Genomic DNA, 57,671 nt, shown 5'->3' on the forward strand with positions numbered 1-57,671 from the left:
GGCGACGCGCTGCTGCACCAGGCGCTGCTCGACGAGGCGCGTCGGCGTCCGGACGCGACGGCGGTGATCGACCGCCACGGGAGCGTCGACCACGCGACGCTGACCGGCCGGGCCGCCGCCGTGGCCGCGGCGCTCGCCGCGCAGGGCCACAAGCCGCACCAGCGCGTCGCGGTGGTGCTGGAGAAGGGCTGGGAGCAGATCGCCGGGGCGCTCGGGGTGCTGCTGGCCGGTGGCACCTACGTCCCCGTCGAGGTGAATCAGCCCGACGCCAGGCGGGACAAGATCATCGAATCCGCCGGGATCGGTCTGGTGGTCACGCACAGCACGGTCGGCGGCGAACTGCCCGCGGGCGTCGGCCGCATCGACGTGGACCGGCTGCCCACGGCACCCGCCGAGTCGCCCGAGGCGGTGCCGGTCGCCCCGGGCGACTCGGCGTACGTCATCTTCACCTCGGGCTCGACCGGTGAGCCGAAGGGGGTGGAGATCAGTCACCGTGCGGCGGTGAACACCCTGGACGACGTCTGCCGAAGGTTCGGGATCGGCGGGCACGACGTCTCGCTGGGCCTGTCGAGCCTGGGATTCGACCTCTCGGTCTTCGACGTCTTCGGCGTCCTCGGCCGGGGCGGCACCCTGGTGCTCCCCGACCCCGAACGGCGCAGCGACCCCTCGCACTGGGCCGAGCTGATCACCGAACACGGCGTGACCGTGCTGAACACGGTGCCGGCCCAGATGATGCTGCTGGAGGAGTACCTGCGCGGCGACGGCCGCGACTGCGGGAGCGTCCGGCTGGGCATGATGTCGGGCGACTGGATACCCGTGACGCTCCCCGACGCCGTCCGCGCGCACCTTCCCCGGGTGGAGCTGTACAGCCTCGGCGGCGCCACCGAGGCGGCGATCTGGTCGATCGTCCACCCGATCGGCGAGGTCGATCCCGCTGCCCCGAGCATCCCGTACGGCACTCCGCTGGAGAACCAGCGCTTCCACGTGCTCGACGCGTTCCTGCGGCCCAGCCCCGACCTCGTCGTGGGCGACCTGTACATCGCCGGCGCCGGACTCGCCGAGGGCTACCTCGGCGACCCGGAGAAGACCGCGGCGAGCTTCTTCGAACTGCCGGACGGCGAGCGGGTCTACCGCACCGGCGACCTCGCCCGCTATCTGCCCGACGGCACCCTGGAGTTCATCGGCCGCAACGACCGGCAGGTCAAGATCCGCGGCCACCGGATCGAACTCGCCGAGGTGGAGTCGGCCCTGGCCGCCGATCCGCAGCTCGACGCGGTGGCGGTGACCACGCAGGGCGAGCGCAACGACCGCAGGCTGGTCGCCTTCGTCTCGCCCTCGCCGGCCGACCCGGCCGATCACGTCGTGGACGCGACCTTGCGGCCCGAGGTGCTCGCGGCCGCCGACGAGATCCGCGAGGGGGTGGACGTCGCGAAGGTGGTGGAGTTCGCGGCCGTGCTCGACGACGCGGCGCTGCGCCGCATGGTGGACGTCCTGCGCCGGGAGGGCGTGTGGCCGGACGCCGGGACACGCCACAGCACCTCCGAGATCATGCGGCTGGCCTCGGTGGCGTCCAAGCACGAGCGGCTGGTGCGCCGCTGGCTGGCCGCCTGTGTGGAGAACGGCTACCTGGACAGGGCCGAGGACGGCACCTTCGGCTGCCTGCGCCTGGTCTCCCCCGAGGACGTCGAGGACGCCTGGGCCGAGGTCGACCGGCTGCTGCCGGAAGCCAACGACCGCCCCGAGCTGGTGAACTACTTCAAGCTCGCCGCCACCCACCTGCCGGAGCTGATGCGCGACGAGCGGGACCCGCTGCGGATGCTCTTCCCCGAGGGCGACCTGAGCATCCACGAGGCCGCCTACATGGAGGGCTTCCTCTCCCGTTACCTCAACCGGCTGGCCACCGGCACCGTGCTGGGGGTGGCCAGGCGTAACGCCTCAGGCCGTCCGTTGCGGGTGCTGGAGGTCGGGGCGGGGGTCGGCGGAACCAGCGTCGACACCATTCCGGCGCTGGACGGCGAGAACGTCCGCTACACCTTCAGCGACGTGTCGCAGTTCTTCCTGAACAAGGCCGGGGAGCGGTTCGCGGACCACCCCTGGGTCGACTACGCGCTCTTCGACTTCAACGAGCCGTTCCGCGAACAGGGCGTCAAGCCGAACTCGGTGGACGTGATCCTGTGCGGCAACGTCATGCACTACGCGAAGGACGCCCGCGCGGTCCTCCGCCGGATGCGCGAGGCGCTGGTGCCCGGCGGGTGGCTGGTCTTCATCGAGACGACCCGCGACAACTACCAGATCCTCACCTCGATGGAGTTCCTCTTCGACGCCACCGCGGGGGACTTCCAGGACGTGCGCCACGGCAAGGACCAGACCTTCATCGGCCGCCACCAGTGGTACGACCTGCTGGCCGAGGCCGGGGCCGAGCTGGAACTGTGCGTCCCGGCCCCGGAGGACGAGCTGGCCCGCATCGGGATGCACGTCTTCGCGGCCCGCTTCAAGACCGACCGCGAACCGGTCGACACCGGGGAACTCACCCGGCGGCTCGCCGAGCGGCTCCCGGCGGAGATGATCCCGTCGCGCTTCGAGGTGCTGGACGCGCTGCCGCTGACCGACAACGGCAAGGTCGACCGTGTCACCCTGACCGGGTGGGCCGGGCAGCACCGTACGGCGGGGACCGCGGCCGCCGGGGAGGAACCGCGCGAGGCCGGCGAACTGGAGACGAGCGTCGCCGAGGTGTACGCGGAGGTGCTGCGCGAGCCGGAGGTCCCGCTCGAGACCAACTTCTACGCCCTGGGCGGCGACTCGCTGCTCGCCGCCCAGCTCGTCACGGTGCTGCGCGAGCAGGTGCCGGCCGCGGCCGGGGTGTTCTTCGACGAGTTGCTGCGCGAACTGCTGGGCGGCGCGTCGGTGTGTGAGCTGTCCGCCTTCCTCCGGCAGCAGGGACAGGAGGCGCCCGAGGAGAGCGGGACCGGCGACGAGCTCGCGCTGACCGGAGCGGCGGAAGCCCTCGGCAACCCGGTGCACGTCCTCGTCGGCGACGGTCTGGGCGACGACGCGGAACGGCTCGCCGCGGGCCTCGGGGCGCTCGACCCGGTGGTGGTGGTGCCGCCGGTGCGGGTGGCCGAGGGGCAGAACCTGGAGGACGTGGCGCAGGAGATCGTGGCGAGGGTGCGGGCGTTGAGCCCGGGCCCGTTCCACCTGGTCGGCGCGCACAGCGGGGGCGTGCTGGCGCTCGCCGTCGCCCAGCAGCTGGTCGAGCTGGGCGCCCCGGTGTGCGGGCTGACCGTCCTGAGCAGCTACCCGCTGCCCGCCACGGTCCGCGACGACGTCCTCGAAGAAGCACTGCTGTGCCTGGACCGCGGACAGGATCCGGCCGCCCTGGGCTACCCGGACGCCACCGCGCTCGGGTCCGCGCTGGCCGTGCTCGCTCCCGCCGGCGACATTCCGCCGGGCGCGCTGGCCGCGCTGGCGGACCGGAGCGAGCCGAAGCTGCGGGCGGCGGGCGGGACGGCCGCCGCGCTCGGCACGCGCTCGCGCGAGGAGCGGCTGGCCGTGCTCGCCGGGGCGCTGGGCCTCGGCGCGGACGAGCTCGCCGAACGCCTCGCGGGGGGAAGGGCGCTGGCGGCATGCGTCACCGCCCACGACCCCGGCGTCTACACCGGGGAGACCCGGCTGCTGGTGCACGCCGAGGAGTCCCCGGTCTGGCCCGCCATGGCCACCGACATGACCGCGCTGTGGGAGTCGGTCTGCGTGGGCGGTCTCCGGCAGCGGACCGTGCCGGGCGACCACTTCACCTGTCGTGGGCTGGTCACCCCCGGAGTGATCGGCCTGGCCGAGGAGGAGAACGCGTGAGCCTGCACAGCAGCCCGTCGGTCGCGGTCGTCGGCGCCTACGGCGCCGTCGGCGCGGCCGCCGTACGGGCGATCTCCGACCGCCTTCCCGACGCCGTCGTGCGGCTCGGCGGGCGCGACCGGACCCAGGCCGGGGCTCTGCTGGCCAAGTCCGGCCTGCGCGGTGACGCGGTCGAGGTGGACCTGCACGACGGCCGGTCGCTGGCGGAGTTCTGCCGCGGCGCGCGCGTCGTCCTCAACTGCGCGGGCCCGTCCTACCGGGTCCTCGACCGGGTGGCCTGGGCCGCGGCCGCGGCCGGCGCCGACTACGTCGACCCGGGCGGTGACGAACCGCTCCTGGAGGCACTGACCCGGCCGGGCACCTTCACCGGAACGGCCGTGATCACCGCGGGCATGCAGCCGGGACTGACCGGGCTGCTCCCCCGTCACCTGTGCTCCACCATGAGCGACCCGCAGCGGCTCACCGCCTACGTCGGCACCATGGACCGGCTCACCCCGGCCGGTGCCGCCGACTACCTGCTCTCCATGGGCGGCGCCTACGGGGAGGCTCGCGGTGCGATCAGGGGCGGCATCCGCGTGGAGCGCGAGCTGGAGCCGCGCACCGGTGTCGCCCTGCCGTACGCGAACAACCGGGTGGACGTCTACCCCTACCTCAGTTTCGAGTCCGCGCGGCTCCCCGAGGTCACCGGGCTCACGGAGATCGACTGGTACAACGTCTTCGACGGCGGCGCGCACATGATGAACTGCCTCAGCCGGCTCCAAGGGGCGATGCGCGGTGAGTCCGGGCTCGCCGAGGCGGCCGAGGAGCTCACCCGTGCCGCAGCGCTCGATCTGTTCGGCAGGGACCCGTTCCAGCTGATGCTCTTCGAGGTCACCGGCACCGACGCCGGATCTCCCGCCACTCGCGGTCTGGCTCTGCGCGCCGGTGACACGTACGCGCTGACCGGCCTCGCCAGTGCGCTGGCCGTGCTGGCGGTACTCGACGGCGGGGTCCCCCCGGGGGTGCACTTCGGCTCGGACGTGCTCGACGCCGGGACGGTGCTCGCCGCCCTGCGGGCCGAGCCCGCGGTCGGGCTGCTCGACGTCGTCGACCGGCCGATCCTCGCGGCCCGTGCCATGGAGGAGGGCGAGCTGTGACCCGCCCACGCGTCCTGGTGGCCGGTACCGGCTTCGGCCGCGTCTATCTGGCGGCCTTCGAGCGGGCGGACTTCGACTTCGAGCTGGCCGGGATCCTCGCGTCCGGGAGCACCCGCAGCCGCGCCTGCGCCGAGCACTACGGCGTACCGCTGTGGTCCACGGTCGACGAGGTGCCCGACGACGTCGACCTGGCCTGTGTGGTCGTCGGCGGGGCGATGAACGGCGGCCCCGGTCCGGCGCTCTCCCAGGCATTGATGCGCCGCGGCGTGCACGTGCTGCAGGAGCACCCGCTGCACCCCGACGAGCTGGTGGCGTGCCTGCGCTGCGCCACCGAGTCCGGTGTGGTGTTCCGGCTGAACACCCACTACCCCCACGTGGAGCCGGTGCGCCGTTTCATCGGGGTCGCCCGCGACCTGGTGGCCCGGCAGCAGCCGCTCTTCCTCGATGTGACCTGCGCCTTCCAGGTGCTCTACACGGTCTTCGACATCCTGGGCCAGGCACTGGGGTCGATCCGCCCGCACGGCGTCGACGGGGCGCTCGCGGGGGCGGAGGGGGCGCCGTACCGGAGCCTCACCGGCCGCTTCGCCGGCGTCCCGATGTCCTTCCGGCTTCAGAACGAGCTGGTGCCCTCCGACCCGGACAACCACAGCCACCTGTTCCACCGCATCACCCTGGGCACGGACGGGGGGCACCTCACCCTGGTCGACACGCACGGCCCGGTGGCGTGGAGCATGCGCCCGCACATGCCGGGTGACATGAAGGAGCTGGTGCGCCTCGGCGACTGTGCCGCCCCGCACCTGGAGGTGCCGGGCGTGCAGCACCTGGGGCCGGCGGAGGGCGCCTCGTACACCGAGGTGCTGCGCGAACTGTGGCCGCGGGCCACGGCCCGGGCCATCGGCGCGACCTGGGACGACGTCCTGGCGGGCGCCGACAGCCGGGGGCACGTGCAGTACCACGTCGCCCTGGCGAAGCTGGCGATGCGCGTGAGCGAGGCGTGCGGGCCGGTGCGGCTGCACCACCCGAAGGCACCGGAGCTCCTCTCCGCCGCGGACCTGCTGGAGGCCGAAGCATGAGCACAGACGTCCCGAACCCGTGGCTGCGCGGCTACTTCCCCCGGCCGGGGGCCGGGCGGCGCGTCGTGTTCTTCCCGCACGGCGGCGGGTCCGCGAGCTTCTACCGCCCGCTGGTGCGCGACCTGCCCGACGGCGTCGAGGGCATGGTGGTGCAGTACCCCGGCCGGGAGGACCGCGTCGACGACCCCTGCTGCACCGACATGCCCGGCCTCGTGGAACCACTGGCCAAGGCGCTGACCCAGCTGGACGACAAGCCCGTGTGGTTCTTCGGGCACAGCATGGGCGCCTCCGTCGCCCACGAGGCCGCCCGGCTCCTCCGCAAGGCGGGCGAGACGCTCCCGGAGCGGCTGGTCGTCTCCGGGCGGCCCGGCCCGGCCCGGCAGCGGCCGGACGACAAACACCTGGACGACGAGCGGCTGTGGGCCGACGTGTGCCGGCTCGGCGGCACCGACCGACGGTTGCTCCAGCTGCCGGGCGTGCGCGAGATGGTGCTGCCGGTGCTCCGGGCGGACTACCGACTGGTGGGCACCTACCGTCCGGAACCCGGCCGTGACCTCCCGGTACCGGTGAGCGTCTGTTACGGCACCGAGGACCCGGAGGTCGACGCGGCCGGCGCGGCCGCCTGGGCGGAGGTCACCTCGGCGCCCACCGAACTGACCGGCTTCCCCGGCGGCCACTTCTACCTGCGCGGGACCTCCCAGGCCGAGTTGACGCACTGGCTGGCCCGACGGCTGCACGGCCGCCCCCAGCACGTCCACGCCGACCCCGAGGGAAGGAACCGAGGATGATCGTGCGACCCGTCGTGGAGAAGTACGCCGAAGAGGCGTCCTCCCCCGCGCCCTCCCGGCTGGCCGCCCTGGTCGCCGACACGGAGGCCGGGACCGACCTGCCGGCCATGATGGTGGGGAGTCTGGAGGGAGAGTTCCTGGCCTCTCTGGTCTTCGCCCTCCGGCCCCGCCGCATCCTGGAGATCGGCACCTTCACCGGTTACTCCGCGCTCTGCATGGCCGAGGCGATGCCCGCGGACGCCGAGCTCCACACCTGCGAACTGAACCCGCTGCACGCCTCGATCGCGCGGAAGCACTTCGGGGCCTCGCCCTGGGCCGACCGCATCCACCTCTGGGAGGGGCCGGCCCTGACGTCGGTGGAGGGCCTTCCCGGCCCCTTCGACCTGATCTTCGTCGACGCCGACAAGCCCGGCTACGTCGACTACTACGAGGCGGTGCTGCCGAAGCTCTCCCCGCACGGGCTGATCCTGGCCGACAACGTCCTCCAGTTCGGCGGCGTCGCCAACGAGCGGGACCAGCAGCCCGACACCGTCGCCATGCGCGCGTTCAACGCCCACGTCGCCGCCGACCCCCGGGTGCGGCAGAGCGTGCTCACCGTGCGCGAGGGCGTCAGCGTCATCCGGTGGGCCCACTGAGCGGACCCGCGCACGCGACGGCGCCCGGACCTGGTCGAGGGGTCCGGGCGCCGTCGTGCGGAGCGCTGTCGCTCCCGCGGCCGCGCGGGGGGGGGTGCCCGTCCGCGTCCTGCGGACGGGCACCCCGTCCTCAGGACGCGGGCTTGATGTTGTTGTTGGTGTGGAAGAAGTTCTCGGGGTCGTAGACGGCCTTGATCCGGGTCAGCCGCTCGTAGTTGGAGCCGTAGGCGTCCTCGATGCGCTCGGCCGAGTCCGCTCCCAGGTGGTTGGCGTAGACCGCGCCGGTGGTGTACGGCAGGAGTTCGGAGTACACCTTCTCGGTCCACTCGACGGCCTCCTCGTCCTTGGCCGGATCGGTCCAGGAGGTGAGGATGCTGGTCAGATAGCCCTCGCGGTGCAGGAAGGGGGTCTCGGACGCCGGTACGTTCGACATGACACCGCCCATCAGGCCACCGCCGACCAGGCTTCGTTCGGACGGAGCGTTGACGAACCCGTCGGCGAGGATCTGCAGCGGCTCGTCGCGCAGTTCGGGCAGCAGGAACGAGCGCGGATAGTACCGGTGCCCGGCGACGGTGTTCTCGTCGAGCATCCGCTGCACGGCCACGTACGGCATCAGGCCGCAGTGGTCCAGGAGCGCGCCGGTGCCCAGCCCGCGCATCTGGCCGATCAGGTCCTCGGTGGTGTCGTCGGGGGCCGCGTGCACGAAGCCCAGGCCGATCGCCGGGGCGCCGCCCGGGGCGGTGAGAAAGGCGAAGGAGGTGGTCAGCTCGTCGGGGGCGGTCCGGTTGAACTCGTCGAGCCGCCGGGCCACGTCCACCGTCTGGTCGATGGGGAAGGCGAGCAGCCCCGCCATGCAGTCGCCCTGCGGGTGCAGGTCGAACTCGAAGCGGGTGGCCACGCCGAAGTTGCCGCCGCCGCCCCTGATCGCCCAGAACAGGTCGGGGTGGTCCTGCGCGGTCGTGGTCACCAGCTCTCCGCTCGCGAGCACGATGTCGGCGGAGAGCAGGTTGTCCACGAGCAGGCCCCGGTAACGGGCGAGCCAGCCGAGGCCGCCGCCCAGAGTGAGGCCGCCGATGCCGATGTACGACTCCTGGGAACCGGTGACGGCCAGGCCGAAGCTGGTGGTCTCGGCGTCGACGTCGCCCTGTTCGAGTCCGGGCTGGACGACCAGACGGCGCCTGGCGGGGTCGACCCGGATGCCGCGCAGCCGGGAGGTGTCCAGCAGCAGTCCGCCCTCGACCGTGCCGGTGCCGGCGAAGCAGTGGCCGCCGCCCTTGACGGCCAGCTCGATGTCGTTCTCGCGCGCGAAGTTGACGACCTTGACGACGTCGGAGGCGCCGTCCACCTGGACGATCGCCCCGGGGCTCTTCTGGAAGTAGCCGTTCCAGATCTGCTTGCGCTCGTCGTAGTCGGCGTCCTGCTCGGTGATGGTCCGGCCTCTGATGGCCTCACCCAGCTCCGCGAGCCTGGATTCCGGGATGGCCGTACCGGTCGCGGTGACGAGTCCCACGTCGGTCCTCCTCTGGGGTTGGCGGGTTCGGCCGACCCACGCTCGCGCAAGGAGGCCGATGACGAGGAGAACGTACGGCTGCCGACGGGCCCGCGAGAGACGGGTGAAAGAGGACGGAAAGGCCCCCCGGACCGCGCGGCGCGCTGGTTACGCTGGCGCACATGTCTGCACTCCGCGCGATGCCGCTGCTCACGGTGAGCGATCTCGATTCCGCAGTGGAAGCCCATGTCCGGGTCACCGGAATGGAAGTGATCATGAATCACGGCTGGATCGCCACCTTGGCCCCGCCCACGGACCACTCCGTACAGGTCAGTCTGATCACCAAGGACCCCACCGGGCCGGTGAACCCGGCGGCCTCCCTGGAGGTGGAGGACCTGGACGCGGCCCTGGCCGGGGCCCGCGCCGCCGGTCTGGAGATCCTGTACGGACCGGCGGACGAGGAGTGGGGCGTACGGCGTTTCTTCTACCGGGACCACGACGGCAACGTCGTCAACGTCCTCACCCACCTCTGACCGCCGTGGCCCCCGCCTTCCGCCACCCCGCCGCCCCCCGCTCCGGCCTCGGCGTGCCGCCCGGCCGGCGGGGGGAGTCCGCCGCCTCCGCCGGATCGGTGGCGGACTCCCCGCAGGCGTTCTCGCTGCGGCTCTTCGCCGCCGGGCTCGCCTCGGCCGAGCTGATGACCTGCTTCCTCGGTCTGGAACTGGGCCTGTACGAAGCCCTGCGTCGCACCGGCCCCGCCACGGCCGCACGGGTGGCCGAGGAGAGTGACCTCGATGCCAGGGCGGTCCGGGAGTGGCTGGAACAGCAGACCTGTGCCGGTGTGCTGACCGTCGACGAGCCCGGGGCGCCCCCGGAGGCACGGCGGTTCACGCTGCCGCCGGCCCACGCGGAGGCGCTGCTCGACGCCGACAGCCCGAACTGGATCGCCCCGCTGGTCGTGATGCCCATCGGCGGCATGGCGGCCGTGCTGCCTCAGCTGGTGGACGCCTACCGCGGCCGCCGGGGCCTCCCGTACGCGGCCTACGGCGAGGCCCTGCGCGGTGGTCAGGCAGGCCTGAACCGCGGTGTCTTCGAACACCACCTGCCCGGCTGGATCAGCCGCCACCTGCCCGACATCGACGCCCGGCTGCGGGTGCCCGGGAGCAGCATCGCCGACGTGGCGTGCGGCTCCGGCCTCTCCACCCTGGCGCTGGCCCGGATGTTCCCCGACGCCGAGGTGCACGGGCTCGACCTCGACGAGGCGTCGATCCGGGACGCCGAGGCGAACCTGGCCGCCACCGATCCCGCGGAGAGGCTGCGCGACCGGGTCCGGTTCCGCGCCGGTGACGCCGGCGACGCCGGGCCGGCCGGTCACACCCTGGTCTGCGTGTTCGACGCCCTGCACGACATGTCCGCACCGGTGGACGTCCTCCGGGCCTGCCGCCGGCTGACGGCTCCGGGGGGCGCGGTGCTGCTGATGGAGCCGTCCGTCGGCGAGCGGTTCACACCGGCCGCGCCGGACAGCGAGCGCTTCCACTACGCCGTCAGCGTGCTGCACTGCCTGCCGGTCGGGATGAGCCGGACGCCGAGCGCGGCCACGGGCACGGTGATGCGCCCGGACACCGTGCGCGCGTACGCCGCCGAGGCGGGCCTGGACACCAGGGTGATCGACGTGGGGCACCCGTTCCACCGGCTGTACCGGCTCACGGCCCGCCCGCGGTGAGGCGGTTCGCGCGCACGGCGACGGCTCCCGGCCTCCGTGGGAGGCCGGGAGCCGTCGCCGTGCCGGAAGGGCGTCAGTCCTCTTCCGGCCGGTCCTCGGAGGGTCGGCGCGAGCCGCGCGGGACGCCGACCTTGCCGGAGCGCAGGTAGTCGGCGACCAGTGCGTTGACCTCGGTGGGCTTCTCCAGCAGGGACGCGTGCCCGCAGTTGCGGATCTCGGTGTACTCGGCGGTGGGGATCAGGTCCGCCAGTTCCCGCGACAGGTGCCGGGGCGCCACTATGTCGTGCTCCATGCCCACCACGAGCAACGGCACCCGGATCGCGGCCACTTCCTCGTCGCCGGGCCGGAAGGCGGTGCTCGCCTCCGCGTGTCCGATGGCCCCGTGCCCGCCCGACTCCGCCAGCCCGGCCAGCCCGTCCAGGTAGGGCGCGATGAACTGGTCGCGGTTGAGCGCGCGCGGCCCGAACAGGTACATCGCCCGGAAGACCCCCTCCAGCAGGGCCGGGACCTTGTGCCCGTTCTTGAGCCGGTCCACCGCCTCGGCCTGGATGGCCTGTTGCAGCTTGCCGGGCTTCCACGGAACCCCGATGAGGGCGGCGCGCTCGATGAGGTCGGGGCGCTTCATCGCCAGCTCCAGCAGGATCATCGCGCCCACCGAGTAGCCGATGTAGGTGCAGGGTCCCAGCTCCAGCGCCTCGTTGAGCGCGGCCAGGTCCTGTCCGAGCAGCTCCACGGTGTACGGCGGAGGGGTCTCCTCCGACGGGTGCACACCGCGCAGGTCGAAGGTGACGACGCGGTATCCGGCCTTCGTCAGCTGCGGCACCTGCATGGTCTCGAACAGGGACGCCTGGTGCTGGCCGGGCACGAGCACGACCACGGGACCGTCCTCGGGCCCGTGGATGTCGTAGCTCAGGGTGACGTCCGTGGGCAGGGTGACTTTCATGGTGTTCCCTTCTGTGGGCGCTCAGCCGGTGACCAGGCGCTCGAAGTCCTGACGGCTCGGTCCGACGTGGTCGCGGCGTAGATCGGGGTGCTCGCGCAGGAATGCGAGCACCCGGCGGGCCACCTTGCGGTCCCCCATCAGCTCCGCCGGGGTGAGCAGCATGTGGTAGACCCGCTCGGCGGCGATCCGCACGTGCTCGTCCTCCTCGCGCAGGACCGCGAGGGCGGTGAGGACGCGGGCGGACAGCGAGTCGTCGTGCGCCCCGCCCGCCAGCTCGGCGAGCCGGGCGGCGTCGGTGGCGACCTGCTGCTCGAACCACTGCCCCAGGCACCGTTCGGTGGCCGCGTGGGTCTCCGTCGCCCAGTCCTCCGGGTCCCGGTCGAGCCGGCCGAGCTGGTCGGCGACGGTCCTGGCGTGCGCCAGGCCGAGCGAGACGCCTCGCCCGAACGTGGGGTTGGTCTGTACGCAGGCGTCTCCCACCAGCACGAAGCCGGTGACCAGCGGGGCTCCGTCCGCCACCAGCGACCGGTGGCGGTTCTCCAGCCCGGCCATCGGCATCGGGCCGCCGACCGGTGCCGCCCCGTCGAGCCAGTCGCGCACCGGGGCCACACTGTCCAGGAAGCGGAGGTAGACCCTGCGCTCCAGCAGCCGGGTCCGCACGGGGTCGTGGGAGGACACGGTGGTCGACAGGTGGAAGCGGCCGTTGTCGCCGGGGAAGGCCAGCACGGTGGCGAAGTCGAGCTCGTGCACCACCGGGGCCCGCAGGGACGGGAACCTGGTGCCGCCGCCCAGCGCGAACTCCTGGGCGATGTAGGAGAACCCGCAGGACTGGACCGTCTCCCGGGGCGGGAGGCCACCGATCCCGGTGAGCCAGGAGGCCGCCGAGGACCTGCGGCCGGTGGCGTCCAGCACCACGTCGGCGGTCACTTCGCCGCCCTCCGCGAGGCGGACCCCGTACACATGGGGAACACCGCGCGGAGTCCCGGTGCCCAGCAGACCGGTGGCCCGGTCGTGCAGCAGCGTGACCGCACGGTCGGCGGCGACCCGGCGGCGCAGTGCGGCCTCGAAGACCAGCCGGCGGCTGAGCAGACCGAGGTCGTCGCCGCCCGTCTCCAGGGGCACGGGGACCGCGCCGCGGCCGGTCAGGTCCGCCAGCACCTCGGGGCACTCCTCGCGCAGCACCCCGATGCCCAGCCCGAGCAGGGCGTGCCCCTGGCGGGCGTGCGGCACCCCGCTCCGCTCCCAGTCGGCCACTTCGGCGTGGGGCCCGCCCTCGGGGGGCGGACCGTCCCGCTCGACGAGCGTCACCCGGTGCCCGCGGCGGGCGGCGAAGGCCGCGAGGCCCAGACCGGCCACTCCCGCGCCCAGCACGACGATGTCCGCCACGGTCAGCCGCGCTTCACGAGCATCGCGAAGCGCCGGGTGGCGACGGCCGTGCACACCGCCGTGACCCCGAGGGTCCAGGCGGCGGTTCCGAGCACCGGTGCGGTCAGCGCCCCCCGGTGGGAGAGGCCGGCCAGGGCGTCGGCCGCCAGGGAGACGGGGTTGACGCTCACCGCGGGGCGGATCCAGTGCGGGAACGCCTCCAGCGGTACGTAGCCGCTGGACATCAACGTCAGTACGAGCGTGGGCATCTGGACGTAGCGCACGATGATGCCGGGATGCTGGGCGACCAGCGCGACGGCGACCGCCAGCGCACTGCACATCATCCCGAACAACGCCACGATCCCGAAGAAGCCGAGGACCGCCAGCGGTCCCCGGGAGAACCGGAAGCCGACCGTGTGGGCGACGAGCGTCACCAGGACGGCCACTCCCATGATCCGTACGAAGTCCCCGCCGATCCGCCCGAAGACGTACGCCCGCATGTCCAGCGGCATCGCCCGCAGCCGGTCGAACACCCCGCTGCGGATGTCGCTCCACAGGGCGATCGCGGTGGTGAGGATCGAGGAGAACGCCGTGGTGAGCACGATCAACGGGGCGAGCCGCCGGACGTAGTCGACGTCCTGGGTGTCGCGCACCAGCACGCCGAAGGCCGCCAGCAGCATGAAGAGCTGGAGCAGCGGAAAGGCGACGGTGACGATGAGCATCATCCGGTTGCGGACGAACTGCCGGATCACCCGTCCGGCGATGATCGCGGAGGCCCTGGTCAGGGTGGTCGGTTCGGACGAGGGGGACGGCAGCACCACCGGTGCGACAGGTCCCGTCGCCTGCGCGGTCATCGGACGGCCACCTTCCTGAAGGCTGCGGTCGTGGTCCACGAGAAGACGGCCAGGAGGCCCACCAGCCACGCGAGGCCGGGCAGGGTCGCGCCCCAGGTGAGTTCGGCGGTCGAGAGGGCGCGCAGCGCGTCGATCACCCCGGACACCGGGGATGCCGCGACGACCGGCCGGAGCCAGCCGGGGAAGAGGTCCGCCTCGACGAAGCCGGTGGAGAGCACCAGCAGCGGCAGGTACGGCAGGTGGAGCACCGCGCTGAGCGCCTCCAGGTTGCGCAGGCGCAGCGCGATGGTGGCCGTGGCCAGCGACAGCGCCACGGTGAACGCCACGGCGAGCGCGAAGAATCCCAGCGCGGCGAACGCCCCGTGGTCGAAGCGGAAGCCCGCCAGGTGCCCGGCGAGGACGATGGCGACGCTGGACAGGAGACCTTGCAGCGCCACCACGGCCAGGTGTGCCAGGCCCATCGCGCGCATGTCGACCGGGCTGGTCAGCAGGCGGGAGAAGACGCCGCTGGAGCGGTCGGCGGCCAGTTCGGTGGCGCTCCCGATGGCCACGAACATCAGCGCCTGGACCAGGACGGTCGGGGTCACGAAGCGGCCGAACCCGATCCCTTGATCGTCGAGCATTCCGGCGAAGGTGCAGTAGAAGACCGCGAGGAAGAGCAGCGGCTGCACCACGGTGGCGACCAGGCCGCCCCGGGAGAACGAGCGCACCCGCAACCGGTCGAAGAGCACGCGGAAGTCGTGTCGCCGGCCGGCCGGCCGGCCCGGGAGCGCCGGGGCGCCGGGCACCGCGGCGACGTCGGACGTGGTGCTCATCGGGTGGCCTCCTTCTCCATCGGCTCGGTGAGCGCGAAGAAGACTTCGTCGAGCGTCGGCCTGGTCACCTCGATGTCGGCGATCCGCAGTCCCTTGCCGTCCAGCCGACCGAGCACCGCGGCGACGTCCTCGGGACGCGACATGGGCACGGCGACCTTGTCGCCCTCGGCGGTCACGCCCGGCAGGTCGCCGAGAGAGTGGCGCGCCGCTTCGGCGTCGGCGCCACTGGTCATGGTGAGCCGGCACATGATGCCGCCGACGTCGCGCTTGAGCTCGTCCGACGAGCCGTCCGCGAGGACCCGGCCCTTGTCGATGACGACGACGCGGTCGGCGAGCTGGTCGGCCTCCTCCAGGTACTGCGTGGTGAGCAGGACGGCGACCCCCCGTCCCGCCTCGGCCCTGACCATGTCCCACAGGAGTTTGCGGCTGCGCGGGTCGAGGCCGGTGGTCGGTTCGTCCAGCACCAGCACCGGCCGGGGGACCACCAGACTGACGGCGAGGTCGAGGCGGCGGCGCATACCGCCGGAGAGGTATCCCACGGGCGTGTACGCCGCCTCGCCCAGCTCGAACCGCTCCAGCATCTCCCCCGCCCGCTGCCGGGCCTCGCCCCGGCCCAGGCCCAGCAGCCGGCCGAAGAACACGAGGTTCTCCCGGGGGCTGATCTGCTCGTCGAGGGCGGCGAACTGCCCGGTGACCGCGATGTTGGCGCGCACCAGGGACGGCTCGCTCCCGGGGTCGTGCCCCAGGACGCGGATGGTGCCGCCGTCCGGCCGCAGCAGCGTGGTCAGGCAGTTGATGAGGGTGGTCTTGCCCGCTCCGTTGGGGCCGAGCAGGCCCACCACGCTTCCGGCCGGTATCCGTAGCGACACACGGTCGAGTGCGGTCTGCTCGCCGAATCGTTTGGTGAGGCCCGACAGGGAGATCGCCTCGGTCATCGTGGCTCCTTCATGACGTCGTCGTGCTCGGGTCGGTGGTGGCGATCACGACGGCGTCCGGGCCTCGACCTGGCCCAGGACGTAGGTGAGCACCTGTTCGGTGGTCTGGATGGCACGTCCGGTCTGCTCGTCGATCGGCGGCAGGTCGAAGTCGTCCTCGATCGCGAACGCCAGCTCCAGCAGGGCGAGGGAGTGAAACCCCAGGTCCTCGACCAGACGCATGTCTTTGCCCGCCTCGAACCGCTCCCGCTCAGGGGCTAGTTGCTCGATGATCGCGAGTACGGTCTCGCGCACCTCTTCGCTGGAGTAGGACATGTGATCTCCTGTTCTGTGGCCGGTCAGGCAGTGGTGTCGGCCGCGGCGGACACCGCGTCGAAGGTGTGCTCCCGGCTGAGGCTCTGCCACAGCTGACGGCGGCGGCTCTTGCCGCTGCTGGTGCGCGGGATCGCGCCGCGCGGCACCTGGGTCACATGTCTGCGGGTACCGGGGCAGGCCGCGGCGAGCACGTCCTCGGCCACCTCGGCGGCCCGGGTGTCGAGTCCCTCCAGCACAGCCACGGCGTGCGGGCGCCCGTCCGCCTCGCCCAGCACCACGCAGACCCTGCTCAGGTCGAGTCCGGCCCGCCCGAGCATCAGCTCGACGTCCTCGGCGAAGAGCGAGCGGGCGTTGACCTTGACGCTGTCACCGAGCCGGCCCAGCACGTAGAACTCGCCCGCCAGCTCGAAGGCGACGTCGCGGGTGAGGAGCCGACCGTCCTCGAAGGCGGTGCCCCCGGCAGGACCGGCCGCGAGGTAGCCGTCGGCCAACGAGGAGCCGCGAAGCGCCATTTCGCCGACGTGGCCCTCAGGCAGCGGCCGTCCGTCCTCGCCGACGACCTGCACCGTCAAGCCGTCCAGTGCGCGGCCGCAGCTGATCACCCGGACCGTCTCGCGGGACGTGGCCTCGGCCGCGAGGCTCACCTTCGCTCCGACCCGCAGGTCGTCCCGGTGCACGCGGACGGAGCGCGGGCTCTCCCCGAGGGGCGCTCCGGTGACGGCGAGGGTGCTCTCGGCCAGACCGTAGGCGGGGGTGAGGGCGTTCGGGGACAGTCCGTGCGGGCTCATCAGATCGGTGAAGCGGGTCACCAGCGCGGGATCGATGCGTTCGGCCCCGACGATGACCGCCCGGGTGCGGGACAGGTCGGCGCCTTCGAGGTCGGCAGGGCCGATCCGGTCCACTATGCGCTGTAGGCCGAACGCCGGGGTCGCGGTGATCGTGGCGGGCCGGTCGACCCGGTTGGCGTCGAAGCGGGTGACGTACGACAGCGGGTGGCGCAGGAAGGTCTCGGGCCTGCACACCGCCAGCCGGTTGTTGCCGGAGACGGGCACCACCAGACAGCCGATGAGCCCCATGTCGTGGTGCATCGGCAGCCAGGAGCACCAGGAGTCGTCACGGCCCGCCCGCTCCCAGGCGCGGATCGCGGCGGTGTTGGCGTCGAGCGCGGCGTGGCTGATCCGCACTCCGCGCGGCCTGCCCGAGCTGCCCGAGGTGAACTGGACGAGGGCCTGTTCGTCGGGGGCCCGCCGGCCGGGCCCGCCCGCGCCGAGCTCCTCCAGCAGCAGGACGCGCGTGCGTGGCCCGGCCTCGGCGAGCACGTCCACGGCGTAGTCGTGGTGGGCGGCGTCCACCACCACGGTGTCGGCGTCCACGGCGGTGACGACGGCACGGACGTGCGCGCGGGCGGCCTCGCCCGACACCCGGGTGGGGGGCGCCAGTACGCTCACCACGCATCCGGCGGCCTGTACCCCGTAGAAGGCGGCGACGAGGTCGGGTCCGGTGGAGCACAGCAGCGGCACGACCGCCCCGCGGGGCACGCCCTCCGTGATCAGCCCGCCCGCGATCCGGCTCGCCGCGTCGGCGAGTTCGGTGTAGGGCCGGTAGGTGTGGGACACCTCGTCGAACATCTCCACGCCGGTGTCGTCGCGGGGTGCGTCGAGCCAGCTCAGCGTGTGGGGTCGGCTCATCCATCACTCCTCGGCGGGCGGCCCGGGGGCCGGGGTCTCATCGGCGACGCTGGTGACGATAGGAGCGATCGCGGCGGCGTCCGTCGTCTCTTTCACGGCTCTGTTCGTCCCGGGCGGCGCGGCCCGGCGGGCCGGAACACTGGCTGCCATGGATGAGTTCACTCCGTGGAGCGACGAGGACGCCGCCCGCTACCGGGCCGCCGGGATCTGGCAGGGGGTGCCGCTGGGCGACGCGCTGACCGGGACGGCGACGGTCTTCCCCGACCGGACCGCCGCCGTGGACCGCCGACGCCGCATCACGCACGGCGAGGTGCGCGCCGAGGCCGACGAGATCGCACGCGGTCTCCTGGCCCGGGGGGTGAACCCCGGTGACCGGGTCATGGTCCAGCTGCCGAACGTCGTCGAGTTCCTCACCGTCACGGTGGGGATGTTCCGGGCGGGCGTCATCCCGGTGTTCGCGCTGCCGGGACACCGGGAGAGCGAGGTACGGCACCTGATCGAGGCGTCCGGCGCGGTCGGCTACGTCACCACCGACCGGTTCCAGGGCTTCGACTACCGCGTCCTCGCCCGCTACGCCGCGTCCCTCCCCGGCGTCCGCACGGTGATCGTCGCGGGTGACGGCGGGGACCTCACGCCCCTGGACCGGGTCCGCGCCCAGGGCGCCGGCGGCGGGCCGTTGCCCGGAGTCGATCCCTCGGGCGTCGCGTTCCTGCTGCTGAGCGGCGGCAGCACCGGGAAGCCCAAGCTGATACCGCGTACGCACGACGACTACCTCTTCAACATCTCCGCCTGCGCACGGGCTCTGGAGTTCGACGCGGAAAGCGTGTACCTGGCGGCGAACCCGGCGGCGCACAACGCCGCCCTGGGGTGTCCGGGCGTGCTCGGCGCACTGCTGGTGGGCGGCAAGGCGGTACTGGCGGCGAGCCCCTCCCCCGACGAGGCCTTTCCGCTGATCGAGCGGGAAGGGGTGACCCACACCACCGTGGTGCCCGCCCTCGCGGCGCTGTGGTCCAAGGTCGCCGCGAAGCGGCCGGTGGACATGAAGGGGGTCCTCCTCCAGGTGGGCAGCTCCAAGTTCGACGAGCAGGCCGCCCGGCGCACGCAGTCCGCGCTCGGCTGCCGGATCACCAACTGGTTCGGCATCGGCGAGGGCCTGCTCACCCACACGCGCCTGGACGACCCGGAAGAGGTGGTGCACGGCACCGAGGGCCGGCCGCTCTCCGCGCTCGACGAACTCCGCCTGGTCGACGAGGAGCTGCACGAGGTACCGGCGGGCGCGGTGGGCGAGCTGGTCACGCGCGGCCCGTACACCATCAACGGCTACTGGAACGCGCCCGAGGCGAACCGCACCTCGTTCACCTCCGACGGCTTCTTCCGCACCGGCGACCTGGCCAGGCTCACCCCCGAGGGCAACCTGATCATCGTCGGCCGCGCCAAGGACGTGATCAACCGGGGCGGCGAGAAGGTGTCGGCCGACGAGGTCGAGGGGCACCTGCGTGGCCACGGGGCCATCGACGACGCCGCGGTGGTGGCCCGGCCCGACGCGGAACTGGGCGAGGCCGTCCTCGCGTTCGTGGTCCCCGGCGACGGGCCGGGACAGGCGCCTTCGCTGGTGGAGATCAAGCGGTACCTGGCGGGCAAGGGGCTGGCCGCGTTCAAGCTTCCCGACGAGGTGCGCGAGCTGCCGGCGCTGCCGCGGACCCCGGTAGGCAAGATCGACAAGGTGGCGCTGCGCGCGATGGCGGCCTCCGGTTGACCCCTGCGACGGCGGTCCCCGGTGTGATCCGGACGCTGCTGCCGGCGTACGCGGCGGCCCTGGAAAGCAGGTACGAGCTGACCGGCCCCGAGCTCTTCGAGGCGGAACGGCGACAGGTGGCCGACGCGTTGCCCGCGCGCCGCGCGGAGTACGCCACGGTCCGGCGTGCGGCGCGCGCCTGCCTGGCCGAACTGGGCGTCCCGCCCGCCGCGCTGGTGCGCGGCGTCGACGGAGCGCCCCGGTGGCCGGCCGGGACGGTCGGCTCCCTGACGCACTGCCTGGGCTACCGGGCAGCGGCGGTGGCACGGACCCGGGACGCCGACGGGCTGGGCATCGACGCCGAACCGTGTGCGCCGCTGCCCGCCCGGGTGCTGGCCCGGGTGACCTCGGCGGCCGAGCGGGCCCACCTCGACGAGTTGGGGGCGGCCGGGGCGGACGTGCCGTGGTGCCGACTCCTCTTCAGCGCCAAGGAGGCGTACTACAAGGTCTGGTATCCCGCGACGGGGTGCTGGCTGGGCTTCGACGACGCCGAGGTCCTCATCGAACCCGGCCGTGGTTCCGGCACGTTCGTGGTGCGGCCGGTCTCGGGCGGCGCCCGCCGGGCCCGCCGGGCGGACGCCGCCTTCGACCCGGTCGCCACCGGCTTCCCGGCCCTGTGCGGGCGCTGGGCGGTCGGCGCGGGCGTCGTGGTGACCGCGCTCACCGCGCCGACGGGCTCGCTGCCCCGCCCGGCTCAGGCGGGACGCACCGCCACCGGAACGCTTCGGCGGGCCCAGTAGGGGAACCGGAAGCCGCCCTCGCTGGGCTCCCACACGCCCTCGCCCGCCGACTCGATGTCCGCGAAGCGGGCGACCAGCCGCTCGAAGACCACCGTCCCCTCCACCCGCGCCAGCGCCGCGCCGAGGCAGTGGTGCACGCCGCCGCCGAAACTGAGGTGCGGGTTGGGCGACCTGGTCAGATCGGCTCGGGCCGGATCGTGGAACACCCGCTCGTCGTGGTTGGCGGAGGCGAGCAGCAGCACCACCACCCGTCCCTTGCGGATCGTCAGTCCGGCGATCTCGATCGGCTCGAGGGCCAACCGGGTGGTGGCGTGGATGGGTGCGTCGTAGCGCATGAACTCCTCCAGCGCGCTGCCGACGACACCCGGACGGTCCCGCAACTGCTGCTGGGTGTGCGGCTGCCGGACGAAGAGGTCGCCGCCGGTGGCGATGGCGTTGGTGGTCGTCTCGAAGCCCGCGTAGTAGACGAACAGCGCGTTGTCGATGATCTCCTCGTCGGTCAGCGGCTCCTCGCCCTCCTTGACCGCGGCGAGCATCCGCGACAGCAGGTCCTCGCCCGGACGGCGCCTGCGCTCGCGGACCAGCCCGGCCATGTACTCCCGCAGCTCGACCACGGCCCCGTGCGCCTCGCGCTGTTTGTCCGGCGGGATGAAGACCGCGAACGCCTGGGCGAGCGAGGTGGACAGGCGGGCGACGTCGGCCCGGTCGGGGCCGGGGATGTCGAGCAGCTCGCTCATCACCGTCATGGGTACGGGCACGGCCAGGTCGGCGACGAGGTCGAAGCGGCGCTCGTCGGCGAACCGGTCCAGCAGTCCGTCGACGATCCGGGCGACGGGCTCGCGCAGACCGCGCACCATCGCCGGACTGAGCGACTTGACCAGCAGTCGGCGCAGCCGCGTGTGGTCAGGCCGGTCGCGGTCGACGACGATGCGCCGCAGATAGTCGTTGGCCGGCCCCTCGCCCACCGACACCGCCTGGTACTCCTCGGGGAACTCCCGGCCGAGCCGGGGGTCACGGAGCAGCGCGGAGACCTCCTCGTGCCGCGAGAAGACCCACTGTCCCGGGCCGCCCCGGCAGACCGGGCCGTAGTCGCGCAGGCGGCGGTAGACCGGGTAGGGGTCGCGCACGGCGCGCGCGTCGTCCATCAAGAAGCGCGGCATGTTCAGCACGGTGTCCAACGCTGCGTCACCTCCCGGCACCCTCAGGTGCGCGGCTCGGGTCCGGTGGTTCCCCTCGCCCGCCCAGTCTGCGGGCCCGGTGCGGAGCGCCGGACGGCGATGAAGGACTGGCGACAGGTTCCCGCGTCCCCGCTCCCGAGCTGACAGGCTCACCGGACACCACGCGCAAACCTCAGGAGGTCCCGGCCGCATGCGAGAGCTGCCCGTCAAGTTCGACTCCCGCGATCCCGCCGTGGTCGCGGACCCCTACCGGGTGTACGCCGGTCTCCGCGCGGCCGGCCGGCTGGCCCGCGGCGCGGCCGGCCAGTGGGTGGTCTCGCACCACCAGGACGTCAGCCGGCTGCTCAAGGACCGTCGGCTCGGGCACGAGTACCCCCCGGAGTACCACGAGTTCTCCACCGGCGCGGGGCCCGCCAACGAGTTCCTGAAGCGGATCGTGCTGGACCAGGACGCGCCCGCGCACACCTTCCTGCGGGAAATCATGCAGCGTTCGTTCAGCCCCGGGCTGATGCGCAGGCTGGAGGACTACGTCGCCACGCAGGTGGACCGGCTGATGACCGAGGCCCAGGAACGGGCGGGCGCCGGCGGGGTGCTCGACGTGGTCGCCGATCTGGCCTTCCCGTTGCCGGTCACCGTGGTCTGCGAGCTGATCGGCATCCCGGACGTGGACCGGGCCGCGGTGCGGCCGCACGCGGTGGAGCTGGCCAAGGCGTTCGCCCTGTACGTGCCTCCCGAGGAGCGGGCGGCGGCGCACGAGGCGGTGACCTGGCTGCGCGACTACGTCTCGGCGCTCGTCGACGAGCGGGCCATGCGGCCTGCCGACGACCTGATCAGCAATCTGCTGGCCGCCCGTGCCGCGCGTCCCGGCTTCGACCGGGAGACCCTGGTGGACAACGTGGTCTTCCTGTTCTTCGCAGGCTTCGAGACCACCACCAACCTGATCTCCACGGCCTTCTCCGCACTGTTGCAGCACCCCCGTCAGCTGGCCCTGTTGCGCGACCGGCCGGAACTGGCGGTCCCGGCCGTCGAGGAGTTCCTGCGCTACGACGCGCCGATCCAGGCCACCGCGCGCTATGTGAGGGAAGCGGTGGAGATCGACGGCCGCACCGTGCGCGCGGGCCGCATCCTGGTGCTGCTGCTGGGTTCCGCCAACCACGACCCGGCCCGGTTCACCGACCCCGAACAGCTCGACATCACCCGTGCCCCCAACCCGCACGTGAGCTTCGGCGGCGGTGTGCACCACTGCCTGGGCGCCGCACTGGCCCAGGTGGAGGGGCGCGCGGTGCTGCGGTGGCTGGCGCACGCCCCGGCCACGCCGACCGCGGCGGGCGCCGTCGAACGGCGGCCCAGCGTCACCTTCCGCGCCTACCGCAGCATCCCCGTCAGGCTGGAACCCGCCGCACGGCCGCGGGTGGCGTCCTCGCCCTGATCCCGCGGCCGTGGCGCGCCCGTACGGCCGGAGAACGGCCCGGCCGGGCCCCGGGCTCCCCTCAGCCAGGTCCCCAGGGTCCGGCCAGACCCAGAGCCGTCGCGGTCAGCGCCGCGTCCTGCTGCAGATGGCCGCTACGGCGGCAGTCGGCGGCAAGACCGAGCAGCGCCGTCCTGAACGCTTCGGCCGCTCTGGGGCCGGTGGCACCGCCGTCGCACTCCCCGCCCCTCTCCTCGTCGTCCAGGTCGCGGCGGCCGTCCGTCGACAGGACGAACCGCAGGTTGCGCGCGAGCTGTGCGGCCGGCCCGAAGAATTCCTCGTGCCGGGAGCCGCACAGCACCGCCAGCATCGCGGGTGCCTCCCGCTCGCAGATCTCCGTCGCCTCCTTCCGGCTGTTGATCTCGGGGAGGTGGGGTACGACGTCGCGTCCGGCGCCGGTCCCGTCGTCCGGCCGGCCGAGGAGAACGCAGCTCCGGGTACTGACCGCCAGGTGGTAGGCGAGCAGCCGACGGAGCGCGGAGCGCCGCCCGCTGCCACGCAGGAAGAGCTCGAACTCCCCCGTGCCCGCCGTGACACCGGCCACGAGCCCGTGCAGGCAGTAGCGGCCGACGCGGGGCTGTTCGAGGAGGTTCACGTCGACCAGTCCCTCCAGCAGCAGTTCGGCCTCGGGCGGGCTGGTGCCGAGCAGGGCGGCCGCCCCGTACGCGTCCATGCACGCCTCGGGCACCAGTGCCAGCACGCACAGAGCGCGGTGCTGCGCCTTCGTCAACGCGTCGAAGGAGAGCTGGATCACCGACCGGACGCTCCGGTCGCCCGCTTGGAGTTCGACGGTGCGCCTGCGCATGTCGCCGAGGCGCTCCACCAGGTGGGACAGTGTCCATGCGGGGCGGCTGCGCAGTTTGGCGGCAGCCAGGCGCAGTGCCAGCGGCAGTCCCCCGCAGTGCGCGATGAGCCGTTCGGTCGCCTCGGGTTCCAGTTCGTCCCCGAGCAGCCGCACGATGAGTCTGCGGGAGTCGCCCGCGCTCATCCGGGAAACGGGACAGGGCTCGGTGCCGTCGAGGCCGTAGAGGCGACGGCGGCTGGTGATCAGGACGAGGGAACCGTCACCGGGTGGCAGCAGCGGAACGATCTGCGCCTCGCTCGCGGCGTTGTCGAGCAGCAGCAGCACCCTGGAATCGGCCAGCCGGGCACGCCACATGGCCACCTGGCTGTCCAGGTCCGCCGGAATGTGCGTCTCCTCGGTCCCCAGTGAGCGCAGGAGCACCTGGAGCACCTCGGTGGGTTCGCGGGGCTCCTCCCCCGGGCTGAACCCGTGCAGGTCGACGTAGAACTGGCCGTCGGGGCAGTCCTGGGCCAGCAGGTGGGCCGCGTGCAGGGCGAGGGCCGTCTTGCCGATGCCGCCCATCCCGTCGACGCAGATCAGCAACGGTCCCGAGCCCCGCGAGTCCGCCCGGGCGGTCCGCAGCAGGGTGTCCACCTCTTCCCGCCGGCCGACGAAGTCGGTCAGCCCGTGGGGCAGGGTGCAGGTGGCTCGGATGTTCGCCTTCCGGCCCTGCGGTGTCACGTGCTGTCTACCCGCGTCATGCTCCGTGACGGCGCCCTCCTGGTAGGAGCAGGGCTGGGCTCCGGCCCGCAGATAGGCGACCGCGTTCCCGCGCAGCACCGCTTCGTGCACCTGGGCCAGCGAGTGATCGGGGTCGATGCCCAGTTCGTCGCGGAGCAGGGTGCGTATCTCGGCGTACTCGGCGAGCGCGTCGGCCTGCCTTCCCGAGAGGGACAGCGCGAGCATCAACTGTGCGCGCAGGTCCTCCGCGAGCGGATGCTGCGCCACCAGGTCCCGGAGGTCTCCTATCACCAGCCCCGGCGGCGCCGAGCGCAGCCGCAGGGTGATCAGTTCCTTCTGCACCGCGAGCCGGCGCTCCTCCACCACCCGCGCGGCCGCGCGGATCAGACCGTTCTCCAGCTCGTCGCCGTCGACGACGTCGGCCGCGACCTGGCCGCGGAAGAGGGACAGGGCCGTCTGCAGTTCCTGGATCACCTGGACCTCGCCGGCTCCGCCCTCCGTGAGCTTTCGGACCCGTAGGCGGCGTTGGTTGAACTCCACCAGGTCGGACTCGGTCGCGCCGACGTTCAGCCGGTAGTTCGGGCCGTCGGTGAGCAGGTAGTCACCCGCACCGGGTATCGCCTGGCGGAGCTGGGCGACCGCTTTGCGGACCTGGTTCGAGGCGGTCGCCGGACGGCACGGGCCCCAGACCGCCTTGGCGAGCCGGGGGGTGCTGAGCACCTCGCCGGGAGACAGCATCAGCGCGGTGAGCACGCGGCGCGCCACGGTGCTGGGCAGACGGGTGGGGGAATCCCCGCAGCGCACCGCGACCGATCCCAGCACCTGGAAGCGCAGACCCTCTTCTCTCAAGGTCATACGGCCGGCTCGCAGAACGCGGGCCGGCCCGTCCGCCGCTCCCCCGCGGCGGTGACGAACCTCGGACGTCGGCGGCCGGCCGGCGAACCCGATCCGTCCCGCACGGAGACACCCACGTGTGATCGCCGGGCCGCCCCGACCGAGGACGCGGCGTACGGGGCTGGTGAGGCCCACGATCCGGTCGCCGTACAAACGGACTTCAGGCCATCCATCCATTCTCCCTCGGGCCGAACCGGGGCCGAAACCCAGCCCATGCTGCTGATCGATCGACTCACGTCACCGGGTGACAATCCCGGAAGTATCCAAAGACTTGGCATTACGGCCGTACTCTGCGTCTTGAACCGGGACGATGCCGGACATCATCTTTGTCCGCTACACAAGTCTCCGCCACGATGCCGGACGATTCAGGCCATCAGTGCCGGGTGAGCGTCGGCCGAACTCGACCGGAACTCTGTGGCACAGGCCTCGGAAATCGCCAACAGCCTTCAGCCGAAAGGGATTTCGCTTTCGTCGACCGTACCCGCCCGCGAGTTCGCTCTCCGGCCGGGTACGGCCCCGCACCCGTTTTCCCGGCCGTACCGCCGCCCCGGTGTCCGCGTCGGCCTCCGCCGGGCAGCGGCACACGATCCCACGGCCAGCACCCCGGCACCGGCCGCCCACGACGCGGTCGGCCCCACTGCGGCGAGAGGCCGATGCCGTACGTCGAGCCGCGCCCGTCGCTCCGCCGCACCCGTGCGTCGCACGTCGGCCCCCCTCTGCGCCGCGGCCCCGTTCCTCACGCGAAGGCAGAGAGAGCAGGCGCCGAGCGGGTGGCGGAAATCGGCGTGACAGGAAAGCGGAAGGATTCGACGGGCCTGCGGGATCCGCCTGTCGACGGCACGTCGCCCGATACCTCACGGGGCCGGAGAACGCCTTGCCCCACCCCCGGCAGCCACTCGATCGAGAGGCCGCCCGTCTGCCGCACAAGTGTTTTTCCAGCGAACCGAGTTGGTACGGAATTCAATGAGCCCGTGCCGGAAGTCGGGGGTCCCCGCGTGAAAGGACGCCCGCGGACGAGGCTCGGCGGGGATATCGGAGACGGCCGAATGACCGAACCTTGTTCGACAGCAAGAACGTGCCCGGCGGCCGGCCGGTTCGAGTATTCGAGATCACCGGCGGGAACCAGGCGGCCGGACGCGTTCTCCTCACGGGATCAGCGGCGTTCACGTCATCGGCTCCCGGTCCGGACGCCGTCCGGCGCACCGCACCTGGGCACGGTCCCGCTCGGCCCGGTGTCGGCCCCGTTCACCCAGGAGCCCGACCCCGAGGACGCACTGCCGCCGAAGGCCCGGGCATCCTGGTGCGCAGCCGGGTGCGCCCGCCCGCCGTCAGCACCCGGTGGAGGACGGCCGCCCGGGCCCGGCGACGGACCGCCGTCATCGATCACCCAGGACTCGGCCATGAGCACGACGACCCCGTGGCCGAACCCGGGAGACGGTGCCCACCTCGTGGCCCCGCGCCCGGAGTTCCTCAGGAGCCGGGCCGAGGGGCGGAGAGGGCCTCCCGCAGGATCGAGTACGGCGGGTCGGCGACGAGGTAGAAGTGGTTCCCGCGGACACCGACCTCACGGACGGGCGCCGTGGTCAGCGCGCTCCACGGGCGGCGGTCCGCGTCCTCGTCCAGGTCGCCGACGATGGTGGTGACCGGACACCCGAGCAGCGGCCCGGGCGCCATCTCATAGCTGTGGAACATGCGGTTGTCGGCGATCAGATACGGCAGGACCACCTCCTGGAAGATCGGGTCGGCGACCGTCTCCGCCTCGGTGCCGCCCATCCTGACCAGGTCCTCGAGGATGTCGTCGGGGTCCTCGTCGCCGACGAAGGGAGCGGGCAGCGGGGCGTCGCGGGAGCCGGAGGCGAAGAGGTACTCGATGCCGATGCCCCGGCGCTGGAGCTCGCGTGCCGTCTCCAGGGCCACCGGGGCGCCCAGGCTGTGCCCGAAGAGGGAGAGCGGGAGGTCCGCCAGCGGTTCGAGCACGTCGGCGATGTCGGCGGCGAGCCGGAGGAGATCGTCCGGCGGTTCCTCGTCGAACCGGTCGGCACGCCCCGGGTACTGGACGGCGTGCACCTCGACCTCGGTCAGCGACCGGCCCCAGGAACGGTAGAAGGACGCCGAGGCTCCGGCGTGCCCGAAGCACACCAGACGTCCGAGCGCTTCGGGCCGAGGGGTCTCGCACACGAGCCGGCGCGAGGCTTTCGAGGTCGCCGGGATCCCCGAGTCCTCCGATTTCCCGACGTTCTCCGGGTTCTCCGGGTTCTCCGGGGCACTTGATGCGTCCGCGGCGGTCACTGCCGGGCCTCCTTCCGGGCGCGCTGCTGGCGAAGCCTGGCCGTACGGGCCCTGCGGGCGGCGTCGGCGGAGGAGGACGGCGCCGTGTCCTCCCCCTGTTCGCGACTGGTGCGGATGAGCGTGATCTGTGCCGCCACGGTGGTTTCCTGGAACAGGGAGACGATCGACGGCCGCGTCCCGCAGTGCCGCTCCAGGGCGTCCTGGAGCTTGAACATGGCCAGTGAATGGCCGCCGAGATCGAAGAAGTTGACGTCCGGCGGCACCGTGGCCACGCCGAGCACCTCCGACCAGGCGGCGGTCACCCGGTCGGCGAGCGGATCGTCGGTGAGCGGAGCGGCCGCCGGGCGGGCGGCGGCCGGCGGCTCCGCGGCGAGTGTCCGCAGCAGCGCGCGGTCGAGCTTGCCGTTGAGGTTGCGCGGCAGTTCCGGCAGGACCCGTAACTCGCCGGGCACCATCACGGGGGGCAGCTTCTCGGTGAGGGCGCGGCGCAGTACGACCGGGTCCGCGCCCCGCGGGGACGCGACGAAGCCGATCAGGCCCGACCGCTGCGCGTCGGGCAGCACGACCGCCTCCCGGACGCCTTCCAGCACGCGCAGTGCCGACTCGACCGCGCCGAGCTCCACCCGGTGGCCGCGGACCTTGATCTGGTCGTCCCCGCGGCCGACGAAGTCCAGGCCCTGGTCCGCGTTCCGGCGCACGATGTCACCGGTCCGGTACATCCGCGCACCGGGCTCGGCGGCGAAGGGGTCGTCGAGGAAGACCGCCGCGGTGGCCTCGGGACGGCCGAAGTAGCCCCGTGCCACCCCGGTCCCGCCGATGAACAACTCGCCCTCCGTGCCCGGTGGTACGGGCTGGAGCCCGCCGTCGAGGACGTAGAGCCGGGCACCGGGGACCGGGCCGCCGATGCTCACCGGTCCGGCACCGGTGAAGCGGTGGTAGGTGGCCCAGACGGTCGCCTCGGTCGGTCCGTACTCGTTGACCAGTTCCACCGCGGAGGAGTGGACGGCGAAGTGCCGTTCGACCAGTGACGGGGGCAGTGCCTCGCCCGCCACGATCACCTGCCGCAGACAGGCCAGCGGATCCGTCCCGGCGCGTTCGGCGGCGTCGAGCAGCAGCCCGTACAGCGTGGGCACGCACAGGGTGCGGCTCACGTGGTGGCGGCTGACGAGCGAGACCAGCCGGTCGGTGTCGCGCAGTTCGTCCGCGGACGCCACGACCAGGCAGCCTCCCGCCAGGAGCGTCCCCCATATCCCGGCGACCGACGAGTCGAAGGCCAGCGGGGACACCAGGAGGAAGGTCGCGCTTCCCGGGTAGACCGCGAGGCGGGCCCGGGTCGAGGCGATGAGGTTGCGGTGCTCGACGACGACGCCCTTGGGCTCCCCCGTGCTGCCCGAGGTGTAGATGAGGTAGGCCGGATCGTCCGGGCCGACCGTCGTCGCGAAGGAGTCGGGGGCCGCGGTGCCCGGCTCCTCGCCGGGGGCGTCCGGGACCGTGACGACGGGCACCTGGGCACCGCACACCCGGTCCCGGGTGTGCGCCGTCGTGACGACGGCCTTCACCTGCGCGTCCTGGAGGATCGTGGCGGCCCGGGCGTCCGGCTGGGCCAGGTCGACGGGTACGTAGGCGGCGCCCGCGCCGAGGACGCCGAGCACGGCGGCGATCGTCGCGGCGGAGGGCTCGGCGAGCAGGGCGACCCGGTCACCGGCGGTCACTCCGGCCGCGGCGAGACGGTGGGACAGCCGCCGGGACCAGGAGATCAGCTCGCCGTAGGTGACGGTGGTGTCCCCGCAGCGCACGGCGACCGCCGCGGGACGGTCGGCGGCCAGGAGGGCCACCATTTCGTGTGCGGGGACGAACGCGTTTCGGGGCAGGGATCCGCCGGGTTCCCGGACCGCCCACTCCTGTGTCGTTTCGTCGCTGTCCTTCGGTCCGGACGGAGAGGATTTCACGGGCGGTAAGTCCGACATGAGAAAATTCCCCAAAACTATTCAGCGGGATTACCGGGGGCTTGCGCGCGATGCGTGCGCTCCAACCGGCCTCACCAGCACTTTGCCGACGAACTCGATGACGGTCGACGGCGTGAGTTCGCTTATTGCTCGGTCCGGATTCGAGAGGAGAAGCGCGAGCGCAGTCTTTTCCGTCACGGATGGCCGCGACGTCGTGATGCGATCATAGGAGGGCGGCTTGATCTGTGCAATGGACCGGTGCGGGAGGGGTATTGGTTGTCCCGGTTGGAATCGGGTTGTGCGGTTCGTCGCATGCGGACCGACCGAAAGCGGAATTATGCGATCCGTGTCGCGCAGGTGATTCATGCACGCGGATGCATAAATCGACTCGTGTTCGACGACCGGAGAGTGCGGGCGTTTCGACTCCTTCGAAGTCGTGAGTCGTCGGTGCGTGAAATGGGCCGACCGTCGAAGTGCGGCGACGTCGCCCGTCGCCCCGGCGCGGAAGCCGAGGGGCCCGTCGAACGGGGCGCACCGGGGCGGCCGGCGGCCGGCGTCCTTCCGGCCCCTCTCCGCACCCGCCCGGGGCGCCCCGCCCGCTCTACGCGCCCTGTCCGTCCGCCTCCTCCAGGACCCGGCGGGCCAGCGCGACATGACCGTTCAGCGTCCGCCGGGCCAGCATCTCGCGCACGGGGACACGGATGCCGAACTCGTCGTTCACCCTGCGGATGAGCCGGATGATCAGCAGGGAGTCGCCGCCCTGCTCGAAGAAGTCTGCGTCCGCCGGGACTTCGTCACGGCCGAGCAGTTCCGCCCAGATCCGTGCCACTCCCTCCGCGGGGTCGGCCGGGGCCGCCGGGCTCTCGGGTTCCGGCTGCTCACCGGGCTGCTCCGGCAGCGGTGCGGGGACCGGGGCGCGGCTCGGCTCCGGTTCGGGCGGGGCGAGCGCTTCCGGGGCCACCGAGCGCGGTCCCGCGAAGGGGTAGCCGGGCAGCCTGGTCCGGCGGCCGACGCCGGCAGGTCCGACCGGCGCGACCGGCTGCCCCCTGGTCCACAGGGCGCCGACGCCGGCGAGCACGGGCGACCCCGGCATGTCCCTGGCCTGGTCCAGGGCGACCGCGGGGAGGCCGGCCGCCTCCGCCATCGGGGAGAGGGGCCGCCCCGGACCGATCTCCACGGCCAGGGCACCCGGAAGGTGCGTGGCCAGTGAGTCGAGGGCGGTGCCGAACAGCACGGACTGCCGGACCTGGGTGACGAACATGTCGCGCGGGAGGACGGTGCCGGCCGCGGCGACCTGGCCGGACACGTTGAGCGCGATCGGGAGGGTGGACGGACGGAGCTCGATCCCCGCCATCATCCGGGTGAGCGTGGGCAGTGCGGGCTCGATCAGACGGGAGTGGCCCGCATGGGTGTAGCGCAGGCGCCGTACGAAGAAGGTGTCGCCGATGCGCCGGAGGTATGCGTCCACCTCCTCGACCGGCCCGCCCAGCACACAGGAGTCGGGGCCGTTGACCGCGGCCACGTCGAGGGCGAGACCCCACTCCTCGGCGAGTGCGAGGGCCCGCTCCACATCCGCCCCGATGGCCAGCATCGCGCCCTCCGGGCAGTCCTGCATGGCCTGGCCGCGCGCGGTGATGAACGCGGCCGCGTCCTCCAGGCCGAAGACCCCGGCGACGGCGGCCGCGGCGATCTCGCCGGAACTGTGTCCGCACACCGCGGCCGGCCGGACCCCCAGTTCCAGGAGCGCGGTCGCCGCCGCGTGGCCGACGGCGAAGAGGGCAGGCTGTGCCAGTCCGGGCCGGTTCAGCTCGTCGACGGGGAAGCCGGGGTCGAACAGCGCCTGCCGGATCCGCTCCGCCAGCGGGGGGACGAAGGCCGCCAGGCACCGGTCGAGCGCCCGGCCGAAGGCGGGAAGAGCGGTGAAGGGCTCGGCCATGGCCGGGCGTTGGGTGCCCCCGCCGGGGAAGAGGAAGACCACCGGGGCGGGACCCGTCACCGGCGCGGTGCCCCGGGACACCCCGGACCGGCCGGCCAGGCGCTCGGCGACCTCGGCACTCGTACGGCCCGTGACCGCGAGGCGCTCACCCAGGGCCCGCCGGCCGTCGGCCAGGGTGTTGCAGACCTCGCCGAGATCCGGGTCGTGGGCTTTCAGGTGGGCGGCCAGGTCGTCGGCCACCCGGTCGAGTGCCTCGGGATCCGCCGCCGAGAGCAGCACCAGACGCTCACGCGGCACCGGCACCTCGACGGACGCGGAGGCGGAGGCGAAGGCGGGTGCGAGGACCGCGGGGGAGGCGGCAGGCTCGCGCGGCGGTGCCTGCTCGATCACCACATGTGCGTTGGTCCCGCCGATCCCGAACGCGCTCACCCCGGCGCGCCGCGGACGGTTCCCGGGCCAGGGGACGGCCTCGGTGGGTATGTAGAGGGGGCAGTCCTCGCTCTCCTCCAGCAGGGGATTGCGCTCGGTGAACCCCGCGACGGGCGGGATCACACCGCTGCGCACCACGAGCAGGGCTCTGATCAGCGCGGCGACTCCCGCGGCGGCGTCCAGATGGCCGACGCCGGCCTTCAGCGCGCCCACCGCCACACTGCCCGGCCGTGCTCCCGCCCTGCGCAGCGCGGCGTCGGCCGCCGCCCACTCGATCGGGTCGCCGATCCGGGTGCCGGTGCCGTGGGCCTCCAGATAGCCGATGGACCCGCCGTCGACCTCGGCCGCGCCGAGCGCCGCGTCGATGACCCGCTCCTGCCCCGCGGAGGACGGCGCGTAGTAACCGGCCTTGGCGTTCCCGTCGTTGTTGATCGCGGTGCCCAGGATGACGCCGTACGGAACGGGGTCGTCCTCGGTGACGTCCGCCAGGCGGCGCAGCACCACGGCGCCCGCGCCGGACCCGGCGATCACCCCGTCCGCGTGCCGGTCGAACGGCCTGCACGCACCCGTGGCGGACAGCACACCGCCCGGCTGGTGCAGATGTCCCGCCTGGGGATAACCGAACCCGGCCCCCACCACGAGGGCCTGGTCGCAGTCGCCGCCCAGCAGCGCCTGCACCGCCAGGTGCACGGCGACCAGTGAGGAGGAACAGGCCGTCTGCACGGCGAAGGCCGGTCCGGTCAGGCCGAGTTTGTAGGCCACGCGGCTCGCCATGAAGTCCGGCTCGGTGCCGTGGACCATGTCGTCCAGCAGGCCCGGATCGACGTTCCCGCCGCGGATCATCGCGCGCAGATAACCACTGCCCGTCATGGACGCGTAGACGCTGGTCACCGGCGTGCCCTCGCGGGGCAGGGACCCCGCGTCCTCGAGGGCGTTCCAGGCCACCTCCAGCATCCAGCGGTGCTGGGGGTCCATCAGTTCCGCCTCGCGCCTGCGGATCTGGAAGAACTCGTGGTCGAAGCGGTCCCAGTCGTCGAGATGGCCGCGCACGGGCACGTAGTCCGGGTCGTCGGCCAGTGCGGCGGGCACTCCGGCCGCGACCGACTCCTCCCGGGTGTATCTCCTGCTGTGCACGCTCCCGCGGAGCTGGGAATCCCACCAGTCGTCGATTCCACGAGGGCCCGGTAACCGCGCCGCCATGCCAGTGACCGCGATGTCCAAGGAGCGATCCCGACTCGTCACAACGTCCCCCATCATGCCGCAAGAAATCGGATATTCGGTCTGATGTTGTGCTGCTGTCGCGTTGTTCTCGCGTGAAATGGGCGGCCTTCGGCGGTGGACGGGACCGGTTTCCTCGGACCGCGCTGCGATCATGGCACAGTTCACCGCCGGCGAACGAGGGATCGACCCGGCCGTATTCGCGTGATGCTTGTTTCAACCATGTTCTGCGAAAGGGGGGTTGGCAGGAAATGAGCGGACGTGACAACGTCGTACGGTCCTGATGATGCGCTCTCAAACCCCTCATTGCGCGGGGTTACGAAGGGAGTTGACGTGTTGCAGTCGAATGCCGTGCGGACTGAGGGAGTTGTCGGGGAATCACCGGGGGAAGGACTGCATGACGTCTTCGCCGCACAGGCACGCGCTCGGCCACGGCGCACAGCCCTCATCACCCGGAACACCCGGGTTTCGTACGGGGAATTAGACGCCCGCGCCGAGGAATTGGCCGACGGGCTCGCCGCCGCCGGTGTCGGACGGGGGCATGTCGTGCCGATCCTGTTGTCCCGGTCCGTCGATCTGGTGGCCACCCTGCTGGCCGTACTCAAACTCGGCGCCGCGTACGCGCTGCTCGATCCGGACTGGCCGCCCACCCGTCTCGACGCGGTGGTGGAACAGCTCCGGCCCCCTCTCGTCGTCGGCGGTCCCGGCGCGGCGGAGGGACTGTCCGCACCCCTGTGGACACCGGCCGTCGGCGGTACGGGGGGTCGTACCACCGACGGCGGTACGGACGGCGACGGTGAGGAACGCCCCGCCCGCCGCCCCGTGGTGGCCGTACGGGGCCGGGACGCGTGCTGTGTGTTCTTCACCTCGGGCACCACGGGACGGCCCAAAGGAGTGATCACCCCGCACCGGGCGACGGCGCGGCTCTTCGGGCCGGACACCTTCGCGCGTTTCGACCGGGACACGGTCGTCCCCCTCGCGGCGGCACTGCCGTGGGACGCCTTCTCCCTCGAACTGTGGGCCGCGCTGTACAACGGCGGTACCGGCGTCCTGATCGACGAGCCGTTCCTGACGGCCGAGGCCCTGCGCACGATGGTCACCGACCACGGTGTGAACACGGTGTGGCTGACCAGCAGCCTGTTCAACCTGATGGTCGACGAGGACCTGACCGCGCTGAGCGGCCTGTCCCAGGTGATCATCGGCGGTGAGCGTCTGTCCGTGCGGCACGTCGGCCGCTTCCTGGACCGGTTCCCCGACACGGCCCTCATCAACGGCTACGGCCCGGTCGAGAGCACCGTGTTCACCACCACGCACCGGATCACCGCCGCGGACTGCGCCCGCCCCGACGGCATCCCGCTGGGGCGTCCGGTGCCCGGCACCTCCGTCCTCATCCTCCGGGACGGCAGCCCCCGCGCGGCCGGGGAGCCGGGGGAGATCTGTGTCGCGGGCGACGGACTGGCCCTCGGCTACCTCGGCGAACCCGCCCTCACCGCCGAGAAGTTCATCAGCGTCGACATCGGCGGCGAGCGGGTCCGGCTGTACCGCACCGGGGACCTGGGCACCCGGGACGAGAACGGGACCGTGGAGTTCCGCGGGCGGATCGACCGCCAGGTGAAGATCCGCGGCAACCGGGTCGAACCGGCCGAGGTGGAGCGGCAGATCGAGCACCTGGTCCCGTACGTCGCCGACTGCCGGGTGGTCCCCCGCTGGAACGAACCCGCGGGCGCCTTCGAACTGGTGGCCTTCTGCGTACCGGGCACGGCCGGGAACGGGCCGCCGGACGTACCGGCGGTCCTCGCCCTCCATCTGCCCGCCTACCAGCGCCCCGCCCACATCGCCTTCGTGGACTCGTTCCCGCTGACCGACAGGGGCAAGCTGGACGACCGGGCCCTGCTGGCGAGCGTGCCCGGCCCACGGGCCGAGGACCACCACGTCCCGGCCGGGGGTCACCAGGGGCCGGCCGAGGACCGCCGCGGTCCGGTCGGCGACCCGCTGGTCCGCCTGGTGGCGGAGGCGTTCGCCGAGGTGCTGGGCAGAGCGGCCGTGCCGGCCCACACCTCCTTCTTCGACCTGGGCGGTTCCTCGCTCCAGGCCGCCCGCGTCTGCACCCGTGTCCGCGGGCGGACGGGGCGGCCCGTACCACTGTCGAGCCTCTACGAGCACGCGTCGGCTGAACGCCTCGGATCCTGGCTCCGCTCGGCGCGGGGCACGGACGGCACGGACGGCACGGACGGCACTGCGCGGGGCACGGACGGCACTGCGCGAGGCGCGGACGTCGTACCGCAGCCCTCCGACGGCATCCCGCTGACCGCCATGGAGCTGGTCTTCCTGACCCGGCACCTGACGGCGCCCCAGGACCGTTCCGGATACTGCCTGATGGTCTGGCACCTGGACGGCCCGCTCGACCAGGACCGGCTGGAAGGCGCCGTCGCCGCCGTCCACGAACGGCACCAGGTCCTGCGCACCGCCTTCCGGGCCGATCCCCGCCCCCACGCCGAGGTCACCGACATCTGTGCCCCGCCCCTGGAACTCCTGGACGCCCGGCCGACCACCGACGAGGCGGTCGCCGCGCTGCGGCAGCTCTTCGACGAGCCCCTCGAACCCCAGGACGCCGACCTGTGGCGCGCCGCGCTGGTGCCGGTGACCGAGACCCGGGGCCGGCTGTTCGGGCTGCTTGTCCACCACATCGCCTTCGACGGCCGGTCGGAGTCCGTCCTGGCGCGCGACCTGTCCGACGCCTACGCCGGACGTGAGCCCCGGCCCGCCCCGCCCACCCTGGCCGAGCGGGCCCGGCTGACCACGGCGGCCACGGCCCTCACGGACCGGGCGGGGCGCGCCGAACGGGCCCGGGAGGAGCTCCTGGACGTGCCCCCGATCCGCTGGCCCGAACGGCCCGGCCCCGGGGAGACCGGGGTGGGGCACCTCGACGTGTCCGTACCCGCGGACCTCACGGCGGGCCTCGACACGACGGGCACGGCACTCGGCGCGAGCAGGTTCGTGGTACTCCTGTCGGCCTGGGCGGACATCCTGGCCGAGGTCTGTGGCCAACGGGACTTCGCCGTGGGCGTGCCCGTCGCCGAACGCACCGTCCCGGAGCTGGAGGAGACCGTCGGCTGTCTGATCGGCATGATGCCGGTGCGGCTGCGCGGCGACGCGGTGGACGGCGGCGAGAGCGGTGTCCGGGAGACCGGTGCGGTGGTCCACCGCGCCTTCACCCGCAGCGACGTCCCCTTCACGGACCTCACGCAGAGCGCCGGGACGGCGTCCGGGAGGCCGCCCGTGTTCCAGTGCCTCTTCGCCCTCCAGGACAACCCTCCGCCCCGGCTCGACCTGCCCGGTGTGACCGCCGCGCACCTGCGCCAGCCGTACGCAGCCCTTCCCGTGGAACTGCACCTCGAGGTGTGGCCTGACGAGAACGGCGCGCTCGACGTGGTGCTCTCGTTCCGGCGTGCCGCCGTCACCGAGACCACCGCGCTGAATCTGCTCAAGGGCTACCACGACCGTCTCGCCCTGATCGCCGCGGGAGCCGCGACATGACCGTGATCACCTATTCCCCCGCCGATGTCGTCGACCCGGACCTGCACGCCTCCGGCGAGGTGTTCGGGCTGTGGCGCTGGATGCGGCAGCACACCCCGGTCCACTGGCACGAACCGGGCGACCTGCCGGGCTTCTGGTCGCTCACCCGCTACGACGACATCCGGCAGGTGTACCAGGACCCGGCCGTCTTCAGTTCGGCCCGGGGCGTCCTGCTGCGGCCGGTGGACCTGGGTGAGGACCCCGGCAGCGGCCGGACCATGGCCCTCACCGACCCGCCCCGGCACCGCGCCCTGCGCGGGCAGGTGGCCGACCGGTTCAGCGAGCGCTGTGCCCGGTCCCTGGCGGACGAGATGCGCGCCGAGATCCGCTCGGTGGTGACCCGTGCCGTCGAGGCGGGCAGCTGCGACGTGGTCCACGACATCGGGGCCCGCCTCTCCGGTTACAACATCGGCAGACTGCTCGGGGTGCCGCCGGAGGACCGCGAACAACTGCTGACCTGGACCACGGAGGCGTTCGAGTCCGGCAAACCCCTCACCAGCCATCTCGCGCTGATGCGCTACTTCATCGACATGATGTACGCGCGGATGGAGAAGCCCGCCGACGACGCGATGGGCATGTTCGTGGACAACGAGGTCCAGGGCGAGCTGCTGACCGAGACCGAGATCCTGCTGAGCTGCGAGAACCTCGTCGGGGCGTCGGAGAACGCGGGGCTGTCGATGGCCTCGGGGATCCTCGCCCTCGCCGGGCATCCGCGGCAGTGGCAGCGGCTGGTGCGGGAGCGGGACGACGAGCTCCTGCGGACCGCGGCGGAAGAGGTGCTGCGGTGGACGAGCAGCGCCACGCACAGCATGCGGACGGCCACGACGGACACCGTCGTCGGGGGCAGGCGCATCGCGGCCGGGGACCGGGTGGTGCTGTGGATCCCCTCGGCCAACCGGGACGGGTCGGTGTTCACCGAACCCGAGCGGTTCGACCTGGGCCGGCAGCCCAACCGTCATCTGGCCCTGGGCACGGGTGAACACGTCTGCATCGGGAGCACCATGGCCCGCCACCAGATGCGGATGCTCCTGGAGACGCTCGTGGAGTCGGTCGCCGTCGTCGAGCCGGCCGGAGACGTGGAGCCGCTGCGTTCGATCACGGTGAACGGCCCGGCGCACGCCGCCGTGCGCCTGGTCGCCCGCTGAGCGGGACGGCCGGCGGCTGGGGTCCGGCCGTCGCCGTGGATGCCCGGACCCCAGCCCGGGTCGCCCTTCCCGGGCCTCCCGGGCTTCCCGTCCCTTTCATCTGTCCCGTCCTCCCCGCCCTCCCCGTCCTTCCCCTCCTTCGGTCAGGCCGCTGACACGTTCTCGTTCCCGGCGGGCTCGGACGGGGTCCGCACGGCGTCCTGCCGACGCTGCGCCAGGCGGACGGCGAACGGTGCCGCCAGACCGGTCAGCGCGAACATGGCTCCCACGACGTACCACCCGGGGCGGCCCCAGGTGATGCAGAGCGCGATCAGCAGCCCCGGTCCGAAGGCCTCGGCCAGCCCCGCTCCCAGACCGAACACACCCAGGTACTGGCCGGTGGCGTGCCGCGGGGCGAAGGCGAAGGACACCTCGAAACCGGCGGCGGAGTACCACAGTTCGCCGACGGTGTGGATCACCGCCGCGACCAGGAGCAGCGTCGCGGCGGCCCACGCCGGTGTTCCGGCGGACAGCGAGATCAGCGAGCAGGAGACGAGGAAGGCCACGCCCGCCCGGCGGTAGGCGGTTCCGCCGGCCGAGGCGGAGACTATGCTGCGGCTCGCTCTCACCTGGAACGCGACGACGATGACGGTGCTGGTGAGGATCGTGCCCGAGATGAGCCAGCGCGGAGCGGCGGTGGCACCGACCAGCCAGAGCGGGATGCCGACGGTGAGGACCTTGAACTGGACGGCCATGACGCCGTCGAGGGCGGTGAGCAGCAGGTAGGGGTGGTCACGGAGGGCGATCCAGCGGGGGCCGCCGTCGGCGGGGACCGGCGCGACCGGCGGAAGCAGGGTCAGGAACACCGCGCAGACCACGAAGGCGAACGCGTTGCCCAGGACCATCAGCTGGTACGCGGTGAGGGTGCCGACCTGGACCACCCAGCCCGCCAGCACCGCGCCGAGGGAGATGCCGACGTTGGTCACCGCGCGCAGATAGGCCCGGAACTCCTGCGGCCGGTCCCCTCCGTAGTGTCTGACGAGCGGGCTGTGGGCGGCGACTCCGGCCGTCTTCGCCCCGGCGGCCGCGCAGACCGCGAGCACGAACGGCCAGAAGCTGTCCGCCAGTACGAAACCGGCCGTGGCCAGCGCCTGCACCACGAGCGTGGCCCGGTAGACGCCGCGCGCTCCGTACCGGTCCGCCAGATGACCGACCGTGACCCCCAGGGTCAGCGCGACGAGCCCGGCCGATCCGAGACCGAGTCCCACCTGGTCCGCCGGAAGGTGCACCGCCTCGGTGAAGTACAGCACTCCGGCGGTCAGATAGAGACCGGTGCCGATGGTGTGGACGAACTCCGAAGCCGCGAGGACACGCTGCGGCCGGGTATCCGGAACCAGACGGGACATGGACACGACTCCACGTGACAGAGGGGAAGCAAGGGGCCCCGCAAGTCTGTTGTGGCGTCACTCGCCCTAGCAAGAGCCTCACTTCGGCGGGACGGTGCCGGTCAGGCCGGGACGGCGGAGTACTTGCGGTCGCCTCGGCGCGGGCCCTCGGGGAACGGCGGTTTCACGGCACGGCGCGTCGGAAGGTTCCCGGAGTGATGCCGTACGTGCGCTTGAACCAGCGGTGGAAGTGCGCCTGGTCGGAGAAACCGGCGGACGCCGCGGCGTCCGCCGACGACAGGCCGCCGATCAGCAGGTGCCGTGCCCGGCGCAGCCGCAGCAGGCGTTGGTAGTCGCTCGGCGGCATACCGTACGTCTCCCGGAAGGCGCGGTACACGGCGAAGCGACTGCATCCCGCGGCTTCGGCCAGATCGGCTGCCGTGAGCGGCTCGAGGAACGCCTCGTCCAGCAGGGCACGGGCCCGGCGGGCGGTCTGACGCTGTGCCCGGCCCCGTAGCGTCCGCCGGTGCGGAGCACGGGTGGCGCCGCGTTCCGCCATCGCCAGGACGGCCGTGGTCAGGAGTTCCTCTCGTGCCAGTCGGCCGGAGCGGCCCACCAGTGCGGCGTGCAGGTCCGCCAGGGCGCCCGTGAGTACGGGATCGGTCAGGACGGGGCGCAGGAACAGCGGCATCCCGTCGGCGCGTCCGTCGGAGGCGTCGGCGAGTATCTCGCGGACGACCGAGGGACCGATGTGCACGATGCGGTACTGATAGCCCGACTCCGCCGCGGTGCGGCCGTCGTGCACCTCGTCGGGGTTGAAGGCCATGACCATGCCGGCGCCACTGGTGTGGTCCGCTCCCCGGCAGTGGAACCTCTGCGCACCGATGTCGGTGATGCCGAAGGAGTAGGTGTCATGGCTGTGACGGGGATACACGTGATCGAAGAAGTGCGCGTGCATGGCCTCCAGCGGGCGGGTGCCGTCACGCCAGTACCGCGCCCATCCGCTCCCCGTTCCCATGGGCTCATTTTGACCCGCGCACCAGCGTTCAAGCCAGGCGGGGCACCGGTCCCGCAGAGTCGTGGCCATGGAAACACGGAGATGGACGAACAGCCCGTATCTGCAACTGTCGATGACCATGGTGCTCTGGGGGAGCGCCTTCTCGAGCTCCAAAGCGGTCGTGGAACACGTTCCCCACTCCGTGGGCGCCTTCTTACGATTCGGCGGCGCCGCCGTCGCCCTGCTCCTGGCCGTCCGGCTGTTCGGCGGCCGCGGGACGCGCGTCCCGGCGCGCAGCGCACGGCGTGCGGCAGGGGCGGGCGTGCTGGGCGTCTTCGCCTACAACGGCTTCTTCTTCTGGGGCCTGTCGCTGGCCCCCTCCCTGGACGCCGGCATCCTCATCCCTGTCATGAGCCCCGTGCTCACCAGCGCGTTCCTGCTGGTGACCGGCAAGGAGCGGGCGGGATGGGCCCGGACGGCGGGCCTGGCCCTGGGGCTCCTCGGCGCGGTGGTCTTCTTCCTCGGCGCCGGGGGCGGTGCGCAGGGAGGTTCGTCCCGGCTCTGGGGTGATGCGCTGTTCCTCGTGAGCGCGGTGTGCTGGGCCTCGTACACACTGGTGGGCCCCCGTGTCCTGTCCGGAGTCGAACCGCTGCGCGCCACCACGTACGCGACCTGCGCGGGTGCCCTGCTGCTGGGTGTCCTCGCCGCACCCGACCTGGCGGAAGTCCGGTGGAGCGAGGTGCCGTCCGGTGTCTGGCTGAACTCCGTGTACCTCGCCGTGGGCGCCGCGGCCGTGGCCAACCTGTTCTACTACCGAGGGGTGGCCTCCGTGGGGCCCGCGAACGCCTCCCTCATGATGTTCAGCGTTCCTGTGGTCAACACCCTGTGCGCCACGTTCTTCCTCGGCGAGTCCTTCGGCCGGTTGCAGGGAGCGGGGGCGCTGATCCTGCTCGCGGGAGCCGCTCTCGCCGTCACCCAGGGCAGGCTGCCCGGACGCAGGGCCGCCTCCGCCCGGCCGCGGGCCTCGACGGCCGCGGCCACGGCCGGCCGGAGCGGCCCGCGGGGTGAAGCGGCGGGGTGAAGCGGCGTCCGTCCCGGAGCCTCCGAGGTCTCGAGCGCTTCCGGGGCCGCCCGCTCCACCAGGCACGGCTGGTTCCCCCGCCGGTCGTGACGCTCTCGAGTCCTGCCGGTGCCACGGTCCGGGGCACTCCCCCGGCCGACGGGGCGCTGGAGTCACCGTCACCGTCACCGTCACCGTCACCGGGATCCGGCTCACCCGTATGGATCTGCCGGACTGTGCGCGTAGTGCGTCGGCCTGACGCTGGAAGCGAACACGTGTGACCGCAGCGGGATCCCGCTGCGGTCACACGCATCCGTCGACCCAGGAGAGGCCGCGCTCGCGCGCCGGACGCCCACTGCTGCCGGGGTCCTCGTTCCGAGGGCACCCCGGCCGAAGACGTCCACGTGCCGCCTGGCCTCCAGGAGCGTGATCATGGCCCGCAACCGCCGTCTGATCCTGAGCTCGCCGTCCGAGGTCTGGCATCTGCTGTCCGATGGCCACCGTTACGGGGAGTGGGTGACAGGAACTCAGCAGGTCCTCGCCGCAGACCCGCACTGGCCGGAAGTAGGTGCCCGGCTGAAGGTCCGCGTCGGTGCCGGACCTCTGACCCTCGACGACACCTGCGTCGTCCGCGTCTGCGAGCCGCGACACCGCCTGGAACTGGAAGCGAAGGCGGATCCCTTCGGCGCCGCGCGCATCGCCATGAAGTTGATTCCCTGGGGCGAGCACACCCTCCTCACCCTCGACTGGCACCCTCTCCGAGGACCCGGCACCAGGATGCACGGGCTCCCCGTGGACTACGTCGTCGCCGTCCGCAACGGCATGATGCTGACGAAACTGGCTCGAATCGCGGTGCGCGAGCACACGCCGGGGGCGTATGCGGCACCTTAGAGATCCATGGCGGCAGCGAGAACGGGCCTCGGAGGAACCGGATCGACCGGCCCCATGTCGGCCTGTGACGAGGGCGGTTCTCACGCCCCTTCGGACAGTCCCTGGCTCGTGATGTCGCCGAGGCACAGGGCGGCGAGCCGTGGGAGGCGGCTGTGCATCTCGGCCGCGTCGTCGAAGTCGAAGTCCTCACCCATGTCGTTGCCGTCGCGTGCGGCGGGTCGGCGTGAAGCCTCGTACTCGGTCCACGCCTCGTAGAAGTCCTCTTCGTCGCCGGTGACGCGCCCGAACGCGCGGGCGGCGGCGTAGTTGGTCATCTCGTCGAACAGCGCTTCGTCGCGGTGCGCCCCGGCTGCGGCGATCACCGCCGGGTGCTCGGCGAGCCGGTCCGGAACGGCCGCCGCCTTCTCGTACCAGTCGCGGCCCTGCGCGATGAGGCCCGCGCGGAAGTCCATGAAGCTGTCGTCCGAGCAGCCTCCGCCGATCAGGTAGGCGGCCGCCCACACGTCCCACCGGTACACGGCGCCGCTCGCCTCGTCGAAGCGCTCCTGATAGCGCAGGATGTCTTCCCTGGTACGGGTGGCCAGCTCATCGGTCAGCACTTCGGCGAACGGTCTGTCCACCGTGGCGGCCGAGCGTGCGGCTTCGATCGTGGTCCAGAACTCAGTGGTGTCCATGAGGGGGCACTGTGCCACCCGGGTCTGACAACGGCGCCTGGCGTTCGCGTCCGTGCGCCGGTCCGGCCGGGCGGACCCGCGCGGCACGGACCGGCGCCTACCGCATCCGCCGTACGGCCCGGTACTGGCGTAGCAGCACTCCCAGCAGAGCCGGTTCTGCAGAGTACGAGTTCGCCTCCGCCGACGGAGACGGCCCTCGCCTCGGCCGATCGAAGACACCGTCAGGCGCCGTTCCCACGGACGAGGTTGACGATCTCCTGGACAAGTAGGAGGGCGGCGCTGTCCGGACAGGGGCGAGGCGGCGCGAGCACGACGCGCGGGCGGCGTGGAGCTCCTGGCGGGCAGCGGTGGTCTTGGCCATGACCCCGTCCGCCAGGAGCTCCGTCGCCGTGCGGTCCGCGGGACTCAGCAGGGGAAGGTGCCGCTGTAGAGGGCGTGTCCGTAGGAGGAACTTCCGGAGCCGAAGCCGTAGACGCCGTCGTCGGACCAGACCGCTTCGCGGGAGCCTCCGACGCACGTCGAGGTCGGCGCGATCGCGAAGCCCTCCAGGTTGTCGGCCGGCATGACGGACGGGTTCGTGTAGGTCACGTCCGGGACGATCGCACCGCTCGCGTCGACCTTCATGAAGGTGTGCGTCTCACCGCAGGTGTTGTCGCAGGTCGCGATGATGCGCTGGGTTCCGGCGTCGTACGTCACGTCCATCACCGAGGACTTGCCGGTCGCGATGGTGCCGAACGTGGTGAACGTGCCGTTGGAGTTGAGGCCGTAGACGTGCAGCGAGCCGTCCCACTCCAGGCCGGCGAAGAACAGGCCCGATCCGTGCAGCGGGTAGTTCGCCGGGTTGTACGCGGCGCCGGTGAGCGGGTCGACCCAGCCGCTCGCGGTCAGCCAGCTGTCCGGGACGTAACCGACCCCCTCGAAGCCCAGGTTGGCATCGTCCTTGCTGCCGGTGTTCAGCTGCGGGAACTGCGAGGTCATGTCCCACTGGTGGACCGGTGTCAGCGTGGAGCCGGTGGCCGCCGGATCGAACTCCATGATCGTGTCCTTGGGCACCGTGTTGTCGGTGTTGTCGCGCTCGGACGTCACGTAGATGTGGCCGTTGCCGCCGACCGTCAGTCCCTCGGAGTCCGGCTGGCCCGAACCGCCCAGGAAGCGGAGCTGCTTGCCGGTCGCGCTCCACGAACTGTCCGGGACCCAGAGCCCGTTGCTCTTGACCAGCTTGTAAAGCCAGTTCTTGTTCTTGGCCGCCCACAGCACCGACGGGTTCGACGGGTCGAAGGCCAGGCCGCTCACGTCACGGCCCTCGGGACCGGTCGACGTGGTGAACGCGCAGACGTTGTCGGCGATGGTGACGTCGAGCCCGCCCGGCCACGCCAGGGTGCCCGACGGAGCGGAACCCGTACCGCTGGGCGCCTCGGGGGTGCAGCCGCTGGTGAGCGAGCCGCCGCCGCCCAGCAGTTGGCCGGTCTGTGTGCCACCGCCGCCACCGCCACTGCCGGAGCAGGAGTTGGCGCTGCCGAGGGTCGCGGTCGCGGAGGTCCGGAACCAGCCGGTGCCGTCCGCGCAGCGTTCGGCCGACGGCTTGGCGCCGTCGGTCGCCCACGTCACCGAGTCGACGGTGTTGCCGCTGCCGTCGAGGAGGAGGACGGAGTCGTTGTCGCCCAGGCCGAGGGTGGAGTTGAACGTGACGCGGCCGCCCGCGGGAATGCTGGTCGCGCTCGGCGAGGAGGACGAGACGGTGACCGCGGAGTGGGTGGTGTCGTTGTCCACGTACTTCCACGAAGCGAGGCTGACCGCGCTCGAGCCGCCGTTGTACAGCTCGACGGTGTCCGCGCCGTCGGAGGTGACCTCGTTGATCCGTACCTTGCTCGCCGCGGGGACCGACGACGGGCAGCCGGAGGCGTTCGCGGTACCGAACGTGGCCGCCGTGGTCGTGGTCACCCACGCGCCGGTGCCGTCGCCGCCGCAGCGCGCCATCGCCGGCTTCGCCTTGTCGGTGGCCCACTCGACGCGGTCGACCACCGTGCCGTCGGAGGTGTAGATCACCAGTTTGTCCGAGTCGCCCAGCCCCTTGGGCGAGTTGAAGGTGACGAAGCCGCCCGCCGCGATCGTGGTGGACGACGGGCTGAACGACTGCGGGGAGAAGCTGTCGTCGGACATCTTCCAGCCGCTGATGCTCACCGCGGCGGAGCCGGCGTTGTACAGCTCCACCGTGTCGTTGCCCGACGAGGTGACTTCGTTGATCCGGACGTTCTGGTAGCCGGCCGGGGCTGCGGCAGCCGCGGGCGGCGCGGCGACCAGCCCGGTGAGGAGCAGACTTGAGACCGTCAAGGCCCCGGCGCATACCGGGGCGACGCGCGTACGCGAGTGAGAGAAAGGCACGAGGCCGAACTGTGCTGTGCCAGCCTTGACGCAGTGTGCACTCCAGCTGAACGCCACCCCCTGGCCGAAAGAACCCCATGTGCACATCACCGCCGGACGCCGTCCGACTCGATGGGCTTCCCTCGACCTCCGGCATCACGGAGACCGTGGGCCGGTGCCCGCGAAACGGGTCGGCGCCCGTCCCGGTGGCTCTCGCCCGGCGGCTCTCGCCCGGTCGGTAGCTGTCCGACCGGGGTTCCCTCCGTGGCCGCGACATTCAATTCGCTCGCCGGTCGGCACCTCCGGGTTCTACTCTCGCGGGGATCCAGGAGCGATGAGGGGGCGGCCATGACCAGTCACGACGCAGTCAAAGCCATCAACGGACTGACCACGCGTTGGGCCGCGACCCTGCCCCACGACGGCACGGTACTGGCCGCGGCCGGGGTGTGGCCGTTGCTCGGCCTCCTCGCCGACGGTGCCGTGGGTCCCGCCCGGCAGGAACTCTCGGATGCGCTCGGCATCCCGGCGGACCGCGCCGCGACGGCCGCCCGGGACCTGCTCTCCGCACTGGGGGCGACGCGTGGCCTGGGCGCGGCCCTGGGGCTGTGGACCCGCGACGCCCTGCCCGTCGAACCGGCCTGGCTGGACCGGCTGCCCGCCGACGTGCACGGGCGGCTCACCGGCGACCCCGTCAGCGACCAGTCGCGGCTCGACGCATGGGCGGCCAAGTGCACCCAAGGACAGGTCGACACGATGCCCGTCACCGTGACCGACGAGACCCTGCTGGTGCTGGCCAGCGCCCTGACCCTCCGTACCGACTGGATCCGGCCCTTCGCTCAAGACAGTCTGGAAGCCGAAACGGGGCCCTGGCGCGGCAAGGACCTGGCCGGCCTGCACCGGACCACCCGTCTCCTGAACCGGGTCGGCGTCGTGGAGACGGCGGCCGGTCCCCTCACCGAACTCCAGGTCATCGGCACCCATGGCATCGACGTCCACCTGTACCTGGGAACACCTGAGGCGACCGCGGGCCAGGTACTGACCGCCGCCGTGGGCGCACTGCACGACCGCCGGGCGGTGGTCTCCGGCGATCACCTCGCATACGGCACCCCGGGCCCCGGGCTGTCCGTGGCTCGCGTCCCCAGCCTCGACGGCGAACCCGCGCTCCACGTGTCCACCGTGCCGTTCACCGTCGAGGCCCACCACGACCTGCTCGACCACCCCGACCTGTTCGGCCTGCGCACGGCGACGGACACCTCGCGAGGCCACTTCCCCGGCATCAGCGCCGAGCCGCTTGCCGTCCAGGCCGCCGCGCAGTCGATGACGGCCACGTTCGGCGCGCACGGCTTCCGCTCCGCGGCCGTCACCGCCTTCGGCATGGCGGCCGGCGGCCCCCCGCGTTACCCCTTCCGGGCCCGCGAGATCAGGGTCCGCTTCGACCGACCCTTCGGGTTCCTCGCCCTGCACCGCACCTCCCGGCTCGTCCTCAACGCGGGCTGGGTCACCGACCCCGACCCCTTCGATGAATCCTTCTGGGACGACGAGGACGACGAGTGAGCGCGAGAAGCGGGGGCGCGGAGTCAGTCGGCCGAGGGAAGCATCGGGTCGGTGCGTGTGCTTCTCCATTGGCCGAGCAGGCGGCGGGTGGAGGCGGTCGTCGGGTTGTCGGTGCCGAGCGCGCGGTCCATGGCGTCGAGGACGGCGGTCAGTTCGTCGACCGCGGCGGCCTTGTCCGCGGGCGTGGCGCCGGAGCGTTCGTGGCGCAGGATCGTCAGGGAACTGCGCGCGACGAGGGTGATGTCGCTGTCGGGGCCGACATTCTCGGTCGCCGTGGTGATGACGTCACCGAAGGCCGTCTCGGCCTCGCCGGTGCGGCCGTCCTGGGAGAGCCACTCGGCACGGCAGTAGCGAGCGGCCAGTGTGTCGGGGTGTCCGGGGCCGAGGACCCGGGTGAGGTCCTCGATCAGGTCCGCCACGGCAGCGAGGCGGTCCGGCAGGCCACCGTGCTCACCTCGTATCTGGAGGTTCAGACTGCGGGCGGAGAGGGTGTCGGGGTGATCGGGCCCGAGGACGCGGGCGAGGTCCGGCAGCACACGCTCCAGCCGGTGCACCGCCAGGCCCGCCTGCCCCTGCTGCAGTGCCATCGCCGCGGTCATCGCCCGGGCGCGCAGCACTTCGGGGTGATCCCCACCGAGCCGCCACTGTGCCACGGCGATCGGGAAAGGAACCTCACGGTGCGCGATACGCACGAGTGTGATGACCGCGCCGACGGTCACGCAGAGCTGTAACCAGAGCAGCGTGCCGATCGGCACGAACAGTGTGCTCACCGCGGAGAGCACGAGGCCGCCCAGGGGCCAACGCCATGCCTCGGACAGTCGTCGCACACGCTTCACACGCCCCATGCGGACATCATGGCGTCCCCGACGATCAAAAAGGAAGACCCGAAGTCCCCTTCCCCTGGCTCCCGTTGGGCAGGAACACGGCGGATGCGCGCCGATCGGCCGAGGGCACGACCGCCCGGTTCGCCAGGATCCGCACCAGGGCACCGAGGAGAGTACGGGCGTCATGAGGGGCACCGCGGCGGCCCCGTGGCGCCGCCGTCCTTCCGGTCGGCTCCGACTCCGGTTCCGGGCATCGGAAAAGACCCTGTCCCGGACATCCGGGACAGGGTCTTCGTGGAGCGCCGGGCAGGCCTTGCACCTGCATTTCCCCGCAGGAAGCGGGGCGTCTTTCCTTGGACCACCAACGCATCGCCGACCGGCGTGATGTCCGCCGTTCAGCTCGAGATGAATAGTAGCAGTGCGCACGCCGGGCTCCAGACCTGCGGAAACACGGGGCAGGGGCAGGAGTCAGAGGCCTTCGTGGGCGCATTCGCCCAGTCCGGCCACGGTCAGGGTGAGGTGCCGGGTCAGTACCTCGGCCGCGGTGTCGGCGTCGCGGGCGAGCGCCGCCTCCTCCAGTCGGCGGTGCTCGCCGACGTGGTCCCGGCCGGGGTGACGGCTCGCCGACCAGCGGCGAGCCAGCTCGCTCGCGGTCCACGTCCGATCGAAGGTCTCCAGCAGGACGCGGTTGCCGCAGCCTTCCAGCAGGGTGCGGTGGAAGACCCGGTGGGCTTCGGACCACGCGTCGCTGTAGTGCTCGCCTTCTTCCGGCACGTACACCGGAGTGCGGGCCAGGCGGTGGTGGGCGGCTCGCACGCGGGCTTCCCAGTCGACGTCGCCGCGCTCGACGGACATGCGCAGCACGACCGGTTCGATGGTCCGGCGGGCCTCCGCGATGTCCTGCCAGCGGCGGTCGGAGACGGCCGGGACGGCGAAGCCGCGGTTGGGCAGCCGGTCGGCGAGGCCCTCGCCGACCAGCCGCACGAGCGCCTCGCGCACGACGGCCAGGCTCACGCCCTGCTCCTTGGCGAGGTCCTGCGGTTTGAGGGCGTCACCGGGGGCGTGGCGCCCGCCCATGATCGCGTCCCGTAGGTGTGCGTAGACCTGCTCGGAGAGCATCTGCTTCGCCGGCGAGGTCGAGGTGGGGGCCGTCCGAGTCACAGCCATCAGCATAGACGATCCCGCGAATAATCGATTATTGTTGCTATAGTCGATTTCATGGTCGGTGAAGGGCGACGGCGATGCCTCCGCACGCCCTCCCGTCGGCCACGTCACCGCAACTCCGCAGCACGGCCCGAGAGGAACAACGCGATGAGCGCCAACGACCCCTTCGCCCGTCTCCCCGAGGCGGCCTCCTTCACCGTCACCAGCACCACCGTCACCGACGGTGCCGCTTTGCCGCCCGAGCAGTTCTCCGGCATCTTCGGCGTCCCCGGCGGTAAGGACGTCTCCCCGCAGCTGTCCTGGAGCGGCGCCCCGGAAGGCACCAAGAGCTACGCCGTCACCGTCTACGACCCCGACGCCCCCACCGGGTCCGGGTTCTGGCACTGGGCGGTCGCCGACATCCCCGCCACCGTCACCGAGCTGCCCGAGGGCGCCGGCGACGACACCGGCTCGGGCCTGCCCGCGGGCGCCTTCCAACTGCCCAACGACGCCCGCGCCGCCCGCTTCGTCGGCGCCGCCCCGCCGGCCGGACACGGCTCGCACCGCTACTTCATCGTGGTGCACGCCCTCGGCGTCGAGTCCACAGGCGTCGCGGCCGACGCCACCCCGGCCGTCCTCGGCTTCACCATGGCCGGCCACGTCCTCGGCCGCGCGGTCCTGACCGCCACCGCCGAAACCCCTGCCTGACGAACCGCATGTCCCAACTCACCGACACCACGAGGACGTATCTCCACACCATCCTGGAACTCGAGGACGAGGGCTCGGTCCCTCTGCGCGCCCGCATCGCCGAGCGCCTGAACCGGAGCGGCCCCACCGTCAGCCAGACCGTCACCCGCATGGAGCGCGCCGGTCTGCTGCGCGTCGCCGACGACCGGCACCTGGAGCTGACGGAGACGGGCCGACTGGCCGCCACACGCGTGATGCGCAAGCACCGGCTCGCGGAGTGCCTGCTCGTCGACGTGATCGGACTGGCGCGGGAGCAGGCCCACGCCGAAGCCCGCCGCTGGCGGCACGTGATGAGTGAGGCCGTCGAACGCCGCGTCCTGGAACTGCTGCGGCACCCGACGCGGTCGCCCTACGGGGCCCCGATCCCGGGCCTGGAGGAACTCGGCCGGCCGGACACCGCGGATCCGTTCCCCGACGAGAACACGGTCGGCCCCAGCGACTCGGAGCCCGGTCCGAACGGCGCGAGCGTGGTCGTACGGCGCATCGCGGAGCCGATCCGGACCGATCTCCGGCTGATGCACGCCCTGCGGCACGCCGGGGCGCGGCCCGGCACGACCGTGACGGTGCTGTCGTCGCCGCGCGGCGTGACGGTCGGAAACGGCGGGGAGGCCGCCGAACTCACCGTGCGGACCGCCGCGCACGTCTTCGTGGCCGAGCACTGAGTCCGGCTCGGGCGCCGCCCCGTCGCCACGGTGCGTGCGGGCCCGAGTGCGGCCCCCGACCACACCCCTGGTCGCGGGCCGCACTCGTGGCGGCGCCCCGCGATGTCACCGGGAGCGTCCGACCGTGCCGGCGTCGGGGCCGGAGGTGTGCGGCGGGCCGATCCGGTCGCGCGCGTCAGCGATCGCGGTCGAGCACGACCACGTCGTCGCCCATGCCGATGACGAGGGCCTGACCGGCGGCGGTCACGCACTGGGCCCGCGCCGGCAGCGCGACCTTCTCCCGGAGCCGGGCCGGAGCGAGGTCCCAGACGTGGACCGCGCCGCTGCCGTCCGAGGTGATGGCGTCCGTACGGTCGTTCCACGTGGCGCAGGCCACCGCGAGAACTCCTGACGGGTGTCCCTGAAGGGTGGACCGCAGGGTGCCGTCCGTCAGATCCCACACCTGTACCGCGGTGTCGCTCCCGCCCGCGGTCAGCGCGTGCGGACGGCCGTCCAGGACGGTGCCGGCGAGTGCCCGTACCCAGTGGTGCCCCGTGTGGACGGTGGCGGTGACGCGTCGGCCCTTCCCCGTGAGCCTCCACAGCCGCAGTGCGGCGTCGTCGCTGCCCGTGAGGAGGTGGGGGCGGCCGTCGACGCTGACGGACTCCATGGCCCGTACCGCCGACCGGGTGCGGTCGGTGAGGAGCGGGCGCTCCACGTCCTCGTCCGGATCCCACACGCGTACGGTGCGGTCCTGGTCGGAGGTGACCACGTGGGGACGGCCCTTGACGTCCGCCCACGCCACGGTCTCCACCCGGTGGTCGGGGCCGGGAAGGTCCCGCAGTCCGGTTCCCGCGGCGAGGTCCCAGACCCGGGCGGCACCGCAGCAGCCTCCGACGGCGGCGTAAGGGCCGCCGTCGACCGTCGTGCACGCCAGCGCCTCCACACGGTGCCCGTGGGACAGGGTGTGCCGTTCCGCCCCGTCGGCCAGGTCCCAGACCCGTACCGTGGTGTCGCCTCCGGTGACGGCGTGCGGACGTCCGTCGATGTCCACGGTGCCCACGGCCCGCACGGTCCCGGTGTGGCCCCCTCGCACCGCGAACGGGACGGCGTCGCCCAGGTCCCACACGCGCGGGCTCGCGGAATGGCCGCCGCTCACGGCGTACGGCCGCCCGTCGACCTCCGTGCAGGCCAGCACGTCCACATGACCTTGGTGTCCGGTCAGGACGGCGCGCTCCGCGTCCTCGGTCAGGTCCCACACGCGAACCGTGCAGTCGGCGCCGGCGGTCAGCACGTGGGGGCGCCCGTCGAGGTCGACGCAGCTCACGACGGATGTCCACGAGGTGTTCCCGCCCAGCGCGGCACGCTCCGAGCCGTCGGTCAGGCACCAGACCCGCACCGCGCACTCCCCGCCGCCGCCGGTGACGGCGTGAGGGACGCCGTCGATCACCGTGCAGGCCACCGAGTAGACGGCGGACGTGTGACCGGTGAGCACGGCCCGCTCGACGCCGTCCTCCAGGTCCCACACCCTCACCGTGTCGTCACAGCCCCCGGTCACGGCCACGGGGCGGCCGGCGACCTCGGCGAACGCCACCGCCCGTACCTCGTCGGTGTGGCCGGGCATCCGCGCACGTTCCGACCCGTCGACCAGGTCCCACAGCCGGACCAGGCGGTCCTCCCCCGCGGTGACCGCGTGCGGCCGGCCGTCGATCACCGTGCAGCCCACCGCGCGTATCCAGCCCTTGTGGCCTTCGAGGGTGAACCGCTCGGCCCCGGTGTCCAGATCCCACACCCGTACACCGCCGGAGCAGGTTCCGGTGACGACATGGGGACGCCCGTCGATCTCGGCGCAGTCCAGTGCGTAGACCCCGTCGTCCTCGGTGATGACGAGGCGTTCGGTACCGTCCACCAGGTCCCACACGCGAACGCTCGAGTCGTAGCAGCCGGTCACCGCGTGCGGGCGCCCGTCGATGACGGTGCACGCGGCGGCGTCCACGCCGAGTCCCGTCCGGGTGAAGCGCAGCGCGGGATGGATCATCGTGCCGGTCGCCCAGCGCGGCCGCCACGGGCGGCCGCGGGACAGCTCCCGGGCCAGGCCGGTCTCACCGTGGCGCGCGGCGTCGATGGCGAGGACGTCCCGTCTTTCGGACAGGCTCGCGGTGGCGTGGACGTGGACGGATGCCCGGTAGACGCTGCGCCGCACCCGCCCTTCGGTGGAGCCAGGGATGTTGAGCGCGCGGAGCAGGCCCCGCGGGGTCGCGTGCACCAGGTACTCGGCGTCCTCCAGCACCTCGTCCAGGACACCGGCCGCGGCGGCGTGGGCGGCGAGATGGTCGACGATGTACGGCGCGGCGGCCGGCCAGTCGCGGTGCCCGCCGTCCCCGTCACGGGGGACCTCAACCAGCAGGGCGTTCGTGATGGCCTGTTGCGCCTGCCGCTCGTCCGACCGGTCTCCCCCGGCACGCAGCCGGTAGGCCGCACCTTCCGGTGTCCGCGTCTCGGCCAGGAGTTCACCCGCCCGGTCCCGGAACGCGCTCACGTCCTGAGCCGTCCACGGGTGACCCGACAGGGCGCGTGCCAGGACCGCCCACAGGGCGAGGGGCAGCCCCGCGCCTTCGGCGAACGCCAACGGCCGCAGCAGCGCGGCTTCGTCATCGGAGTCCGGCGTCATCCCGCCGCCCCCGTCACCGCTCGTCATCGCCGCACTCCCCTCGCTGCCCGTTCACGACTCCGTCCCTCCCCCGCGGCGGGTCGGTCGGGTCACCGGCCCGGCCACGGATGCTACAGACAGCCACTGACAGCGACGGCCGGACGTTGTACGGCCCTGTGGTTCCGACGGACCGGGCCCCGGGTCCGCGGGCGTGCTCGAGGCCCGGTCCGTCGGAGGACCTGCGGTCACGCCAGGCCCGGCGGGACGGGGTTCACCCGGAAGGCGGCAGGTTCCCGGGGGTTTCCGGCCGGGAGACCACGTCGTGCCGTACCGGCGGGCGCGTCCGCGGCATGACCGTTACGTTTTGCATGTCCGCCATGCACCTTTCCGGCGTGCCGACCCGAGGAGTCCCGCGATGACCGCGTTCCCGACCGACCTGTCCCCGTTGACCGGCCGCTACACCATCGACGCCGCGCACAGCCGTATCGGCTTCGTGGCCCGGCACGCGATGGTCACCAAGGTCCGGGGCGCGTTCACCGAGTTCGAGGGCGACGCGTCCTTCGACGGCGCCGACCCGTCCCGGTCGGGAGGCACGGTGACCATCCAGGCCCACAGCGTGGACACCCGCAACGCGGATCGCGACAAGCACCTGCGCAGCAACGACTTCCTCAACATGGACGAGTACCCGCAGATCACGTTCGTCTCGACGGCTGTCCACCGCAGCGGCGACAGCAGTTTCGACGTCACCGGAGATCTGACCATCAAGGGCGTCACCAAGTCGGTGACCATCCCCTTCACCTACGAGGGCACCGCCACCGACCCGTTCGGCAACATCCGCGTCGGCCTGGAAGGCTCGCTCACCATCAACCGCAAGGACTACGGCGTCATCTGGAACGCCGCGCTGGAGACCGGCGGTGTCCTGGTGAGCGAGAAGATCCAGCTCGAGTTCGAGATCTCGGCGATCAAGGAGGCCTGAACGGCCGGAGTCCTGCCGTGCGGCCCATGTACGGCGTGGTTCGCAACCCGCTCCCGGCCGTTCGGACCTGCCCGGTCACGGCGGCTGCGGGCCGGAAGCCCTTGACGAGCATGTAGGTGCCGACGGCGGGTCACCAGGCGATCCGGCTCAGCCCGGCGTGCGCGTCCGCCGTGCCCCGCAAGGTGTACGGCTCCTCGGCGGCCGGCCGCAGCGCGCTCGCGGGTGCGCCGCGCGTCGGCCGGACGGCCCCGGGCGATGCGGTCGGCCCGTGTGATCGAGCAGCCCAGGACGTCCGCGAAGAGATGGTGACAGCGGTACCAGCGGCGCCTGCCGTCGAGCCGGACGACGAACAGGTCGGCCCGGTCGAGGACTTCGAGCACGACCCTGCCGTCCCGGCGTCCGGCGGCGGCGTCGAGGTGGGCGGCGACTTCGTCGAAGGAGAACCACGCCGCACTCCACCCGTCGGCGGTCACGCCCTGCGGCCACTCGGCCACCACCGTCGTCCTGCCGGAGCCGGCCGGGGCGGATCCGAGGCCGGTACGGCTCGGTCTCGATCAGGGGGCTTGCCGTACGAGGTCCCCTCCCCCGCATGCGCGCCGGTGCACACGAACGTACGGCATCCCGCATCGGCGGTCCGCGGGCACGTCCGCTTCGCCGTCCCCGTCGATGATCGTCCCCGCCGTACAACCATCCGGCCGCCGGCGATGTCGTAGAGCGCGGTCGATCGAGTTCACAGGTCGATCACAGCACGTTCTCGACAACGGAGACCCATGCACGCCAGACATACCGCCCTCGCTGTCGCCGTGGCCCTCGCGGCCGTGGTCGGCACACCGGTCCTCATCGCACCCGCGGCATCGGCGGCCCCCGCCGAACTGTCCGACGACTTCAACGGCGACGGCTACCGCGACCTCGTCATGCTGGGCGGCTCGCACGGCAAGGACGGCCGCGTCACCGTCGTCTACGGCACGTCGTCCGGTCCCGGCACCCGCGTCCAGGTCATCCACCAGGATTCTCCGGGCATCCCGGGCGCGGTGGAGGCCGACGACGAGTGGGGAGCCGCCGCCACCACGGCCGACCTCGACCGCGACGGCTACGCCGACCTGGTCGTCTCCTCGCCGGGCGAGGACGTCGGCGACGTGCAGATGCGCGGCGGGCTGACCGTCGTGTGGGGCGGCGCGAAGGGCCTCGGCTCGGGGACGGTCTTCAACTCGCCGGTTCCCCAGGAGTACGAGGGCTCGGGCGACGCGTTCGGCGAGGACGTGGTGTCCGGCGACTTCGACGGGGACGGGGACCAGGACCTGGCCGTCACCAGCAACAGCCGGGCGGGCGTGGTCCTCCTGAAGGGCCCCTTCACCCGTACCGGCGGCAGGAGCGGCTGGAGCTCCCTGGGCGGCTCCTACGGCTACCTGTGGGCCCCCAACCTGGTGGCCGGCCGGGTCACCGCCGACTCCGCCACCGACCTGTACATCCTCGGCGCCGACCTCCAGCGCAACACCGACGGCGACCTGCGGGCCTACTTCCACCGCGGCGGCAGCACCTTCACCCAGCGCGCGGGCGAGGTGCGGGTGCCCGACGACCACGGCCACCAGGGCGGTGACATCCTCTCCGTCGGCGACTTCGACAAGGACGGCCACGGCGACCTCGCCATCGGCCGCGGCTACGAGACGACCGAGAACGAGCGCGGTTACGTCACCGTCCAGTACGGCGGCCCGAACGGTCCCGACACCGCCCGCAAGCCGGTCAAGTTCACCCAGGACACCGCCGGTGTGCCCGGCTCCTCCGAGAACGAGGACTACTTCGGCTCCGCCGTCGCCGCCGGTGACATCAACGGCGACGGCTACGCGGACCTCGCCGTCGGCGCCCGGGGCGAGGACCTCGGCACCAAGCGCGACGCCGGCTCGGTCACCGTCCTCTTCGGCCGCGCGGGCGGTCTGTCCGGCACCGGCGCCAAGTCCTACACCCAGGACACCTCCGGCATCACCGGCACCGCCGAGACCGAGGACCAGTTCGGCTCCCACCTCAAGCTCACCGACTACACCCGCGACGGCCGCGCCGACCTGGTGATCGACGTCAACGAGCAGCTCGGGTACGAGGACCGCTGGGGCCTCGTCCACCTGCTGAAGGGCTCCGCCTCGGGCGTCACGACGTCGGGCTCGAAGTCGTACTCGGTGACATCACTGAAGCTGTCGTACGCACGACTGGGCGGCCCGTTCGCCCGCTGACCCCCCTTGCGCGCCGCGGGCACCGGCCAGTGCCGGCCGGCGGCCGAAGAGCGCCTCCGCCCCCGCCCGTCGGCACCGAGCCGACGGGCGAGGGCTTCGCGTCCGGACGCGTGGCGGTCATGCCCGCGGGCATCCTGCCGCGCGGGGTCCGCGGGGACCGGCGTCGGTGAGCCGGCAACGGCCAGGGCAGCCCGGGAGGCCGGTGCACGGCCTCCGGAGCCCGTGAAGCGTCACGGAACGGGCTGCGGCGCCGGACGCACGGCGATCGTGCACAGTCTCTTGGTGGCGCGCGTGAGGGCGACGTACAGGTCGCGCTCGCCGCTGGGGCGGGCCGCGGCGATCTCCTCCGGGGCGACGATGAGGACCTCGTCGAACTCCAGGCCGCGGGCCTCGGAGGCCGGTACGAGGCGCGCCCACCCGGCGACACCCGCGGACGCCAGCTCCTCGACCCGGCCGTCCGCGCAGATCACGGCGAGCAGTTCACCCGGGTGGGCCTCGGCCTGAGCCTGGAGTTCCCCGGCCACGGTGGCGGCGATCGTGTGCGGGGCCGTGGTGAGCCGACGCGGCGGCTCACCACGGCGGATCGACCGGCTCGGCGTCTGCCCGGGTGCGATCCGCGACAGCAGGCCGTGGGTGGTCGCCAGGATCTCCTGCGTCGTGCGGTAGCTGACGGTGAGTGTGTGCAGGGCGAACCGGCTGCCGAGGTGCGGGCCCAGCGCCTGGGACCAGTCGTCGGCCACCGTCAGGGCGCCCGCCTGGGCGAAGTCGCCCACCAGCGTCATCGACCTGGCCGGACAGCGACGCATCACCATCCGCCACTGCATGGCGGTCAGTTCCTGGGCCTCGTCGACCACGACGTGCCCGTACGACTGCTCGGGCGGCCCGTCCACCAGGGCTGCCGCCTCGTCCAGCAGGGGCAGATCGGCATCGGTCCACGGGGCTTCGGAGGGACGCACCAGCCGGGCACGCTCGTCGCCGGTGAGCGACGCCAGGTGCCTGGTCATCGCGCGCGCGTCCGCCAGCAGGGTCCGTACGAGCCCTTCGGGCGTCAGCCGCGGCCAGAGGGATTCCACCGCGCGGTCGACATGGGCGTCGCCCATGAGGTTCGCCCGGACGGTCTCGGCGTCGAACACCTCGGCCGGGTTCGCGGCCGGAGCGTCGTCGAGGCCGAGGGCCCGCAGGTCGGCCGCGGCCGCGGCGTCGAGGTTCATGCCCGTGCTCGCGGCGACCTCGGCGTCGATGTGTTCGAGGGTCTCGACGGCGCCGCGCTCCAGGGCGCCCGTGACCGTGCCGATCAGGTGCTCCTTGAACACCTCCCGGGCGGGGTTGTGCGCCAGGCCGCTCGCCGTCGCGGCCTCCCGCGCCGCGGCGACGTCCACGCTCTCCAGGTGGACCCGCTCCTGCCCGACGCGCACCGTGAAACCGCTGCCGGGCGCCTGCCGGGAGCGCACCAGGTCCGCGAGCGCCTCGGCCAGCGCGTAACTCCCCTTGAGGCGCGCGACGTCGAACGGCTCCGGGGCCGCGGGCAGCACCCCGGCCAGCTCCTCGCAGGTCGCGAGGAGCACATCGTTCTCCCCCAGGGAGGGGAGCACCTGGGACACGTAGTCGAGGAACCGGGCGTTGGGCCCGAGCACCAGCACGCCCCGCGCGGCGACGCCCGGGAACGCGTACAGCACGTAGGCCGCCCGGTGCAGCGCGACCACGGTCTTGCCCGTACCGGGGCCGCCCTGCACCACCGTGACACCGCGGTGCGGGGACCGGACGATCGCGTCCTGTTCCGCCTGTAGCGTCGCCACCGCCGAGCGCATCCGCCCCGTGCG

The 57,671-nt window shown here is 72.6% G+C and carries 41 protein-coding genes (1 of these 41 running past the window's edge); 19 read left to right on the forward strand and 22 right to left on the reverse strand.

Annotated features, from left to right (window positions below):
• The 5 genes from CW362_RS17345 to CW362_RS17365 all read left to right on the forward strand — a co-directional run.
• Window positions 1–3,849, forward strand: a 3,849-nt coding sequence (locus CW362_RS17345; protein WP_103550388.1) for an amino acid adenylation domain-containing protein, incomplete at its 5' end; no start/stop codon positions are given.
• Complete coding sequence (locus tag CW362_RS17350) at window positions 3,846–4,985, forward strand: saccharopine dehydrogenase NADP-binding domain-containing protein (protein WP_103550389.1); 1,140 nt, start codon at window positions 3,846–3,848, stop codon at window positions 4,983–4,985. The genes CW362_RS17345 and CW362_RS17350, both read left to right, overlap by 4 nt.
• Window positions 4,982–6,058 (forward strand): Gfo/Idh/MocA family oxidoreductase, encoded by a 1,077-nt coding sequence (locus CW362_RS17355; RefSeq protein WP_103550390.1) that lies wholly within the window; start codon window positions 4,982–4,984, stop codon window positions 6,056–6,058. Before CW362_RS17350 ends, CW362_RS17355 begins: the two co-directional genes overlap by 4 nt.
• A complete protein-coding gene (locus CW362_RS17360; RefSeq protein WP_103550391.1) occupies window positions 6,055–6,846 on the forward strand; it encodes a thioesterase II family protein in 792 nt (263 codons plus the stop codon). Before CW362_RS17355 ends, CW362_RS17360 begins: the two co-directional genes overlap by 4 nt.
• On the forward strand, window positions 6,843–7,481 hold the full coding sequence (locus CW362_RS17365; protein WP_103550392.1) for an O-methyltransferase: 639 nt from the start codon (window positions 6,843–6,845) through the stop codon (window positions 7,479–7,481). Before CW362_RS17360 ends, CW362_RS17365 begins: the two co-directional genes overlap by 4 nt.
• A 130-nt stretch (window positions 7,482–7,611) precedes the next feature.
• Here the strand turns inward: CW362_RS17365 and CW362_RS17370 are convergent, their stop codons facing one another.
• Window positions 7,612–8,991, reverse strand: a complete 1,380-nt coding sequence (locus CW362_RS17370) for an FAD-binding oxidoreductase (protein WP_103550393.1) — start codon at window positions 8,989–8,991, stop codon at window positions 7,612–7,614.
• A gap of 161 nt (window positions 8,992–9,152) precedes the next feature.
• On the opposite strand from CW362_RS17370, the gene CW362_RS17375 reads away from it, so the two are divergent.
• Window positions 9,153–9,503, forward strand: coding sequence for a VOC family protein (locus tag CW362_RS17375; protein WP_240657835.1), 351 nt, complete (start codon window positions 9,153–9,155; stop codon window positions 9,501–9,503).
• A gap of 5 nt (window positions 9,504–9,508) precedes the next feature.
• Complete coding sequence (locus CW362_RS17380; RefSeq protein ID WP_103550395.1) at window positions 9,509–10,693, forward strand: class I SAM-dependent methyltransferase; 1,185 nt, start codon at window positions 9,509–9,511, stop codon at window positions 10,691–10,693.
• A 73-nt stretch (window positions 10,694–10,766) separates the two neighbouring features.
• Here CW362_RS17380 and CW362_RS17385 read toward each other — a convergent pair whose 3' ends face one another.
• Genes CW362_RS17385 through CW362_RS17415 form a run of 7 tightly spaced genes read right to left on the reverse strand, consistent with a single transcriptional unit; the run spans window position 10,767 to window position 17,608 of the window.
• Entirely contained in the window at window positions 10,767–11,636 is an 870-nt protein-coding gene (locus CW362_RS17385; RefSeq protein ID WP_103550396.1) for an alpha/beta fold hydrolase, read from the reverse strand.
• Between the two features lie 21 nt (window positions 11,637–11,657).
• Window positions 11,658–13,076, reverse strand: coding sequence for an NAD(P)/FAD-dependent oxidoreductase (locus tag CW362_RS17390; RefSeq protein WP_338069063.1), 1,419 nt, complete (start codon window positions 13,074–13,076; stop codon window positions 11,658–11,660).
• Window positions 13,025–13,855, reverse strand: coding sequence for an ABC transporter permease (locus CW362_RS17395; protein WP_103550398.1), 831 nt, complete (start codon window positions 13,853–13,855; stop codon window positions 13,025–13,027). The genes CW362_RS17390 and CW362_RS17395 overlap by 52 nt, the downstream gene beginning before the upstream one ends.
• Window positions 13,852–14,670 carry an ABC transporter permease gene (locus tag CW362_RS17400; RefSeq protein ID WP_103550399.1) on the reverse strand — a complete coding sequence of 273 codons (819 nt, stop codon included), beginning with the start codon at window positions 14,668–14,670 and terminating at the stop codon, window positions 13,852–13,854. The genes CW362_RS17395 and CW362_RS17400 overlap by 4 nt, the downstream gene beginning before the upstream one ends.
• Window positions 14,667–15,605 (reverse strand): ATP-binding cassette domain-containing protein, encoded by a 939-nt coding sequence (locus tag CW362_RS17405; protein ID WP_103550400.1) that lies wholly within the window; start codon window positions 15,603–15,605, stop codon window positions 14,667–14,669. Before CW362_RS17405 ends, CW362_RS17400 begins: the two co-directional genes overlap by 4 nt.
• A gap of 45 nt (window positions 15,606–15,650) precedes the next feature.
• Window positions 15,651–15,920 carry an acyl carrier protein gene (locus CW362_RS17410; RefSeq protein ID WP_103550401.1) on the reverse strand — a complete coding sequence of 90 codons (270 nt, stop codon included), beginning with the start codon at window positions 15,918–15,920 and terminating at the stop codon, window positions 15,651–15,653.
• Window positions 15,921–15,943: 23 nt separating this feature from the next.
• Window positions 15,944–17,608: an AMP-binding protein gene (locus CW362_RS17415; protein WP_103550402.1), complete on the reverse strand. Its 1,665-nt coding sequence runs from the start codon at window positions 17,606–17,608 to the stop codon at window positions 15,944–15,946.
• 148 nt (window positions 17,609–17,756) lie between these two features.
• Here CW362_RS17415 and CW362_RS17420 point away from each other — a divergent pair, with 148 nt between their 5' ends.
• Window positions 17,757–19,364: a (2,3-dihydroxybenzoyl)adenylate synthase gene (locus tag CW362_RS17420; protein ID WP_240657836.1), complete on the forward strand. Its 1,608-nt coding sequence runs from the start codon at window positions 17,757–17,759 to the stop codon at window positions 19,362–19,364.
• Entirely contained in the window at window positions 19,361–20,143 is a 783-nt protein-coding gene (locus CW362_RS17425; RefSeq protein WP_240657837.1) for a 4'-phosphopantetheinyl transferase family protein, read from the forward strand. Before CW362_RS17420 ends, CW362_RS17425 begins: the two co-directional genes overlap by 4 nt.
• On the opposite strand, the gene CW362_RS17430 is transcribed toward CW362_RS17425, so the two are convergent.
• Window positions 20,098–21,303 (reverse strand): cytochrome P450, encoded by a 1,206-nt coding sequence (locus CW362_RS17430; RefSeq protein ID WP_240657838.1) that lies wholly within the window; start codon window positions 21,301–21,303, stop codon window positions 20,098–20,100. The genes CW362_RS17425 and CW362_RS17430 overlap by 46 nt on opposite strands.
• 208 nt (window positions 21,304–21,511) lie before the next feature.
• Here CW362_RS17430 and CW362_RS17435 point away from each other — a divergent pair, with 208 nt between their 5' ends.
• On the forward strand, window positions 21,512–22,750 hold the full coding sequence (locus tag CW362_RS17435; protein WP_103550406.1) for a cytochrome P450: 1,239 nt from the start codon (window positions 21,512–21,514) through the stop codon (window positions 22,748–22,750).
• Between the two features lie 61 nt (window positions 22,751–22,811).
• Here the strand turns inward: CW362_RS17435 and CW362_RS17440 are convergent, their stop codons facing one another.
• From CW362_RS17440 to CW362_RS17455, 4 genes are all read right to left on the reverse strand, one after another.
• Window positions 22,812–25,169, reverse strand: coding sequence for an AfsR/SARP family transcriptional regulator (locus CW362_RS17440; protein ID WP_240657839.1), 2,358 nt, complete (start codon window positions 25,167–25,169; stop codon window positions 22,812–22,814).
• Between the two features lie 1,509 nt (window positions 25,170–26,678).
• Window positions 26,679–27,497, reverse strand: coding sequence for a thioesterase II family protein (locus tag CW362_RS17445; protein ID WP_240657840.1), 819 nt, complete (start codon window positions 27,495–27,497; stop codon window positions 26,679–26,681).
• Window positions 27,494–29,335 (reverse strand): non-ribosomal peptide synthetase, encoded by a 1,842-nt coding sequence (locus tag CW362_RS17450; RefSeq protein WP_103550407.1) that lies wholly within the window; start codon window positions 29,333–29,335, stop codon window positions 27,494–27,496. The genes CW362_RS17445 and CW362_RS17450 overlap by 4 nt, the downstream gene beginning before the upstream one ends.
• Window positions 29,336–30,044: 709 nt before the next feature.
• Window positions 30,045–33,182, reverse strand: a complete 3,138-nt coding sequence (locus CW362_RS17455) for a type I polyketide synthase (protein ID WP_338069064.1) — start codon at window positions 33,180–33,182, stop codon at window positions 30,045–30,047.
• Between the two features lie 195 nt (window positions 33,183–33,377).
• Between CW362_RS17455 and CW362_RS17460 the strand changes: the two genes are divergently transcribed.
• Both CW362_RS17460 and CW362_RS17465 read left to right on the forward strand, forming a co-directional pair.
• On the forward strand, window positions 33,378–36,563 hold the full coding sequence (locus tag CW362_RS17460; RefSeq protein WP_103550408.1) for a non-ribosomal peptide synthetase: 3,186 nt from the start codon (window positions 33,378–33,380) through the stop codon (window positions 36,561–36,563).
• On the forward strand, window positions 36,560–37,747 hold the full coding sequence (locus tag CW362_RS17465) for a cytochrome P450 (protein WP_103550409.1): 1,188 nt from the start codon (window positions 36,560–36,562) through the stop codon (window positions 37,745–37,747). The genes CW362_RS17460 and CW362_RS17465 overlap by 4 nt, the downstream gene beginning before the upstream one ends.
• Window positions 37,748–37,890: 143 nt before the next feature.
• Here CW362_RS17465 and CW362_RS17470 read toward each other — a convergent pair whose 3' ends face one another.
• Both CW362_RS17470 and CW362_RS17475 read right to left on the reverse strand, forming a co-directional pair.
• Window positions 37,891–39,132 (reverse strand): MFS transporter, encoded by a 1,242-nt coding sequence (locus tag CW362_RS17470; RefSeq protein WP_103550410.1) that lies wholly within the window; start codon window positions 39,130–39,132, stop codon window positions 37,891–37,893.
• A 163-nt stretch (window positions 39,133–39,295) separates the two neighbouring features.
• Window positions 39,296–40,129 (reverse strand): AraC family transcriptional regulator, encoded by an 834-nt coding sequence (locus tag CW362_RS17475; protein ID WP_240657841.1) that lies wholly within the window; start codon window positions 40,127–40,129, stop codon window positions 39,296–39,298.
• Window positions 40,130–40,196: 67 nt separating this feature from the next.
• Here CW362_RS17475 and CW362_RS17480 point away from each other — a divergent pair, with 67 nt between their 5' ends.
• Together CW362_RS17480 and CW362_RS17485 are read left to right on the forward strand one after the other, a co-directional pair.
• On the forward strand, window positions 40,197–41,189 hold the full coding sequence (locus CW362_RS17480; protein WP_103550411.1) for a DMT family transporter: 993 nt from the start codon (window positions 40,197–40,199) through the stop codon (window positions 41,187–41,189).
• Between the two features lie 411 nt (window positions 41,190–41,600).
• Entirely contained in the window at window positions 41,601–42,059 is a 459-nt protein-coding gene (locus CW362_RS17485; RefSeq protein WP_103550412.1) for an SRPBCC family protein, read from the forward strand.
• 80 nt (window positions 42,060–42,139) lie between these two features.
• On the opposite strand, the gene CW362_RS17490 is transcribed toward CW362_RS17485, so the two are convergent.
• The gene (locus tag CW362_RS17490; RefSeq protein WP_103550413.1) at window positions 42,140–42,733 is read right to left on the reverse strand and encodes a DUF4240 domain-containing protein; all 594 of its coding nucleotides are present in this window, start codon (window positions 42,731–42,733) and stop codon (window positions 42,140–42,142) included.
• Between the two features lie 405 nt (window positions 42,734–43,138).
• Complete coding sequence (locus CW362_RS17495; RefSeq protein ID WP_240657842.1) at window positions 43,139–45,064, reverse strand: lamin tail domain-containing protein; 1,926 nt, start codon at window positions 45,062–45,064, stop codon at window positions 43,139–43,141.
• A 378-nt stretch (window positions 45,065–45,442) separates the two neighbouring features.
• Between CW362_RS17495 and CW362_RS17500 the strand changes: the two genes are divergently transcribed.
• Complete coding sequence (locus CW362_RS17500; protein WP_103550414.1) at window positions 45,443–46,648, forward strand: serpin family protein; 1,206 nt, start codon at window positions 45,443–45,445, stop codon at window positions 46,646–46,648.
• Window positions 46,649–46,671: 23 nt separating this feature from the next.
• Here CW362_RS17500 and CW362_RS17505 read toward each other — a convergent pair whose 3' ends face one another.
• Together CW362_RS17505 and CW362_RS17510 are read right to left on the reverse strand one after the other, a co-directional pair.
• Entirely contained in the window at window positions 46,672–47,493 is an 822-nt protein-coding gene (locus tag CW362_RS17505; RefSeq protein WP_240657843.1) for a tetratricopeptide repeat protein, read from the reverse strand.
• A gap of 447 nt (window positions 47,494–47,940) precedes the next feature.
• Window positions 47,941–48,633, reverse strand: coding sequence for a GntR family transcriptional regulator (locus CW362_RS17510; RefSeq protein ID WP_103550454.1), 693 nt, complete (start codon window positions 48,631–48,633; stop codon window positions 47,941–47,943).
• A 150-nt stretch (window positions 48,634–48,783) separates the two neighbouring features.
• Here CW362_RS17510 and CW362_RS17515 point away from each other — a divergent pair, with 150 nt between their 5' ends.
• Both CW362_RS17515 and CW362_RS17520 read left to right on the forward strand, forming a co-directional pair.
• Entirely contained in the window at window positions 48,784–49,323 is a 540-nt protein-coding gene (locus tag CW362_RS17515; protein ID WP_103550415.1) for a YbhB/YbcL family Raf kinase inhibitor-like protein, read from the forward strand.
• Between the two features lie 8 nt (window positions 49,324–49,331).
• Window positions 49,332–50,024 (forward strand): iron-dependent transcriptional repressor DtxR, encoded by a 693-nt coding sequence (locus CW362_RS17520; protein ID WP_103550416.1) that lies wholly within the window; start codon window positions 49,332–49,334, stop codon window positions 50,022–50,024.
• 175 nt (window positions 50,025–50,199) lie between these two features.
• Here the strand turns inward: CW362_RS17520 and CW362_RS17525 are convergent, their stop codons facing one another.
• Complete coding sequence (locus CW362_RS17525) at window positions 50,200–52,701, reverse strand: WD40 repeat domain-containing protein (protein WP_103550417.1); 2,502 nt, start codon at window positions 52,699–52,701, stop codon at window positions 50,200–50,202.
• A gap of 367 nt (window positions 52,702–53,068) precedes the next feature.
• Here CW362_RS17525 and CW362_RS17530 point away from each other — a divergent pair, with 367 nt between their 5' ends.
• Entirely contained in the window at window positions 53,069–53,629 is a 561-nt protein-coding gene (locus CW362_RS17530) for a YceI family protein (protein WP_103550418.1), read from the forward strand.
• Here the strand turns inward: CW362_RS17530 and CW362_RS45845 are convergent.
• Entirely contained in the window at window positions 53,530–54,126 is a 597-nt protein-coding gene (locus tag CW362_RS45845; protein ID WP_476756083.1) for a winged helix-turn-helix domain-containing protein, read from the reverse strand. The genes CW362_RS17530 and CW362_RS45845 overlap by 100 nt on opposite strands.
• A 273-nt stretch (window positions 54,127–54,399) precedes the next feature.
• Between CW362_RS45845 and CW362_RS17535 the strand changes: the two genes are divergently transcribed.
• Window positions 54,400–55,851, forward strand: coding sequence for an FG-GAP and VCBS repeat-containing protein (locus tag CW362_RS17535; RefSeq protein ID WP_103550419.1), 1,452 nt, complete (start codon window positions 54,400–54,402; stop codon window positions 55,849–55,851).
• Window positions 55,852–56,081: 230 nt separating this feature from the next.
• Here CW362_RS17535 and CW362_RS17540 read toward each other — a convergent pair whose 3' ends face one another.
• Window positions 56,082–57,671, reverse strand: partial view of a HelD family protein gene (locus CW362_RS17540; protein WP_103550420.1) — the 3' portion only. 513 nt of this gene lie beyond the right edge of the window; only the last 1,590 of its 2,103 coding nucleotides appear in the window; its start codon lies off the right edge, out of view; the stop codon is at window positions 56,082–56,084.

Source organism: Streptomyces populi, assembly GCF_002911015.1.
In the GTDB taxonomy this organism is placed as follows: Bacteria; Actinomycetota; Actinomycetes; order Streptomycetales; family Streptomycetaceae; genus Streptomyces; species Streptomyces populi.

Bases quoted from the DNA above. Each gene is read 5' to 3' on its own strand.
- CW362_RS17360 (WP_103550391.1), top strand. From the start codon at position 6,055: ATGAGCACAGACGTCCCGAACCCGTGGCTGCGCGGCTACTTCCCCCGG.
- CW362_RS17365 (WP_103550392.1), top strand. From the start codon at position 6,843: ATGATCGTGCGACCCGTCGTGGAGAAGTACGCCGAAGAGGCGTCCTCC.
- CW362_RS17375 (WP_240657835.1), top strand. From the start codon at position 9,153: ATGTCTGCACTCCGCGCGATGCCGCTGCTCACGGTGAGCGATCTCGAT.
- CW362_RS17385 (WP_103550396.1), bottom strand. From the start codon at position 11,636: ATGAAAGTCACCCTGCCCACGGACGTCACCCTGAGCTACGACATCCAC.
- CW362_RS17395 (WP_103550398.1), bottom strand. From the start codon at position 13,855: ATGACCGCGCAGGCGACGGGACCTGTCGCACCGGTGGTGCTGCCGTCC.
- CW362_RS17400 (WP_103550399.1), bottom strand. From the start codon at position 14,670: ATGAGCACCACGTCCGACGTCGCCGCGGTGCCCGGCGCCCCGGCGCTC.
- CW362_RS17405 (WP_103550400.1), bottom strand. From the start codon at position 15,605: ATGACCGAGGCGATCTCCCTGTCGGGCCTCACCAAACGATTCGGCGAG.
- CW362_RS17410 (WP_103550401.1), bottom strand. From the start codon at position 15,920: ATGTCCTACTCCAGCGAAGAGGTGCGCGAGACCGTACTCGCGATCATC.
- CW362_RS17415 (WP_103550402.1), bottom strand. From the start codon at position 17,608: ATGAGCCGACCCCACACGCTGAGCTGGCTCGACGCACCCCGCGACGAC.
- CW362_RS17420 (WP_240657836.1), top strand. From the start codon at position 17,757: ATGGATGAGTTCACTCCGTGGAGCGACGAGGACGCCGCCCGCTACCGG.
- CW362_RS17430 (WP_240657838.1), bottom strand. From the start codon at position 21,303: ATGCCGCGCTTCTTGATGGACGACGCGCGCGCCGTGCGCGACCCCTAC.
- CW362_RS17435 (WP_103550406.1), top strand. From the start codon at position 21,512: ATGCGAGAGCTGCCCGTCAAGTTCGACTCCCGCGATCCCGCCGTGGTC.
- CW362_RS17440 (WP_240657839.1), bottom strand. From the start codon at position 25,169: ATGACCTTGAGAGAAGAGGGTCTGCGCTTCCAGGTGCTGGGATCGGTC.
- CW362_RS17450 (WP_103550407.1), bottom strand. From the start codon at position 29,335: ATGGTGGCCCTCCTGGCCGCCGACCGTCCCGCGGCGGTCGCCGTGCGC.
- CW362_RS17455 (WP_338069064.1), bottom strand. From the start codon at position 33,182: ATGATCGCAGCGCGGTCCGAGGAAACCGGTCCCGTCCACCGCCGAAGG.
- CW362_RS17465 (WP_103550409.1), top strand. From the start codon at position 36,560: ATGACCGTGATCACCTATTCCCCCGCCGATGTCGTCGACCCGGACCTG.
- CW362_RS17470 (WP_103550410.1), bottom strand. From the start codon at position 39,132: ATGTCCCGTCTGGTTCCGGATACCCGGCCGCAGCGTGTCCTCGCGGCT.
- CW362_RS17475 (WP_240657841.1), bottom strand. From the start codon at position 40,129: ATGGGAACGGGGAGCGGATGGGCGCGGTACTGGCGTGACGGCACCCGC.
- CW362_RS17480 (WP_103550411.1), top strand. From the start codon at position 40,197: ATGGAAACACGGAGATGGACGAACAGCCCGTATCTGCAACTGTCGATG.
- CW362_RS17485 (WP_103550412.1), top strand. From the start codon at position 41,601: ATGGCCCGCAACCGCCGTCTGATCCTGAGCTCGCCGTCCGAGGTCTGG.
- CW362_RS17490 (WP_103550413.1), bottom strand. From the start codon at position 42,733: ATGGACACCACTGAGTTCTGGACCACGATCGAAGCCGCACGCTCGGCC.
- CW362_RS17500 (WP_103550414.1), top strand. From the start codon at position 45,443: ATGACCAGTCACGACGCAGTCAAAGCCATCAACGGACTGACCACGCGT.
- CW362_RS17505 (WP_240657843.1), bottom strand. From the start codon at position 47,493: ATGGGGCGTGTGAAGCGTGTGCGACGACTGTCCGAGGCATGGCGTTGG.
- CW362_RS17515 (WP_103550415.1), top strand. From the start codon at position 48,784: ATGAGCGCCAACGACCCCTTCGCCCGTCTCCCCGAGGCGGCCTCCTTC.
- CW362_RS17520 (WP_103550416.1), top strand. From the start codon at position 49,332: ATGTCCCAACTCACCGACACCACGAGGACGTATCTCCACACCATCCTG.
- CW362_RS17525 (WP_103550417.1), bottom strand. From the start codon at position 52,701: ATGACGAGCGGTGACGGGGGCGGCGGGATGACGCCGGACTCCGATGAC.
- CW362_RS17530 (WP_103550418.1), top strand. From the start codon at position 53,069: ATGACCGCGTTCCCGACCGACCTGTCCCCGTTGACCGGCCGCTACACC.
- CW362_RS17535 (WP_103550419.1), top strand. From the start codon at position 54,400: ATGCACGCCAGACATACCGCCCTCGCTGTCGCCGTGGCCCTCGCGGCC.